The sequence below is a fragment of the Rubinisphaera italica genome (genome assembly GCF_007859715.1).
In the GTDB taxonomy this organism is placed as follows: domain Bacteria; phylum Planctomycetota; class Planctomycetia; order Planctomycetales; family Planctomycetaceae; genus Rubinisphaera; species Rubinisphaera italica.
This window is the reverse complement of the sequence record NZ_SJPG01000001.1, coordinates 6,606,743-6,664,413: the sequence shown is the minus strand read 5'-3', so window position 1 is coordinate 6,664,413 and position 57,671 is coordinate 6,606,743. Positions and strand designations below refer to the sequence as shown.

The window sequence follows — 57,671 nt, the reverse complement described above, 5'->3', positions numbered from 1 at the left end:
TGACCATGAATGCCTAACTGGCCGGCTTTGCGGATATTTGACCGATTGATATCGATTACCGCAGTCACCAGATTTCTCTCAACAGCTGCTCGCCCGGCAATCTGACCTGCAGGCCCGAATCCGACAATCAGGACATCTGGATGAGGAGTCTCGTGCTGTGAAGTTCTGGCAGAGGCTGTGATTGCTTTGGGAAAGAGCGTCAAAATCCAGCGGGCAATTCGATTTGATTTGGCGACCAGAAATGGGCTCAGGAATAACGAGACAATCGTCACAGAAACAAACAAATTCAAAGTCGCTTCTGAAATCACACCTGCATCACCTGCTATTCGCCCCAGCACAAATGCGAATTCTCCCACTTGAGACAAACAGACCGCAGTCGCCAGCGATGTTTGCAGCAGATTTTGGAAGCAGAGAAAAATCAAAGTGATTATGACAAATTTCAAAGTCAGCAGTATCACAACGGTAATACATAACATCAGTGCGTTTTGCACAATCCAGACTGGATCGGCGATCATCCCGGCTGAGCCAAAAAAGAGAGTGAGCAAAAGGACTCGCAGTGGAGAGATGTCGGCTCGTACCTGCGTCGCATACGGAGAACTTCCCAAAAACATCCCGGCCACAAACGCTCCCAGAGCTGGAGAAATCCCTGCTTTATGAGCTGCCCATGCTGAGCCGAGTCCAGTGACGGCTGAGAGCAGAATTGTTAATTCCCGATTTCTGGCCAGTTCCAAAGCATTCAATGCGTAGTACGCAACAACGTTCAGCAGTAAATACAAGCCAATGATCAGCCCCGATGCAACCGCAAGGACACGTCCAATATTTGCGATTACGCTGCCAGCATCGTCACCGCCAGCCAGTAGCGAAATCAAAATCGCCAGCGGAACAACTGCGATATCCTGAATCAGCAATACACCAAGCGAATTACTTCCATAAGGCGTTTCCAGTTCCTGGCGTTCCATTAGAGTCCGCAGCACCACAGCGGTGCTACTTAAAGCAACCATTGCACCAATTGCAGTCGATTCCCCGGCTGTATATCCGAATAAATGAGCAACCCCGGCTGCAGCCAGAAGAGTAAGAACGACCTGCAGCGCTCCTCCAATCAGCGGAACCGGCCCCAGTTTCTTCAATCGAGAAATTGAAAATTCCAATCCCAGGCTGAACAGCAGCAAAGAGACGCCAAGTTCAGCGATTGCTTCTATTTCATGTTCGGACTTCACCAGTTGAAAACTACCCGGCCCGCCCAGAAACATTCCCGCCAGCAGGTAACCAACAAGCGGAGACTGGCCGAGTCGCGAAAAGACGCCTCCCATAACAAGACAGGCAGATAAGAGCAGTACGACATCGGAAAGTAATGTCCAGATATCCATGAGAATCCATTCGGATCAGTGGAAGTTGAGTGCGGAAGTTGGGAGCGCATGAGAAACCCCGTCACGCATTCAACGTAACGGGGTTTCTACCATTTTCATTGAGCAATCACTTTGATTTCGTATAGAAGAACCCAAATCGAGCACACTAACGAGCTTGCGAGAAAATTAAGGCTTTCTCACAATTCAAAGAGGTTACACTACAAGTAGCGGTGGAGGGATTTGAACCCCCGACCTACGGCTTATGAATCCGCCGCTCTAACCAAACTGAGCTACACCGCCATTCAAGAGACTCCGTCCTGAACGCTCCTTGAACTCACAGTATATTTCGACACTTGCCGCTTGGAAAGTCAGCTCGTGTCGCATTTCAGGACATTTTTCCAGATGAGACCAGAAAATCAGCCATCAGGTTCGTTTGAATCGGAGAATCCGCATATCTTATCACGGATTTCCAAATAAATGAGCAACTGCACCGATTAAAACGACACCTTTCAGGCTGACCTCCAAGACTTGGCATCCATTTACCAATTAGGATTTGACATATTCACCTGCAAATGTAGCATTTAGGCAACAAGTGAATTTTCGATCCATCGCGATAACAGCTGTTGCTTTGTTCTCATTACTTATAATGGTGGTCTGCCACTGGCTTCGCCAGCGCAAGTTGAGATCAATACTGTAGTTGCAATGCAGTCTCCCCATATATTTACTGAACCAAAGCTCTACCGTTTCAGGCCAAAACTCAGGATTGCACAGATGCCAGAACGCTACTACAAGCGATATCGCATGGAATTCGATCTGAAGCAGACTCCACTGCCAGCAGCTGAGTTGCCTGACGGATTTCGCTGGGTTGCCTGGGAACCGAATCTGCTCGAAAGCCATGCTCGTATTAAGGCAGAATGTTTTGCAGGCGAAGTTGATTCTCAACTCTTTCCCTGCCTGAGCAATCTGGCTGGCTGCAGACGTTTAATGAGTGATATTTCCTCCCGCAGCAATTTTCTGCCTGAAACCACCTGGCTGATTGAACATCCCAGTTCCTCATTGACCTCGAAATACTGCGGCACCATTCAAGGCATGCGACGAGCTTTCAAACTCGGGGCGATTCAAAATGTCGGCATCACTCCCGATTGCCGTGGCTTGGGACTGGGGAAAGCCCTGGTCACAAAATCCTTGCAGGGCTTTGCCGAATGTGGAATCCAACGGGTCTATCTGGATGTCACCGCTGCCAACTGCACTGCGGTTGCCCTGTATCACTCCATCGGCTTCCGCATCACAGATCGCTCTTATCTGACATTGCACGTACCCGACAACGCAACACCGGTCGCTACATAGCCTGCCCTATTCTAAAATAGTGTAGTTCAGGCATTTGCAATTTCTGCAATTCCTGCGGAAATATTGAGGATTTCCTTCAAGAATCCGGTCGATCTTGATCAGATCCTCAGAATGACTTACCGTTCGACTCCCCTCGAATGGAAAACTTCCGTTCTTCCCCGAGTCTTCACTCACTCTGATTCAACCTTTCTCCATGAACACTTTTCACTCAATCCGTTTCGGCTTGATGATGCCCTGCATCGCAGCCGGTCTGTTTGCGCTGATTGGTTGTGGAACCGTGGATCACTCCGTCGCGAAGTACAATCCCAAGACATGGTTCAGTTCTGATAACAAGGACGCAAATCAGGAAGTCAGCACGGAAATCGCAGAGGCAACTGAAGAAAATCCGTTTCTGGTGACCGGTGAGCCTGAAGTGCAAATGGCCTCCGCTAAAAAAGCGATGGTCGTCAAAGAAGAAGTACAAACCCCCAAATTTGATGCGGCTACGATGATGCTGATCGAAACCGAATTCCGCGATGCGACTCCCGAAGAACGTAAACAGTGGTACGAAGAATTGCGTCAGGTTCCGCCCGATATGGTGCCTCGAATCATCCGTATGCGACGACTTGCCCGTCAACATTCCGAGGATGCCTCATCGGATGAAACACGAAAGGTTCCTGCATATCCTTCGAGTGAAAACAGCAACGAACTTCCGGTAATTGCTGATCACACCCAGCGGAGTGCCTCGGCCAACGAACTTCAGGCACTGGATCCCTGGAATCGACCTTCAGAGGGAAGATCCCAGCCACAAAATCTGCAGCCTGGGGAAATGGTGACGGTCTCAAATCAGCAACCGGAAGCGAATGAAGTTGGAAAGATTCAAACCGCTGATGGGATCAAAACCGAATCACTCTCTCCGCAAAAGAGCAGTACACCGGTTATGGAAACCGTTCAGAAGTCAGATAAAGAACGTTACGAAGAAGCCTTGGCCACATTGATTAGCTTGTCCGAACAGCAGATAAAACACAATCTGCCGGCTGGCGACAATACACAAATGCAAGAATATACGAGAGATCATGTCTTCCTGCGGATGATGTATTTGATGAGTGATCGTCACGAGCGGACACTCGAAGCGATCCCCGATCTCCCCGCAGCCGAGCAGGAGTTCTGGCAGAAACTTTTCTGGGGCATGTCGAATTACTTCGATGCAACCGGGATTCCGAATTCGGGAGACCGTGCGACTCATGCCGTTTCTCAACTGTCCGACGCCACCGACCGCTTGCGGGAACGAGCCAATCTGGAAATTCGCAATGTCACTTTCTCCCGCGGCATCCAAGGCTTCGGAGTCTACGATCGCTTCGAACGCGATGAATTCCGCCCCGGACAACCGGTCCTCGTCTATGGAGAAATGCGTAATTTTCTGAGCGAAATGACACCCGATGGCACTTTTAAAACCGTGTTGAAATCGACGGTCGAAATTCATCGAGCGGGCAGTAATCCCGGTTTGGTCGTTGAACAGGAATATCCTCCCACAGAAGACTATTGCCGCACTCGCAGACATGACTATTTCCATAGCTACAAAGTCAACATCCCCAGCGAGTTAACCGTCGGTCCCTATCTCCTCAAATTGATTGTCGAAGACCAACTCAACCGCAAGGTTGCGACATACTCAATCAACTTCACTGTGAAATAAAATCACGAATAGTGTATTTGATGAGAATAGATGGGTGGCACGCTCTGAGCAAAGCGAAGGGCGTGGTATCGCTATCAACTATGCCCATCACTGCGTTCTGGGACGTGCCACAATGCTTCACCGATCCGTGTCCATCCGTGGTACAATTTTTCTTTTCGCAAACAATGAACTTCTCATAAATCTGCGAATTCAATTTGAATTCCTGAAGCCCCACCCGCTATAACGTGGCCTGCAAAAGCGTTTCTTTCATCTCTTTAGGCCGAAAGGCGGAATCTTCGTGCAGTACGAAGCGATTATTTTTGATTGTGATGGCACCTTAGCCAACTCCATGCCCGCTCATTACATTGCCTGGGTATCGACTCTTAAACGCTACGGTCTCGAATTTACGGAAGATCTGTTTTATGAGACCGGTGGCTGGTCGACTCTCAAAGTCGCCCGTCATCTACTCGAACTTCATGGACATGACGGCGATGCTGAAGCGATTGCCGAAGAAAAAGAAGATGAATTCGAAAAACATCTCGATGTGATTCTGCCGATTGAACAGACCATCGAAGTGGTCAAAGTTCACTTCGAAAAAATCCCCCTGGCCGTTGCCACGGGTGGCATCCCACGCGTCTGCCACGGCATTCTCGATAATCTGGGACTGCGACAATACTTTCAGACAATCGTCACCGCTCTCGATATCGAACACCCCAAGCCTGCTCCCGATACCTACCTCGAAGCCGCCCGCCGTTTAGGAGTGAACCCGGCCAATTGCCTCGCCTACGAAGATACCGACCCCGGCATCGAATCGGCTCGGCAGGCTGGAATGTCGACAATTGATGTTCGTACTTACTTTAAGCCTGAGCGTGTGACTGCTGGTTAATAAAGCGTGTTTCGCTAACAACTACAACTAAAGTGAAAGTTAAGAACCGCGGATGAACACAGATAAACGCGGATGCAATATTATCTGCGTCAATCTGTGTCCATCCGCGGTTCAATAAAAAACAAGCTGCGAAGATCATTAGACCTTCGCAGCTTGTTGAATTTCAATCCCTCTTTGATGCTCACGCAGCAGAGGAAACTTTTTCTGTCAGATCTTCGAGACCTTTGCGATTACAGAAATCCCCAAACGATTCCTTGCCTTCTCGCTCGGCTTTGAAGTATGCAAATATCGGCGACAGTGTGGGAGCGACATCTTCGAATTTGACCATGTCCTGGAAGATGAATCCGAGTCGTGTTCCTTCGGCATTTCCTCCTAAGAACATCGTATACTTGTTGACTGCTTTTCCGACCAGACCGATATCGGGAGTGTATGGTCGGGCACATCCATTCGGGCAGCCGGTCATGTGCACGCTGATCAACTCCTCCTGCAAATCATATTTCGCCATCTCGGCTTCAATCTGACTCATCAGATCTGGCATGACTCGTTCCGATTCCGTGACGGCTAATCCACACATCGGCAGAGCCGGGCAGGCCATTGAGAAACGTCGTGAGATCGTGTATTCCTCGGCTGTTTTAATGCCGTGCTCTTTGAGCATGCTGGCGATGTCATCTTTATCAGCGGGATCGATATCGCAGAGAATCATGGATTGCAGAGCCGTCAGGTGGACGGGCATCTTGTATTTTTCGACGACGGCTCGCAAACCGGTTTTGATTCGCAAGTCACCTTCGTCTTTGATACGTCCATTCTCGATATTGATACCGACGAAAAGTTTGCCATCGCCCTGTTCACGCCAGCCCATGTAATCGTCGACGCCAGTCACTTTGACACCACGAACGGGTGAAAGAGATTGACCATAATACTCGACGACTTTCTCACGGAACTTTTCGATTCCCCATTTGTCGACGAGATATTTCATACGGGCAACTTTGCGGTCTTCTCGATTCCCGAAGTCTCTTTGAACTTTGACAACCGCTTCGGCAACCGCACAAACTTCGCCAGGTGCCAGGAATGCGAGAGGTTTACCCAGAGCCGGATAAGTCTCTTTCTTGGCTGGTGTTCGTCCCATTCCGCCGCCGACGTACATGTCGTAACCGACGACAGCATCGTTCTCGACGATCGCCAGCAGACCGATATCCTGCGTCATAATGTCGACATGATTGTCTTCCGGGAGAGCGACGCCAATCTTGAACTTTCGTGGCAGATAAGTCGCCCCGTAGATCGGTTCTTCAACCGGTTGGAACTCAGCGACATTTTCCTTATGGCCATCAGGATCTTCCACCCACAGTTCGAAGTAAGCAGTCGAGCGAGGTCTAAGATGAGCCGCGATTGCTTTTGTCATTTCCTGCATCTGTTCGAGAACAGGATTGTTCTTGTAAGGAACCGGATTGCACATGACATTACGATTGACGTCACCACAGGCAGCGTAGGTATCTAATTTGATTTTGCTGATCTCATGAATCGTTCGCTGCAGATTCTGCTTGAGCACGCCGTGTAACTGAATCGCCTGGCGGGTCGTCAGTCGCAATGTTCCTTCGCCATATTTGTCGGCCAGATCCATCTCGACGAGAAACTGATCGGCTGTCATTTGTCCGCCGGTCACACCGGTGCGAATCATACAGCTGTAGGCTTTAGCCATGCGGTTACCGTCAGCATCTTTACGGTTTCGCAGTTCGCGATTGTCCTGCTGATAGGTGCCATGGAATTTGAGCAACTGAGCCGCATCCCCCGAAAAACTGGGCTCTTGATTGAGTAGTTCTTCAGGAATCGGACCTCGCAATTGATGGGAGGCTTCCTTGATGCCCTCCATTTTGGAGAGCTTAACAGTATCGGTTGAGATTTTTGAGTCGGTGTCAGCCATCGATCCTTCGTCTTTCAATGATGGGATCCGCAAGTGTCAGTATTCGATCTATTTCGATCCATCAATTCGTGGAAAAGAGATCACGACCAGATTAGTTACGAAACCTGGCCGTTCAAAATGTGATTGATGGGCTGATTTTAATTTTGCCCAGTCGTTATGATAATTGTAGTGGTCTGAAAAATTTTTGAGAAGGGGAAGTGGGTTGGGCAATTTTTGAGGGGAGTCGGCGAAATTACTCTGCAAAACAGGTCTTATCGAGTATACGTGCAGTAAGATTGTCAGAAAGTTTTCCAGCTTTGGTCACATTCCGCAACAAAACTGCGGCAAAATTGCTCTGGATCGTTGGAGAACGCGAGGAAATATTTAATAACGAATTGCCGCCAGTGCTGGAAAAGGTACAATTTCTAAGAAGTGTCTGTGAACCTTTCCGGCTCCACATGGTCGAAAATGTTACTTGAATTCGTCAGACACTTTTTCTGATATGCAATTCATTGATGCAATCCATTTGCGACAGGAGCCATTTTGAATCAACCGTTGCGTGATACGCTAAAAGTCGAAGCCAAACGAGCAGTTCTTGTGGGGATGTTAACTCCCGGGCAAAAGCTGTCGAAAGAACATGCCCTGGATGAACTGGCCGGTCTGGCCGAGACCGCAGGGTGTGAGGTCGTTGGTCATTTGACACAGACACGCGACCATCCCGAACCGGCCACCTATCTCGGCAAAGGCAAGATCGAAGAACTCAATCAGCTCATGCAAGCAACTGATGCCGAACTGGCCATCTTCGATAACAACCTTTCTCCCTCGCAGGGTAAGAATATCGAAACGACGATCAAGTCGATTGTTATCGACCGCAGCGAAGTCATTCTGGATATCTTCGCGACACACGCCCGGACATACGAGGCGAAGTTGCAGGTGGAACTGGCTCAACTGCTCTATATGCGTCCGCGTCTGAAACGGATGTGGACTCACCTGGAACGTATCGAAGGGGGGATTGGGAGTGGTCGTGGACCGGGGGAAAAGCAGCTCGAACTTGACCGTCGAATGCTCGATAAACGAGTCTCCGAACTTCGCCGTAAGCTGGAAAGTGTCGAAAAGCGTCGCGAACGACTCGTCGCTTCCCGCAATGAATACTTCACCGTTTCCCTCGTCGGCTACACCAACGCTGGCAAGAGCACATTGATGCACGCCCTGACGGGAGAAGATGTTTACATCGCCGATCAGTTATTCGCCACGCTCGACACCAAAACCCGCAAATGGGATATCCCCAACTGGGGCAGCATTCTATTAAGCGATACTGTCGGTTTCGTCCGCGATCTTCCTCACCATCTCGTTGCCTCGTTCAAGTCGACACTCGAAGAAGCACTGCAGGCGGATTTGCTATTGCACGTTGTCGATGCCAGTAATCCCGAAGCGATGCAGCACATCGAAACAGTTGAAAGCGTACTCGAAGAAATCGGAGCGGGCGAAAAGCAGACACTCCTCGTGTTAAATAAAGTTGACCGACTTCCCGGACATCAAACTCCTGGAACAGAAATTAATGGAGACGACCTCAACAGCATCGAAGAAAATTCGTGGTATCACATTCTGCGAAACAAACACCGCGATGCCATGAGCGTGAGTGCAGTCACCCGAGAAGGCGTTGAGCAGCTCCGGGAAAAGGTTGTATCAATCCTGAGCAAAAACTTTCACGCGATCGAAATCACAGCTGACATCGGCGACGGAAAACTGACCTCAGTACTGACACAACTGACCGAAGTTGAACAAACCACTTACACAAACACAAACGCCATCTACCGCTGCCGTTTGCCTCAGGGAGTGATCGAGCGTCTACAAAGGGAGCATGAAATTCAAGTTGAGTTCCTGGAAGAATTCACCCCATCATCGACGGATGCTACTTGAATTGCCTGACGGTCTTTCAGATCGTAGGTTGGGTTACGCGTTCCGCGAACCCAACCTACTTCTACTTCCTGAAATAATTCTCTCAGAAATCAAAATTCTCATGAATCCCACTCTGGAATAACGTAAACTTGAATCTCATTCATTCATTATCGGGATTAGATTCATGAAGAAATTTGCTTTCTGGGCATTCCAGATTATTGTACTGGCTTGCTTTGCAATTGCTTATGGCGTGGCCAGTCCGAATATTAAAAATGAGATCGCCGACGATCTTTCGCCCTCAAAACGCACTCCAATTATCGATATTCCACGGGAAGTGCCCTTGCGGGTGGAGCCGTTGTACGATCGACCTGAAATGGTTTCCAATGAGGATCTCGCGGCTGTTCTCTGGCAGGTCCGACCGAAGTTCGATCGCAAAGAACTTCGTCCGAATCTCGTCGAGCATGCCATCCGTGCCTGGTCCGTTCATGCCGAATTTCGGGATCCTGACGTTCTTTCCGGTATGCAGATGGAAGATTTTCTCCTCGACCACGGCACCTTCGTCCTTTCTTGGGGAGAGTCAGCCTCGCCGTTATTACAAGATCGTCCAACCGGTGTCGGTGTCAACTGGGGGGAATATCGTAGCAACTCCGTGCATCACGATCATATGCTCGCCTGCATTACCGAAGCCGGGGCTCGTCTTGATTCGCCTGTTCTGATGCCGTCACAACGGAATATGACTCTCGAAAATGTTATTCACGAAGCCCTTCGGGATTTCCAACTCGATGAACGAGAAACCGAATGGTCGGCCATGGCCTTCGGGCTCTGGCTGCCTCCGACAAAAACCTGGCGGGCAATTAACGGACGAGAAATGTCCTTCGATCTCCTGGCTCAACGACTAATGCGGGGTTATCTCGAAAAAGGCGTTTGCAGAGGCACCCACCGCGTCTATTCCCTAATGCTTCTCTGGCGTCTCGATCAGGAATTCGACATTCTTTCTGAGGATGTCCAAAATGAAATCTATGCGCATCTCGAACTTGTTAGAGACCTCATTACCGAATCTCAATTCGAAGATGGCCACTGGCCTCCCAACTGGAATGAAGGCAAAACCGCAGTCGAAAATCCGCGAGAGAGAGAAATCCGCAGCGAGATCATTACCACCGGGCATCATCTCGAATGGCTGTCGATTGCTCCGGTCGAACTGCATCCACCACGAGAACTGATCGACAAAGCCGCTCAGTGGATCATCCAGACGACCAAGGCACAATCTCCGGAACTCATCCTCCAACGCTATACTTTCCTCAGCCATGTCGGCAATGCTCTAGCACTCTGGCGTGGAACAACTCCTGCCGCGTTCTGGAAACAGTGGCAGAAAGATAACCCAGAATACACTTTTGCGCCAATCCCAGGAGAAGACGCTCAAATCGATACGAAGTCCGAGGATACTACTCATTAAGTCGATTGGTCTGATGAAGGGGAATAACGCTCGACGTTCTTGTTATGATGTTCAGTCGAGCACAGCAATAATCGCAACTATTGGCATATTCATATCAGCCCAACTTAATCAACAAATCCTCTTTGATATTGATCTTATCGCATCATGTCCAATGGACTTTGGTCCGTTACCGTGATTAGTGTGAGAACCTTGCGTTTCGAATCCAATGGGATCCAATGCATTTCTCGACCTCAATATCTTAACAGGGCTAAAGACATGACATTTCAGAAAGCTTTTCACCAACTTAAGCAACCAGGCAGCTTTTCGCTCATCGCTTGTCTGCTCCTGACTCTGGCAGTTTCAGATGTCCATGCCCAAACGGTGCCACAACCAGATGAAGACCCGGTTGAAGTCTCCGACTTTGCATATGGTGCCGCTGTTGATGATCCTGCGAATAACGATCCCCGAAAAGCCGCAATGGTTGTTCCTGCTCCTGAAGGTTATTATTCAACAATGCTGCAAGGGACATTCCTCGCACAATACATGCAAATCTCAACTGGTGGACGACCAATTCCATTCTGGGGAGCACGGATTATGGATCTGGACCCAAACTCACCCCTGCACGATCTCGGTTTGCAGTCGGGCGATGTGATTACCCGTCTCGATAAAATCACAATTGCCAACAACATGAAACGCAGAAATCGAAACGAACCCTGGCAGATCGTGCAGATGGACAACCACTATGGTCCGACGAAAGTCCGTTATATCTACCATGCAACTACTCAGGTAAAAGAAGAGACTGTCGACCTGGGCCGTCACCGAAAAGGCCCCTCCGGCCCACCAAGACGCCCCGTTCCTCTTGCCCCATAATTCAGCAAGTTCAACAGTAGACTCAGGGAGCATTCGTGCTCCCTTTTTTTATGCAAAACAACACGAATGACTATTAATCAGTTTTGAAAAGCAGTCCCATTGATTCTCAATTGGAGCTGCTCAGTACTGCGTAGTAATGCAAACTTTACGCGGGATATTGAAATCCGGTCTTCGTTGTTGCACGAACAATCTTAAACAGGTGTTCCTCCTTCGCACACCATCCTCAAGCTTTGACAGTGGTTTCTTTATTCGCTCGGGCTTCTTCCAGGAGTTTAATCCACGGACCAAGATAGTGGCCGTTGTCATGGAAGGTACGACCGCTGATCAGGTTGCCGTCAATGACACAGGCTTCATCGACAAAAATGCCGCCACAAACTTCCAAGTCGAATTTGCATTTAGGCACAGTGGCCATACGACGATCGCGAACACAATCAGCATAGGCTGGAATTTCCACGCCGTGACAAACGCTGGCAATCGGCTTGCCGGCTTCGAAGAAATGACGAGTGGCCCGCACGAGGTCTTCATCGTAGCGAATGTATTCGGGAGCACGTCCGCCAGAAAACATGATCCCTGCATATTCCTCGGGATTGATTTCCGAAAAGCTGACTTCGGCGTCAATCGTGTAGCCTTCCCATTCTTTGGTGATCGTCCAGCCTGGCTTCACTTCATGCATCACCATCTGATACTTCCGCTTTTCGGGAGCAGCGACGACGGGCTTAAATCCTGCTTCGATCAGTCGATAAAAGGGATACAGAGTATCGAGCGTTTCAGAAGCATCGCCAATGATGATGAGAACTTTTTCCTGAGACATGAGCGTCTACCTTATAAAGTTATTAACTAATGTTCTGTTCCAATTAAATATCAGTGGCACCCCGGAAATTTAATTGAAACAATCCAATAAAGTGTTTGATTGATGAAAACTCTTAACGAGCATCCATCGTTGAGATTGTTTCTGCGTACATCAGCGAGCCATTATAGCCATCGTGCCAGCGAATGGTAACGGTTGGCTCGTCAAAGGCGGTCCACTGAGGTTGATTTCCTTCCGGTGAGGCGACTTTCAGTACATTATTGACCTGCACCATTCCATAAAATGTATTCCTGATCCGCTGATAAGGCAAATTGTTCGGAAAACCCGCTACCCAGCGCATTTCCACGTCTCTTCCCATGCTCGACCACATTCCTCCTGTGGGGGGATTACCCAGCGTTCCCAATGGATGCCCTGTTGAGCCCAGAGGCCCGCACATCATTTCCCAGACATTATCTGTGATTTTGATGGAAGCGGAGGCATGAACATCGCCGGTGAAAATCAGAATCGGCTTCTTGATTTGATCCATGAGATCCAGAAGTTTCTCCCGCTGATGGACAAATGAGGGGAAGCCATCGCCCTTGTCGTCTTTATCGGCTCCCGGTTCTTTGTTCACATGGGCGGCTGTGTGATACACCATCCACGGATCGGGAGAAATCAGAAAGATGAACTCGGCTTGTGTATTCTGCATCCCGTCAATTAACCATTTTTCCTGAGCAGGCCCCAGAATGAATAGACTCGGATCTTCACGGTTTTTTGGATTCCTATTGGATCGCTCGCCACGGGTATCGAGCGCAAAGAAATGACAATTTGAAACCTGCCAGTCGTAGTAATGATGCGTGCCGATGCTGTAAGGGATTGATTCATCAACACGAGCAGCTGGTGTGATTTTCAGGTGTTGAGCATCGACCACTTCGACCAGGCCATAGACTCCTGAATTTTTGGGAGCCTGATTTTGACGTTTGGGAGATTTTGCCTCGCGTGTGAAATTTCCCAGATGGATCGTGCTGACCGTTTGAGGATCCAGATCGGAAAAATCAGCTTGAGGATCGAAAAGAATATCCGAGCCGGACTTCATCTCGGCTTTGCCAAACCGCAGGCTTCCGGTTTGTGGACCTGCATAATTTGCCCAGCCGATGAAATCTCGATAGCCTTGGAGTCCAATATCCCGGATCAAATGCGGTCCCTCTTTCAGACCAATTTCCCCGCATCCATGAATATCCCAGCCCACATCATGGTCATCAAAGGTAAACAAACCCGGCACATGTCGAAACAGTTTCGAGAAGGATCGGCCTCGTGAAAAATAGAGTTCATAATTTTCCCGAACACCTTCCAGCGTCCCATCCCGTTCCGCTTCGTAAATGATATCTCCGTTGACAATCGCGAACATCGCCTCATCGGCATGTTGCTTGAGCAATGTCGTATAAGCCGGGGTGCTGGCGTATTGCCCTCCCGATTCCACAGGAGCCTGCGACGCACAATGTCCCACCGCAAAGCGGACATTGAATACCCCTTCCGGATTGTATGTCTCATCTTTGGCGTCACTTGAATTTGGCAGAGTGCGAAAGGAAGGCCACGGATCATCAATCGATTCCCGCAAATCGGCCAGCATATTCTGAATACGAACCCCATAATAATAACGAGTGTTCGACTTCAGACCGGCGAGATCCACGATACCCGTATTGGCTGCCTCTGCAATTGTTCGACTGGATACTGCTTGAGACTCACCATCGAGTGGCAGATGTTCTGAGTAGAGAATTTCAAACTCAACGGGCTCCCTGGTTTGAATCCACAAACGAACCGCATCATCTGCGGGTCTGCCTAAGAGAGGGCCGTTAACCAATCCGGTTGTTTCATAGGGCAGGACTTCATTGGAAGTAGGATCTGGCCAGAAATTTGATTGGGCCAGAGTCACGTTTGAGCAAATGCTAAAAAACACAATGAGAGCAATAAGGTAATTTTTAAGCATGAAATCGGTTTCAATTTTATTTCGTTTTATATGACCTTGTCACGAATTCGCACAGATTGCGATACTTTAAATTTAAGCCACAAAGAGCACAGAGCACTCAGGGGATTATATGAGACATCTCCTGACAATCTCTGAGGCCTCTGTGCTCTCTGTGGCAAATAAAAAAACTCGTTTTCTCCTACAGCAATTTTTTGAGATATTCTCGTGATCGGTTAATTTCCGCAGTGACTGCTGAGGTCTCTTCGAGAATCGGAATACCGCGGGGGACCGGATGCATGAAAATTTCCGTCCAGCCTGAGTATTGAATCGTTTTCAATGCCGCCAACAGGGGAGCAAAGTCGAGGGAGCCTCGCCCCGGCAGTTGCAGGAGTTCCTGCTCTTTAGGAAGTTTAGTCATGCAGCCCATGCCATGCTGCCAGGCATAGAAGACGGAAATAGAATCATCAAGGTCACGGATCAATTGAGCCAACAGTTCGGGATCTTGCGGCAGATGATACGGCGCCAGTGCGATTCCCAGATTATTGGATGGCCGAAGTTCCGCCAGCCATTTGAGTGAGTCTGGCGATTCGATCAGATTGTTGCCATGATTTTCGATGGCAATCGTGACCCCGGTTTCTTCCGCAACTTCAAGATGTGGTTTCAATTCTTCAAGAAATGTTGCCACGGCTTTTTTAAGATCGCCACCAGTCAACCCTCGTGGACCTTTGCCGCCCGTCACCATTGTCTGGCAACCAAACGAGTTGGCAAATCGCATTTCGTCCTGCAAGCCGAAGGGACCGAGTTTATACTGCGTAATACATCCAAGATTGACATTGTGCTTTTTGAGCAGTTCTCGTGTTTTTTCGACACCAATTTCATCGACTTGCTCCCGTTGATTTCCATGAACCTTCGGCCAGAGATCGATCGCATTGGATCCGGTTTTCGGAACCTCCGCAATAATCTCTGTCAGTGGTTTGTAGCCGTACATGCAGGAGCCAACGAGGTACTTCAATTGGAACTCATTGGTCGCCGCCCAGGACGAATCGGGCAGTAACGCAGCTGACAAACCTGCCGCCATCGTGCCACAAAACGCTCTTCGTGAGAGGGAATCGTTCTGAATACTCATATTTAACTCCAACTAATAATTAATGATTGAGAAAATGTCTCTTTCAGTTTTGTGTCCCTGCATGCCACCATTCTTTGAGCAACTGCGACAATTGTTTTTGCTGCTGTGCATACTTTGCATCGTGAATCAGGTTCTGATTCTCTTCGGGATCACTTCGCAAATCGTAAAAGGCAGGGGAGAGACGTTGCTTCCCTTTGCCTGGAAGAATCAATTTATAATTTTCGTATCGTACCCACACTCCTCTGGCATGTGCAGCGGGGTCTCCTAATACTTCGGCATCGTTCGGGTAGATGGCTCCAAACGCCGGGCGATCTGGCAATCCGACTTCGCCAGTCACAGCAGGTAATAAATTCAGCCCGTGCATTTGTGGGGTTACTTTACTGGACAATCCAACCCCCGCTAAGATCGTCGGAGTCAGATCAATAGTCTGTACAATTTGAGGATAGTCCGCAGGCGAAATGACACCTGGCCAGTTCAGCAGGATTGGCGTTCGCAGACCATCTTCATCGCTGGATAATTTGGATCGACTATCCTGTTTCGGTTTTCCACTGGCATCGGGACGGAATCCATTATCGGAAACAAAGATGATCATCGTTTGCTTCCGAAGATTGTGCTGATCGAGGCACGACATCAATTGCCCAACTGTGTTATCGAATCTCGCGATTTCCGCATAATATGGCAGAAGGTAATCGGGAATATTTCGATCCGCATAACAATCGTAAAATTCCTGAGGGGCATCAAATGGAGTGTGTGGCAGGAACGGTGCGTACCAGAGGAAAAAAGGAGACTCAGCATTCTCGGCAATGAAATCTGTGACGGGTTGCATTGTTGTCCGGCCAATTACCAGTCCGGCATCGCCATTGCCATGCGCGACCCATTCTCCATTCTTCTGCTCGCGGGTGCCGTGAATTGCATCGGAGATGTCTGCCGGCAATCCGGTCGTCATGCCATGGGTGAAACCTGCGTTTTTGAAACCACCTTCCCAATGCTTGCCTGCCTGAAATGAAACGTAACCGGATTCTGTCAGAAGTCTGGGAAGGGTCGGCACTTCTCGGATCAAATGTTCGGCTTTCGCACGTGTCTTTCGATACTCCTGAGCAGTCATCTCCCGCATTCGGCTCAATCCAGGCGGAGGATGATTAAAGTGGATGCCATGCTGATGCGGATATAAACCCGTCAGCAATGTCGCCAGCGAAGGTCGGCAGACAGACATTGGAACATAGCCATTCGGAAACCGAGCGGACTCAGCCGCCAATTGATCCAGATGAGGTGTCTTTACCAGCGGATTTCCCATGAACCCGAAATCACGATACGACTGGTCATCGGCAAGGATCATGACAATATTGGGACGCGTCGGCTGTTCGGCATTAACAGGCCGCGAAAACTTGAGCTGTGGAATGACTACCGCGAATAGAATAATCGCTTGTAGAATGTATTGGTGAAACATGTTGAAAATTCCAAGTGCGATTCGCGCATATTGCACAATTTGGAGCCTAACCTGCATCCGCGAAAAAGAAAACCACAGGACTCAGGCAGCAAGGAACACAAATTGATTCCCCGTTGCATTGTCTTCGTTAAATCCTCTCAGGTCAATTCTCAGCGAAAATCACAACAGAGAGAACATTATGAACTCTGACCAGCCAAGCGCGGAAAGGGACGGCACCGGAGCGGGTCACTCAGCCTGGTGACAAGCAATCGACCGGACTATCCTGATGTTTGAACTAACGAATAATCAATCAATCAGTCATTCTGGACGGATTAATTTTTTATTGACGGTGCCGTTTCACTCTTGATGACTTGCATGTAGCGTGCAACAAATTCGTCTAAACCCTGTTCCAATTGGAAACCGGATTTCCTTATACATCATACATCTTGAAAAGGTCTTCCAGGGTGGCGGGGGCGCTCCGCTTCAGCGGAAGCCCCCGGACGTTTAATCATTCGGGGGCTTCTCTTCGAGAGCGCCCCGTCACCCGGGTTTAATTATTTTCCGTTATATCTCTGGCACGAACCAGTGTCACACTGATATTTAATTGGAACAGACCAACAGCGCATCGCTGAATAAGGCGGATTCGGTTTTGGAGTGCATGGGATTCTGGAATAATCAACTCGTGTCCAGATTTAATTGACATTTGTCGAATGCCAGGGGTTGAGATCGTTCACGGCTTGCAAACTCTTGTGAGGTTTGAAATTCACAAAGCCGAAACTTCAATCCAATTATTATGGAAACGTGTTACCGCCATTTGTATTCCCACTTCCTGTATTCATCGTTGCAGTCCCGTTATTGGGAAATACAAAGTTGTAGCCAAGTTCGTCGTTATTATTTGCGACATTCCCTGTAAAAGTGCTGTTGTTAATCAGAATGTCAAAACCATCTTCTGTGTTATTGGTTGCGACATTGTTTCTGAAAAGGCCGTTGTTCTCATCAAAGTAGAAGCCATCCAAATTTCCATTCGCGGTATTTCCTTCAAAAATGCCTCCGGCTCCAACATCTGCAAAATTGAATCCATCCAGTATGTTGGAATCGGCAAGGTTATTTCGGAATTCACCATTCATATCGAAGAAGTCATAGCCAAATTCGGAATTATTGTTAGAGGTGTTTCCACTAATGAGGCTGCCTGCGAGTATGTCGTCATCAAAATCAAAACCACTCTCTGCATTACCACTAGCCGAGTTGTTTACAATTTGACCTCCGCTGAGCAGTCTGTCAAAATCGAAACCATCATCCCCATTGCCGTTTGAGGTATTGTTGGTAAACAGAACATCGACATCGAAAATCTGAAAGCCATCTTCACCGTTATTGTTCGTTGTATTATTGCTGATCGGACCGTTCACATCGCCAAGCAGAAAAATTCCTTCATCGTAATTGCCATTTGCAAAATTTCCAGAGATTCCGACAGCGTTTCCTGACGTATTGATATCTCCGAGAATGACTATGCCTGTTCCGGAACTTCCGATGAGACCATTATTCAATGCCATGTTATTGATCAGGCTTCCTGAGACATCTCCCAAAATGACAAGACCATCTTCAACATTTTCGTTTGTGGTATTCCCGCTGACATCACCATCAACACCATCAATCAGCATGCCCAGTACGCCATTACGATTTGCCGTATTGTTCGATAGTGAAAGCAAATCGGCTCCTCCAACATCAATTCCAAAGAAATCGTTGTTCGAAGAATTATTATTCTCTACAACTCCCCCGCCAAGATTGTTTTCAAGATAAATTCCCCCCAGTGCAGCGCCGGAAATATTATTTCCATCGATCGTAAATCCACCTACACCATCTCCATATATTCCAACGTCACCACCACTCAAATCCAAGCCCTGAATGGTGTTGTCCTGGGCCAGTGTGAACAGATCAATTGGATTGAGTCCTCCATCAATGAGTGGTCTTGTGCCGGGAGCCGTTAACGTGGCAATAGAACCAGTATCGCAACCGATCACTTGTATCGAACTGCCTCCGCCCAATGCGACCTGTCCATCATTAAACTGGAAGGTTGTATCCGCTGTGATTGTCGAAAATGAGCCGTCGAATAATACAAGAGAATTGGGGCCTGCTGCGAAGAAGTCCCCTTCGGGATCTACAGTATTTCCATCGATGGTCGTAACATTGCTAATTGGAAGAAGATTCGTCGAAAACTTGGCCATTTCGGGAGCCCCGAAGGCACCAGTATTCGTGACAATATCAATATCTCGGACAATAGGAGCCACCATTCTCCGGTCCAGACCTTGCAGACGATAAGTTTTTTTCGATCCGCCAGGGCCAATCGGAATTCGCAAGTTAACCATCGCCCCAAAGACATCACTACGGACTTCGTCATATTCATATTGTCCGCTCAGAACAACTCGCGAGTCTTGTCCGAGACCGGGAACGTCATAAAGTCGGAGCTCTGTTCGAGCACGTGGACCAGTGATATTTCTGAAATTGGCGGCATCGTTATCGAAATGAAACACACCGATCGAAGCCCACAATTCCATATCCAGATTTCCCAGATGGCGGTTTGTCGTGCAATTGTCACAACTAGTACGATGCCAGAGTAATCGCTCGGCTTCCAGATCAAGTCCCCAGTAGGCGGCTTCGAGTCCCTGCTGAACGACCACAGTTCCTCCCTGAATGAACGCGGCATTCGCCTGAGTGGCATATTTGACTCCTTGATCAGGAACATATGCATTAAATCTCAGGCCGCTATCGGTGGTTAAGAACTCCAGCCCGAAAGCTCCCTGATGGTATTCGTTATTCACTTCGCTATGACGGAAGTCATAGAAAATGTTTGCGCCGAGAATATATTGAGTATCGATGATTTTTCGGTAGGCGACTCCGAAATTCCCTTCACCGGCATCCCCATCGGTTCCGAGTCCACGAATGTCGGCGAATATCAGCGACTCTTCATCCTGCCAGATCGGTGCAAACAACGTTCCTTGACCGACAGAACGTATCGTCGTTCCCCGACCTTCCAATTCCAGGTAAGGTTGCCACAGTTCATCACGAGCCTGAGCCGTTCCCTGACACAAAATGACGAGTGCCAATGCAATTACGTTATATAAGTACAAGTGTTTCATCACTTGGTTCCTCAACAGTGGCAATGCAAGCAGGCCAAATGCTTTGCTTATTTTTGAAAAAAAGGAGGACCAGTCCCTGGCATCGTATCCAGGATTTCAATCTGATCTTGATTTTTTGAAAACATATAATTCAGTGCATTTTCATAACTGAACATTACATACCTTATCGGCTGAGTAAGATTGAAAATCAATAAGACATGGCATGACTAATCAGTTACAATATTAATTACTAACCAAATTTGACTAATCGTTATAACACGCATACTTAACTCAATGGGAGAGTCGGAACGATTGCACGCTTCCTCGTTATCAGCCTGTCGAGGGGGCTCTCTTGCCTCGAAAGCACTCCGTCAACTTGCAACATATTTGTATTTGAAGAGCCTGAGCCTGCACCGAATAAATAATGCAAGTGCATTGGCCCCTATGGTAAAGGCCGCCGGCATTCCACGGGTGCCACTGCGATAAAGTTGAATTGCCGTCTTTTCATCTCATTCCTAAATCCAACCATTCCGGATGGACTCGGTTTAATAGATGAAATCAACATCATTCAACTGTCTCATCTGAGTGCCAGCCGTATTCAACCTACGCCTGAGAATTACGATGCGTGGACAAGCCGCATTGCTTTGCTTACATTCAGATTGTTTGATCTATTTGATAGTCCACACGGGAACAACTAATGCGCTTCTTTAAAACACTGCTCGCACAAGCCGTTTTACTTGCTACTTGTATGACGTTTGCACAGGACGCAACCGTGCGTGCTGATGAGCCAAATGTCCCCAAAGGAACAATGACAAGTGGTGTCTTTGAGACCAGCCAGATCTATCCGGGGACGCGTCGAGACTACAGCGTTTACGTTCCGGCTCAGTATTCAGCCGATCAGCCAGCAAATCTGATGGTGTTTATGGACGGTCGAGGTTATCTGAACGAGAAGGGGGCGTTTCGTGTTCCTGCGGTCTTCGACAAACTCATTCATCAAAAGGCGATACCGGTTACGATTGCCGTGTTCGTCAATCCGGGTACGATTCCAGCGACCACTCAAGGAGCCGCCGATCGCAGCAACCGGTCGTTCGAATACGATTCCATGGGAGATCGCTACTCAAACTTTCTGTTGAATGAATTTCTGCCGGTCGCACTCAAGGGGCTCAATGTCTCAGATGATCCCGCTGATCGAGCCGTGTGCGGCATTTCATCCAGCGGCATCTGTGCGTTTACTGTCGCATGGGAACGCCCCGATCAATTCGGTCGCGTGATGAGCCACATCGGCAGCTTCACAAACATCCGAGGTGGCTGGCGGTACCCCGGGCTTGTCCGAAAGTCTCAGAAGGATCCCAAATCGATCAAAGTTTATCTGCAGGATGGCGAGCATGATCTGAGTAATCTGCATGGAAACTGGCCTCTGGGTAACAAGGATCTGGCTGCCGCTCTGCAGTTTGCCGGCTACACGTATAAACTCGAAATGACGGACGGTGGTCACAGTGGAAAATGGGCTGGCGAGGTCTTTCCCGAAGCGGTGAAATGGTTGTGGGATGATAATGCCCAATCGACCAATATTCCCGTCGTCAACACGAAGCCCAAATGGGAACCGCATCCGGATGCCATCGCAAAGGACGACGTCCCTAAAGGGAAGGTCGAAAAAATGCCGGCCTGGGAGTCATCGAAAGTCTTCCCTGGCACAACGCGTGACTGGGCGATTTACGTGCCGGCTCAGTACAAAGCCGATCAACCTGCCGCACTGATGGTCTTTCAGGATGGCAGCGGCATGATGAGCGAATGGAGATGGCGAATTCCAACCGTCTTTGACAACCTGATCGCTCAAGGCGACATGCCTCCCACGATTGCGGTATTTATCAACCCCGGTCACGAGATGTCGAAACCACGAAAAAACAACAAGCATTCCAATCGTGGCTACGAATACGACAGCCTGGGAGATCGTTATGTCACATTCCTGATGGACGAGATCATTCCCCAAGTGAAAGAACGGTACAACATTTCTGACGATCCCAATATGCACGGCATTGGTGGTTCCAGTAGTGGAGCAATCTGTGCATGGACGGCTGCCTGGGAACGAACGGACTACTTCCGCAAGGTCTACAGCAGCGTCGGCAGCTTCACTCATCTGCGCGGCGGTAACATTTATCCGGCTTTGATTCGTAAGTCTGAACCGAAGCCCATCCGCATCTACATGGCCGACACCAGCGGCGACGTCGACAATGCATTCGGCAGCTGGTGGTGGGCCAATCAGCGGATGGCCTCAGCTCTAGCATATATGGGCTATGATGTTCGTTTTGACCATGCAGAAGGCTATGGGCACAACTCCGACTTCGGCAGTGCTCACTTCCCAGATGCGATGAGATGGTTGTGGCGTTCAGAAGATTATTCACCCACAATCGATACCAGTGGTGATCTTGGTGGCGATTTAACTCTGCTCGACCTGCTGGTTCCCGGAGAATCATGGCAGCTCGTCGCTGAGGATCTCGGCTTTGCTGATGCACTCTGTGCTGATAAAGCTGGCAACTTGTACTTCTGCGACATGAGAGAACCGGGCGTATATCGTATCGATGCGAAAGATGGTACCAAGTCGAAAATCTCTGACGAATCCGTGAGCGGTCTCGAATTCAATCCTGACGAAACGTTGCTTTACGCGTGTCAGGGAAGTCAAAGCCGAGTCATCTCCATAGATCCAAACAGCGGTGCCGTTAAGACTGTTGCAGAAGGAGTCAAACCGAACGATCTGGCAGTGACTAACGATGGTTTCATTCTATTCACGCAAACTGGTAAATCGGAAGTCGTGCGTATCGATCCGAAGTCCGGCGAAGTGAGTGTCGCTGATACCGGAATAACAAAGCCCAACGGAATTGCACTGTCGAATGACGGAGGCACACTCGCGGTCTCCGATTATGGTGGAACTCACACGTGGACATTCCGTGTCAACACTGGTGGAGTTCTTGACGCAAAAATGCCCACGATGCCTATGCGACTGCGCATCGACCCCAAAGGGGAATTCAACTTCAACGAAGAACCGCCTTATGTGGCGGTCTCAAAAGGTGACGGGATGGCGGTCGACAGGAAGGGACGTTATTACGTAACCAGCGATCTCGGAGTTCAAATCTTCGATCCGACGGGGCGACCATGCGGCGTGCTTCCGAAAGTCGACGAAGATCAGCCTTTGACTTCGTGCATGCTGGCAGGCGAAGAACATAACACACTGTTCATTGCTCAGGGAAAGAAAATCTACAAGCGATTGCTGACGGTTGATCGTCCAAAACGCTAAAGGAATGACCGCCGTTCCCACCAATTTCTAAACCAAAATGAAAACTTGAATCCACAATATCAGGCCAGACATGAAAAATTCATCATTACTACTTTTATTGACATTCATCATCTTTCTCGCCCCAATCGAGGCGCAGGAAAAAGCTGCTTCACAGATCGAGAAACTCGATCCGGAAATGGCAAAACAAAAGAAAGCTGACGATGGACTTGCCTGGCACGACGTTACCGGATGGGGAGTGGAAGGACGCATTCTTCCCGATCAGGAACGCAAACGCTGGTTCGATCGCTTACCCGGTTCTGCGGATGGCTCCGTTACGGGTGCTGTCTGGAACTTGAGCCGTCATTCTGCAGGAATGATGGTTCGTTTTAAGACCGACGCCACGGCCATTCACGTTCACTACAAGCTGCTAAGTTCAAATCTGGCAATGCCTCATATGCCTGCGACGGGTGTCAGCGGGATTGACTTGTACGCGCGAGACGCCAACGGACAATGGCGGTGGGTTCAGGTGGCAAGGCCCACTTCACAGGAAATCAAAACTCAACTGATCAGCGGTCTTACTCCGGGCTTACGCGAATATGCAGCTTACCTGCCTTTGTACAACGGAGTCGAATTCCTCAGTATTGGCGTGCCGGTCGGAAGCAAATTTGAATCGCTGGAGCCTCGATCGAAACCGATTGTTTTCTACGGCACCAGTATCACCCACGGAGCTTGCGCGAGCCGTCCCGGCATGGTGCACACTGCAATTCTAGGGCGACGCTTCGACATGCCCGTAGTGAATCTGGGCTTCTCCGGTAACGGCAAAATGGACGCTGAAGTTGGCGACTATATTACTCAGGTCGACGCTGCCGTGTACGTAATCGACTGTCTGCCGAACATGAACGCACAAATGGTTGAGGAAAGATGTGTTCCGCTGGTGAAGCAGATCCGGGCGAACAAGCCCGACACGCCAATCGTGCTGGTTGAAGACCGTCGAAATACCAACAGCTGGATTCTCCCTGCTCGAGATGCTCATCATACTGCTAACCACGCTGCACTGAAAGAAGCATTTGAAACATTGCAGTCGGAATCCGTTTCCAACTTGTACTACATTTCGGGTGACAGTTTGTATGGGACGGATAGCGATGGGGCGACGGATGGATCTCACGCAAATGACCTTGGATTCTTTCGTCAAGCTGATGTGTTTGAGCCCGTGCTGCGAGAGGCGATGGGGCTATAGACCATTACAAAAGGATTCTGCAGTCGCATGAGCATCAAGCTCACACTCAATTGACAGGCCAGCTCATGCATTTTCGGCTCGGCTCGCGATGAACATTGAAATATCGTGGTCAGGATCGACTTCGCGCAATAACCCGCTTCAACCCGATCCTTGTTCACCCCTTCAGATTTTCCGTGAGGGAGCACATCATGGTTGGTTGATGGGCGCAAATGGAGGTGGACGTAAACTGGTTGGAATGGACAAAACTAACGCAAGTTTAATCTGAATTCTGTTCGCTATCCGACGGGCACGAATGATCCAAATCTTCCGGGAGTTGGCAGAGACCATGGCCACAATAAACCATTGCTTTGCCCTCACAAAGGCGGAGTTCAATGTGTGTAGATGTCCATGTGGGTTTCATCAGCGACAATATAATCTACCGAGCTTGAAACTGGACTTCAGGCGGCAATCGGTTGTTCGTAGCCGAAGAGATCGATTTCCGGAAGGCAGCGTTCGGCGATGTGATCCAGCATTTGTGGGGTCATTAACTCTCCTGCCGATTTGCGATGAGATTGTGACGCTCCTTTCGCATTGGGGAGCCAGCCATCGTACGGAATACCGATTTTCTGGCAGATGCTTGCCAGATCACTTTGCAGAAATTCAAATCGGCCGTAGTAATCGCAAACGGGTTGATCCTGAATTGTGTAGAGAAAATAATTCGGTGAGTACAAATTCAGCTCAATGAATTGTTCGAGTGTGACCTGCCCATAATCTTCTGGTTTGGTTTTTTGCATGAAGCGATATTCTGAGATCACTCGATCCCAGGGATTGCGTTCAAAACAGAACTTCGTGTAGGTCTGCCAGATCTTTTCGCCGACGTTCGCTCGAATATCTTGAGCAGCGCAGTGATTATAAAATCGACGATCAATCGTCAGTTTGTTGAGCATTGTCTCCATGCCCTCAGGATTCATTTCGGATGGCTCCGGGAGAGTATGGGCAGGATACATGTAATTCCGCGGCGTGATGCCCATGCCGGCACGAATCAATTCATCCTGCGGAGTGATAGGCGTGATGACATCCATTGGTCCGAGGTAACGAGATAAGGCAATCTCGATACTCGTTCCTGCCGTCTTCCGTGTTTTGATAAATATGAACTGATATTCGTGACTGATCAGCATCGGAAATCCTTCCTGAATGCAAGTCTCTGCGGACAGCCTTCATCGAAATTCAGAGAAAGCGTAAACGAATAATCAAGATCGTACAAGGAAAAATGTATGCGCATGGTATTGGCATCCTGTGAGATTAATCACAATCACTGATCTGGTTCGCAGTTCCACGGACATCAAGTTATCCTTTGCCTCTCACGAACTTTGTGTCTCGATCTTAGACCATTTTCAAATGGTCTCTGCAGTCGCTTGGACACCAAATGCCCTAAAACGCTGTATTTGCTCCTGCTGAACGTCGCAGTTAATTTTTGAATATGCTCTAGAATCACAGGAATAACCGGATGAAGTCACGTTTTCTCATGATGGCCTGTCTAATTCTGACAGGAACACTTCCACAGGCGATTGCTCAAACCTCTGCTCCTTCTTCACATTTTGTGTTTGATGACCATTTCGATGGAGACATCATTATCAATGAAGTGCGTGTGCCGAAATCAGGCGAAGCACTTTATACTTACTATGAAGTATTGGGATGGAGAGGGCTGGGTGGTGGATATGCAGGCATCCAGGCACACCCGAAAGCTCATAATTTTATCTTCTCGATTTGGGATCATAAAGAACATTCGGCTCCAATTCGAGCTGTCTACAGAGGACCTGGAACACTGACAGAACCTTTTGGAGGAGAAGGAACAGGATTGAAATCCTTGAACTTTGAACTCGGCTGGAAGACCGACACCTGGTACAGACTTGTTGCTCGCAACTGGCCTGTTGAAGACCACACGTATTACGGATTCTGGGCTCAGGCCGGCGATACAAAAGTTTGGACGCATCTGGTCACAATGGACGTCGCAGCTGCCAAAGCCGTTTTCCAGGGAGGCACTGATGCCTTCATAGAAGATTGGCTAAATACTGGGATTCAACCGAGAACAACAAATCTGCGGAATGGCTGGAAACGTAAAGTCGATGGAGAATGGTATCCGTTTACAAGTGGCCGCTATTCGGTCAACAGTTGGGATCTTTTACCTGGAAAGCGATCGTATGATTTTCGCACCAACTGGGATGGCGGAGTGAATCAGGATCAATCCGGTTCATTCTATTACATGATCAGTGGGGGAGCAGAGACGAAACCAACGTCTAAAAATCCTTCCGTCCATTCGATCGCAAGAACAGAAAAAGTACCCTCAATTCCAAAAGTTGTCATCAGTAACCTGTCAACGAAAACGATTGGAAAGAGACAATTGTCTGTTCAGTGGGAAATCGATACTAAGACGACACCTCAGTTTTCATATGCAGTGAAACTGTTTCCTGTTGTTTCAGAAACTTCAAAAGAGGCGAACCTGAAACAGACCGAACGAATTCCCCACGCAAGATCCGCGACTCTCAACATCTCAGAACTCAAAGCCGGAGAGTATGAATTGCAACTGCAATGCACGGATATTCTTGGGCAGAGATCGGAATTAAAGTCAACCCGAGTGACCATTCCGTAATCCTGAAAGGTTCTACTGACATCCCGTTTTTCGGGAGGGGGCAACCAGATAGTAATGCATCGAACATGTACGCCATCACTTCATGTGGCTTGAGCGTCTTATTTCAACGGATGCTATTGAGATTGAAAATTGGGCCCTGATTTCTCGCCTTGAAATTCAGTTTTCTTTGCGTGGCGTGAAAGTCAGGACGTCGATAAAATCTAGAGTGAGTGCCGCTTCTCGGGTGCGGGCGTCTTCATGTTTTCCAAATCGCGGAAACTCGAGTCGTTCTGTACCGACCAGTTCGTACTCAAGCTGCATTAACTCCAGCCATTTTTCATATCGAGTCTGATCAAATTCGAAATGAGGAACCCGATAGATCACACAGCGGAGTGGGCTTTCGGCAGTGACTCCAGAGAAGTCCCGACGTTTCGTTTCTGAGGGGCCATAAATTTCTTTGTTGACCCGATACATGGCCGCCCAACTCAATTCCGCCTGAGCTTGCGGCGTGAGAATAATTCCCAGATCATTCTCGACGCAGGCCACTTCACCCTGAAACGCGGCATGAAACCAGAACCATCGAGCAAAGGCCCGGGAGCGCATGTCCGACTCCGTTTTAAAGGGGTAAGCAATGTCACGAGCCAGACTTCCCGCACCAATCGCCAGAAGATAGATGATCGCCAGTGCCATACTTTTGCGGGGAATATGCATCAGTTTTCCCAAGGCGGCCATAATCCATGCGGCTCCCAATCCGGAAATCAGGCAGATCATTGCCCCCATGTGCATCGAGAATTTGACGTGACCACCGTACGGGTATCGTTCGAGACCGGCTGCAATCAAATGCAATGCCGCGGGAGAGAACATCAAAATTGTTAACAGTTTTTGGTTTCGCCAGACCAGGATGCCTCCAGCCAGAAGTGAAATGAGTGTCAGTGAACTGGCACCATGTTCGCCTCCGACAGGAAACGCCAATAGCGATCCTGCATGGATTCGCAGAAGCCAGGACGGAAGTTCTGTCGGCGTAGTAACAGGCGGAAACGTGTGCTTCCAGTAGTCACCCATCCATTTGAGTTCACTCTCGCTTTGACCACGAGCAGCCAGGCTCATGATGAGCAGAAAACTTACTACGATCACAACATTCCAAGCCAGCCAGGGAACGAAACTCTTTTCTGAGAAAATGGAACGATGTTGCTTGAGGATATTCCTGAGCATCAAGATCCCCAGAAACAGACTGCCCGCTCCAGCCGTAAAAACTGCCGGGTAAGAAATCCCCACAGCAAACGGAGTGAAGATTGCCAAAGCCCACAACCAGCGATTCGACTTGCTGCGAATGCTCCTGTCATCAGAACTCGCCGACTTCCACCATTCCAGAATCATCGCGAGTAACGTTAAACCAATCAACAGATTGGAAGCATATTGTTTGGCTTCGGCCGCGTAGCGAATATTCGGATATGCGACTGCAAAAATTCCGATTGCGAGAACCAATGCATACCCTGAAAGTAGACGTTTTGCCACATGAGAAAACAGTCCCAGACTTGCCAGACTGCAGAGAAAAGGAAATAGACGCAATCCGAATTCGTGAAATCCAAAAAGCTTGACGATTGTCAATTGGATCCAAAGAAACAGGACCGGAGACACTTGATGATACTGCAGCGGTTCGAGAAGTTGGAAATAATCACGGTTGATCAGATTGGCACACAGGAACGCTTCATCTTCCCAAAGCGGAAATTGCATCAGATATCGACCGAAGCGAAGCAACAGACCAATCACCATGAATGCAGTGATCAATCGGAACTGGGTTTGAGATGTAATCTCGTCTTCAGCTGAAATGGCGATTGGACGTGGAAATTTCAGTGAACCATCAAGGAGTCGTTCCTCTCTGGCTTTTGGATACTCTATTCCCATCTTCTACCTGTCCCTGAGTTTCAAATCACTGCCCATCCAAATTTATTCGTCAGTTAAGCTTGTAGATGACGAACGAAATTTCATCAATACAGATTCCTGATTCGCTTGATCTCACTGACAGAATTCCATGGATCTGATAAACTCATTCATCAAGATTATCTCTGACGGACCTTTTTAAAATTGAATCATAAATCATGAAAACCACTCAACTTCAATCACTCAGTTACGTTTTATTATCACTGTGTCTGTTCATCTGTGGTGCCAATGGAGAGGAACAGGCAAGTTCAAATAAAGAAGTTGGTTTTGTCACACTGTTCGATGGCAAGTCGTTTACGGGGTGGGAGCAAACTGGCAACTGGGTAATTCAAGAAGGGGCATTTTACCGCAAGTCTCAAGGGGGCCCACTCACTTATACTGCCGAGACCATTCCCGATGACTTCGAACTTCAATTTGAGTGGAAGGTTTCCAAAGGTTGCAACTCGGGGGTCTATTACCGTCCCGGTCAGGTTGAATACCAGATTCTCGACAATATCGACAGCCCTTACGGAGAGAACGCCCGACAGTCTGCCGCTTCGCTTTTTTTCTGTATGGCACCGAGCAAAGATGCAACTCGTCCCGTAGGCGAGTGGAATACAGGACGAGTGATTTGCCAGGGAACTGTGATTGAACACTGGCTCAATGGCGAGCGAGTTCTTTCTTTCGATTATGCCGATCCCAAATGGGCCTGGTATGTTGAGTTGCTCTCGATTCGCGGAGGTAACCTCACAGGTCGTGGTGGACAGCTTTGGCTTCAGGATCACGGTCAGGACGTCTGGTTCCGCAATCTACGCTGGCGCGAAATCCCCCAAAGTGAAACGATATTACCCGATCCAAACTTCCAGCCACTTGCTGTAACCGGCGTGGCATTGGAAAAAGAACAGGCTCGGGTTGATCGGATGCAAAAGGCAAAAGCAAACTGATCTCAAATGCCGCATCTCGGCTTAATTCGTGAGTCTCCGTTAATAAATTCGCCCCTTCATTATCAGGCTGTGATAAATATTAACACTCAATTTAAGAGGTGTCCTCCCCTATTCATTTCGAACTGCTAAAGGTTCAATATTTCACAAAGTCAAACCCCAAGGATCGCCAAAATTGCGTTTACCTGAAGCCAAAATCAAAGAGGCCATCCTGCATCCCGAACTCGATCTTCGAAAGAAAGCGGTCAGGTACTTTTCCTGGTTGCATTCCTCGGATACCTCTGTGATGCCCCTGGTTATCCAAGCTGTGGAGAAGTTTGGGAAAGATGATGCCTACCAGCTGATTGGAGCATGCAGACATATCGACCAAACAGCTGACACCATCGACTGGATCATTGATGAGTTGAATCAAGACCAAAGCGACCAATATGAGAATTACACCTTTAACCTTTCGAATCTTCTTCTGAAAGCCGATCTCACTCTGCTCTTGCCAAGGGAATCGGACATTTTTGAAACTAAGTATTTTCTTCCTCAATTGCAGTCTTCCCTCCGCGATCGACTACACATGCTCTCCTGGGACGAGGAAACCTGTTGGCAAAATCTGGAGAGTTTCTGCGAGGAAGCGAAAAACAAGAACCAGATCAACGAAGTCAACCTGAATTACGGCAAACGAATTGTAGAAGCACTTGCTCGCACTGGAACCTCAATTGAGGAAAAGGTTGAGAAACTGTTGCGTCAAAAAATTGACGATTACAGCAGCCATCCAATGAAGTGGATGGAGCCACTTTTAATTCGACTGGCGGGGCAAGCCCAACTCGAATCCCTGACGCCATTAATTTTGGACAAGCTCGCAGAAGATTGTGACGACTTGGTCAACGAGGCATGTGCCGAAGCTTTGACCCGTATCGGGACGCCAGGTGTGCTCGAAGCAGTTTCCGAGACTTACCCCCATGCTCCTCACCATTTTCGGATCTATGCGAGTGAGCCTCTGGAATACATTCGTTCGGACTTGGCCGTTGAGAAGTGCCTTCATCTGTTAGAACAAGAAAAGGAACGAGGCATTCAAATCGTACTGGCAACCGCCCTCTTGTCACAATTTGCAACGGAAGGGATCGAAGCAGCCCGAAAACTCCTGATTGGCCATGAACTGGATTTTGAAAGTCGAGGACTTAGGAATAACCTGGTGGATACTTGCCGCATCATGGAAGAGTGGTTTCCAGAATATGATAAGTGGAAAATGGACGAGAAGGTCGAGCGAGAGGAACATCAGAAACGGGTTAAGGAATTAGAAGACGATCCAGCAGGACTCATCAAATTTGCTTTGGAAAAGTTAACTGGGAAATCAACCACAACTCAGACCGAGCCTGACACTCCGGTTTTTCCAAATACGCCGAGCAAAATCGAACGCAAGCAGAAAGTGGGTAGAAATGATCCTTGCCCCTGTGGGAGCGGAATAAAGTACAAGAAATGTTGTTTGAATCAACTGGGAAATGATCCGCTTCTAAATTGACATCGGAATTCCTGGTAGTGCTAGCCTCGACCAAAATCATACTTACATGACCAGCCAAACCTTCCAAACTTCAATCAACACTACCTCGCATTCCCCGCCAAAATCCTGCGTACTGTGACTTTTGCGAGAGTGTAGTTCACGGCTTATCAAATTCAGCAATTCAAATCCAACATCAAGATCCACATTCCCTGAATGTGGTCAGAGTTCAACGGCTTTGCCAGTATCATTATTTTGGGTTCCAAAAAATCGCCACCGGAGATTACGGGTTTGGTGGGTCAGTAGGTTGAGAGTTGTATTTGGTCATTTGCTCAGCGATTAGTTGCAGAAGTCATTGAGTTGAATATCCAACCCGATCACGTACAACTTTTGGCGATGGTTCCGCCGAAAGTCTCAATCTCATAGTGTGTGTGGTGTGGGGGGATTCACCCCTTTATAACTTCGTGGAAAAAAACTTGATCAGCTTAAATCTATTTTCATGTTTCTTGTGGAAGTAATAACTTTCGCGCAACTGTCGACCTATGAATAATCGGTGAGTGGACTTGTGTGACAAAGTTCATCATCATGAACTCTCAATAATTCGAATCGATCAATGAGAGAACACTTCAGTCATGCCGAAACTTGCTGCCTTCCCCAAAGCGTATATGCAGGCCCTGTGTAAAGATGGGTCGATGAAATTGTCGGAGTGGTTTGAGCTGGCCAGCACTCTGGATATTGATGGTCTCGAATTTTACGCTGGCTTCCTCGAAATGGCGGAGGAATCCAACTGGTCTCGATTTCGCGATCAGGTGGCCGACTTGGGGATGTCGATTCCCATGCTCTGCTGCTCTCCCGATTTTACCCATCCCGATACAGCCTTTCGCGAGAATGAAATCGCCAAACAAAAACGCTGGATTGAAATGACCCATGCCCTTGGTGGAAGTTACTGTCGAGTGCTCAGTGGCCAACGACGACCAGAATTATCGAATTCCGAAGGTGTTCGCCTCGCAGCTGAAAGTATCCAGGCCTGCCTGCCGTATGCCGAGCAACATAGTGTCACACTGATCCTCGAGAACCATTACAAAGATGATTTCTGGAAGTATCCGGAGTTTGCTCAGAAAATTGACGTTTTTTGCGAACTGGTCAACGCAATCAATCATCCGAATTTCGGTGTCAATTATGATCCCAGCAATGCGTTTCTGGCTGGGGATGATCCCCTTGAATTGCTGAAGCGGGTTTCGGATCGAGTTGTCACCATGCATGCAAGTGATCGTTTTTTGATCTCCGGGACGATTGACGATTTGCGAAATGAAGAAGAAGGATCGGTCGGTTATGCCAAACGATTGAGCCACGGCGAAATCGGTAAAGGTCTCAACGATTACGATGCCATTTTCAGCGAATTGAAAAGCAAAGGATTCGATAGCTGGATCAGTATTGAAGATGGTGTCGATGGAATTGAGCAGTTACGCCGTAGTGCCGATTTCCTGCGAAAGAAAATTGCAGAACACTGGGGATGATTCTCGCTTTCTTGCATTGGAACTTCCTTATTCATTCTGTTGTCGGTAAATTGAATTCATAATTTCAATCTTCTGACACCCTCCAATAATGGTGAGACTTATGCCACTGATGAAAATGATTTGTCTGTTAACGTTCTGCCTGCTTCCGATCAGTCAGGCTTTTGCAGAAGACAAAGGATTTGAATCCCTGTTCAATGGAAAAACTCTTGAAGGCTGGGATGGCAATCCTGACTTCTGGAGTGTCGAAGAGGGGACCATCACAGGTCAGACAACCGCTGAGAATCCGACGAAAGGAAATACGTTCCTCATCTATCGAGGAGGCAACGTTTCCGATTTTGAACTTCAACTCGAATACAAAATTATCGGCGGCAACTCGGGCATCCAGTATCGCAGCTTTGAAGTAGAGAATGCCAAGTGGGTCGTTGGCGGATATCAGGCGGACTTTGAAGCTGGCAAAACCTATTCGGGAATTCTTTACGGCGAACGCTTTCGCGGCATCCTCGCCAATCGTGGTCAGCAGACTGAACTGGTACGCGAAGATGGGAAATTCCAAGTCAAAGTCGTCGGCTCGGTCGGCGATTCGGCTTCAATTCAGTCACACATTAAAGATGAAGACTGGAATACCTACACCGTTACAGCAAAAGATTTCCATTTCGTTCATAAGATCAACGGAATCGTGACCGCTGAATGCACAGACAACGATATGAAAGAACGAAGAGACTCAGGAATTCTGGCTCTGCAACTTCATGCAGGCCCACCCATGAAAGTGCAGTTCCGAAATATCCGCCTCAAACAACTCAGCGCGGAATAAGTTTGTTTTAAGTCAACTTTCACTCAGAGACAGGACCGTTATGCGGTCCTTTTTTTATGGAACGACTTCGTGAATCGTCGCATTTTTGAATCACAACTCCTGTATCCTGTTGCGGAGTCAAAGCAAAATAGTTATCGGCTAAAGCCCTGGTTCTTACAACCCCCGGAAAAATATTCTGACTTTTTCAAATTGATCTCGCGATAGTCAAAATCGGCCTGAACGGCAGGGATCGTTCACAATAGTCAGTCTGGAGGAACTTTAACGCCACCAAAAACTTCCTCCCGCTTAACCAGAGTCACAATTCGATTCGGAGCAAACGTTAAAACTGCTCTCCGTTTCCGAGGAAGAGTCTGCATCCCTGAACAACAGATTGACACATTCTCAATACAGGGGTAAATTGCAAATTCGAGTTCGCCAGACAAATGCTCTACTAAAGTTGACTTGCGGTCCCCATGCACGATTGTCGAATCAATCCGTTGGCAAATTGCCCGAGAGGACTGATTGCATGGTCTGGAATGCTTTTAGTGTTTATTTCGCTGTCATCTCACTGCACTGCAGAGGGATTGAATACGGAAAGACAAATGAGGAAGTCCGTATCCAATGAATCTTTCTGGAAGCCTCACACTGAGACGCGGAACTGGAAATATGTCGTGATTCATCACACCGCTACCGAGTCCGGGAGTATCGATCAGATTCACCGGGCCCACCTGCAGCGCAAGGATAGTCAGGGACGACCGTGGCGTGGGATTGGATATCATTTTGTCATCGGCAATGGACAGGGAATGAAAGATGGGCAGGTCGAACCCACCTTTCGCTGGCAGGGACAAATCGATGGAGCCCACGCAGGCAATGAATTGTACAATCGGTTTGGAATTGGTGTTTGCCTGATCGGCAACTTTGAAACGCATGGACCATCGCAGGCCCAGTTGGATTCACTGCAACATTTACTGGCTTATCTCAAAAGGGCGTATTCTATTCAATCGGACCATGTACTCGGACACGGACAAATCAAATCGACCCAATGTCCAGGACAGAATTTCCCACTCAAAAATTATTCCAGGTATTCTCCAGAGGAATCCCCTTAAGTTTTTATCTCAGCTTATTCTTCCGCATATATTGCACACGGTTACCACACAGGAACAACATGAATCGAATCATTCATCTTAATCACAACTCAAAGAATACAAAATTGAAACCGGATGTATCTGACGATCAAGAATTCACCGAATTTCTGAAGAACGAATCTCGTGAAGCCGAGATGACTTACTCGCTCTCGTTTCAAGATGCCCGGGTATATATGCCCCTTAATTATGAGCCGAATTACGCCTACCCACTGATTGTCTATTTGCAGGGGCGGGAAGGTTCGACGAGCGAGTATCAATACCTGATGGAACAGATCAGCACTCAGAATCATCTGGCAATCGAACTCGATCTGGATGACAAAACCAGATTGTCTTCAGACAATGTGATGCAGCAGATTCAAGAAGCGGTCTCGCAAATGAGCCGTCATTATAATGTGCACACCGAACGTATTCTTGTGATGGGCGATCGGCATCGAGGATCCTTAGCAATGAAAACTGTATTGTCGCATCCAGAATCATTCTGGGGATTTATCGCACTCAACCCTGATCAGTCCGAGCAAGACTGTCTCTTAAATCAATTCCGTCACTTGCATCGCTTAAGAGGATTCCTGCATTCAGAAACTGATAATTCCTGGATCCAGAACTACTCTCGGCTGCTTCACGATTCCGGTTTGAATATTCATTTGGATCAAACCACCTCCAAACCAGATTCTCAACAATTCAGTTGTGCTGACGAGCGAGTCTGCAGACTGATCGATCGCTTTATCGTACAGGGGATCTGGGAATCCTATTCTGAATTTAAATAGCTGCCTGATCCCATATTGGTGACTTTTTGTTGAGGAACGCTTCTACTCCAATGGCAACCTGGCCCGAGTGGACGCATTCGAGAAATGCATTGCGTTCGTCTGAGAAGCCGAGAGACGCCTGATGTTCCCGGGCAGCTGTTTTCACGATAACCTTCCGAGCCATCTTCTGGGCGAAAGGACTGCGGGAAAATAGAGTGCTTTTCAGGTTCGATAGCTGTTCCTCGAATTCGTCCGCAGTGCAGACATCGTGCAGCAAGCCTTTTTTGAATGCCGATTTGGCTTTAATCAATTCTCCCGTCAGAATCAGCTGATTGGCCAGAGCCGAGCCGAACTGTTGGGTCATTCTTACAGTGCCTCCCCAGCAGGGGAGTAAGCCGAGAGACGTCTCAGGAAGCCCAATTTTGGCGTCTTCAATGGCAATGCGAAAATCACATGCCAGTGCCAGTTCCCAACCACCGCCGGCGCAGGCACCGTTGATTGCAGCAATCGTGATGTAAGGCAGCTCGGCAATGCGAGTCATCAGCTGTTGACCATCGGTGACGAGGTTTCCTGCAGTGGATTCCGTCAAATCCTGAAACTCATGGATATCCGCACCGGCAATAAACGTACGGCCTGTTCCCTGAAACTGGACGATTCGTAACGCAGGAGTCTTCTCCAGTTGATCCAGAGCAACGTGCAGGTTTTGTCGGGTTTGAGAGGAGAGTGTTTGAATCCCCTTCACACCCGAAAGTGTAATGGTAGCGACTTGCTTTTCAATCTGCAGATCGACTTGAGTAACTGGACTATCGCTGTTTCTCATTATGACTGACCTGTGTGCGGGTGTCGGTATTCGGGTTTCGGTTGATTGACTCTAGCCACTGGCCACTGGCCAATCAACACTGGCCACTCTCACTCACCTGAGTCGTCTCGATGAGTCTCCCATCACTGATGCGATGGACGTAATCGTCTGGCTGCATGTAGGATTCATCGTGCGTAACGACAATGACGGTCGATTGATTCTGACCAGCCAGCAAGCGGAGATAATTGAAGACTTCGCGTCCGGTTTGACTGTCAAGTTCGCCTGTTGGTTCATCGGCTAAAATCAGTTGAGGCTTCTTCAATAAGGCTCGTGCAATGGCGACCCGTTGCTGTTCGCCGCCGGAAAGGTGATTCGGTTTATGAGTCAGACGATGTCCCATTCCTACAAGTTTCAGCAGTTCTTCAGCTTCTTTGCGTTTCGTCGAAGTTAATCCCTGCGGCATAAACGGGACCAGAACATTGTCGAGGGCTGATAAATTGGACATCAGATTGAAACTCTGAAAGACAAATCCGACCTGATTGGCTCGGAAATGATTCGCTTCGGTTTCACTCCAGGTCGATATTTTCCGACCGTCAATTTCAATCTGTCCGGATGTCGGCTGATCGAGTGCGCCGATCAGATACAGCAGAGAGCTTTTTCCGCTGCCGGAGGGGCCGACGACGAAATTGAAAGTGCCCGACGGAAATTCGCAACTCAATCCCCTTAACACAGGAACGGTTGTTTCACCTCGGCGGAAGGATTTTTGAACGTCTTTGATGGTAACTTGCATGGTGGAAATCGTATCAAGTCGCAGACACAGAGGGAATCAATCGTTGTGATCGTCAGAACCATTACGCCTTCCGGACAAATTGATTCCCCTCTTCACCTTCGACGATGCGTTCGGGGGGCTATCGATTACTCTAATAAGCCGAAACGTATATAACATGGATTTGATGATAGAAGTTAGTAAGACGAGGGTGTCGAGGGCGCTCTCGAAGAGAAGCCCCCGAGAGAGGACAGTTGAACTCTCGGGGGCTTCCGGTAAAGCGGAGCGTCCCCGCCACCCTAAATTAATTCAACCTGAAAGTTGACTGCTCCGACGATCCTGACTTAAAACTTTTCTGATTTTATTTCGCTCATGAGTAATTCCAAAGAAATCATAAAAAAATCGATTCCGCTCACCACCCGCCTCACCCGTGGCTTTGGCCCCGGTTGTCTGGCGGGAATTCGCTTTGGCGACTGGTGCAAGCTGATGGCTGCCAACTCGTTTCATGTCGACTTTCCCTACTGGGGAAAAGCCTGTCATATTACGATCAGCAGTTTATGTACATCGCCATTTGCCTGGGCGGAAAATCTGGTTTACGGATCTTCAATCAAAAAGACGAAAGTCGAAACACCGATTTTCATTCTCGGAAGCTGGCGGAGCGGGACGACTCACCTGCACAATTTAATGTGCCAGGATGAACGCTATGCGGCTCCTGATCTCTTTCAGACGATGTATCCGTCCAGTTATCGTCTGGCCCGCTGGTGGTGGGAGCCAATACTCTCGGCCGTCACGCCGCGAAAACGCTTCATGGATAACGTCAAAATGTCTCTGCGGGAACCTGCAGAGGACGAAATGGCTTTGGGAATTCTGGCGAGAGCCTCCAATTCGCTCAGTTGGGTCTTCCCGGACAATGCTGCTCGATACGATGAACATCTCTCCTTTGAAAATGCCGATGAGAAGGATCGCGATCGATTCAAACAGTCACTTCAGTTCTTTGTCGCGAAGGTTCAGCAGACATTCAACAGGCCACTGATCCTCAAATCTCCTAATCACACCGCTCGCATCAAGCTGATCCTGGAGTTATTCCCGGATGCGAAGTTCCTGCACATCCGTCGGCATCCTTACGATGTTTTCCGTTCCTTCCAGCACATGGCCAGCCAAGTGATTCCCGTTTGGGGATTGCAGGAATTTGAGATGAATCATCTGGAGGAAATGGTGATTGAGACCTATCGCAAATTGTATCAGGCGTATTTCGATCAGAAATCTCTCATACCCGCTGGACAGTTCCATGAAGTCGCTTATGAAGAGTTGACGGTGAACCCGATTCAGGAACTCGAACAGACTTATCAGACATTACAGCTGCCTAGCTTTGAATTAGCTCGTCCCAAAGTGGAAGCATATCTGGAGAAGACGGGCGATTATCGCAAAAACAAACACGTCGAGATTCCTGCCTCGACCCGCAAACGTATCCGAGAAGAATGGCAATTCTGTTTCGATGCCTGGGGCTATGAGCAGGATTTGTCGGAACTGAATTGATTACCCAATTAGCCTGACCTAAAACTGATTCAAAACAATTCTGCCGTTTATCGCAGATGATGTGCACAAATCGTCTCCAAATTCCCTATGTGGAACTCGTTGCTGATATTTATTGGTTCGTTTTTGAAATTTGAGTTTCGCGATTGTTGACGGAATTTTCTGTTCGCTTATTCTCACAATATCAGGCGGCGGTCGATGGTGAGCCGTTTGCGCCGAGATCCTAAATCTTATGCTCGTCTCAGCTCCTGCTTTTGACGAGGCATTACGCTCGAAAGAGCTTCGTGGAGTCATCCATGGCGATGGAGATAGTTGTTCCTGCGGTTGGAGAGTCGATTTCTGAGGTCCAGATTGGAGAATGGTATATCTCTGAAGGGCAATGGGTCGCTCTCGATACCGATATTGTTGGTCTGGAAACGGATAAAGCCACATTTGATGTCCCGGCTCCCGCTGGGGGTAAGATTAGCCGAATTGTCAAAAAAGCTGGCGAAATGGCGGCCATTGGCGATGTCATCGGCTACTTTGAGGAGGCTCCCGAACCAGCAGGTGGCAGTGGAGCGGGGGAATCGAAACCAAAATCACAGGGTGAGCCGAAATCGAGTCCAGCATCTGGCTCTTCCGATAATGGCGGCCAGAGTCATCAGGGTTCTGAAAAAGTAATGCCAGCCGCTTCCCGTGAACTGGCTCAGCGAGGGATGCAAGCTCATCAGGCCAAGGCGACCGGACCCGGCGGTCGATTGCTCAAAGAAGATGTCATCGCTTCTGCTTCGACCTCTGCCAAGGGACGGGAATTATCCACCACATCGGAATCGGCTGGGGCCGGGCCTTTGCGAACAGAAGAGATCGTGCCTTTGAGTCCGATCCGCAAACGAATTGCCGAACGTCTCGTCTCAGCTCAACATGAAGCTGCGTTGCTCACGACATTCAACGAAATCGATATGTCGAACGTAATGGATCTGAGAAACCAATATAAGGATTCGTTCCTTAACAAATATGGTATCAAGCTCGGGTTCATGTCCTTCTTCGTCAAAGCGGTTCTCGATGGGATGAATCAGGTCCCGCAAATCGCCGCTCAGATGCGGGGTAAAGAACTCGTTTATCGAAATTATTACGATATCGGTGTCGCAGTGGGCGGCGGAAAAGGTCTTGTCGTTCCTGTGCTACGCAATGTGGAACGGATGAGTTTTGCCGAAATCGAACTGACAATTGCCGACTTTGCCAAAAAGGCCAAAGATAACAAAATCGGTCTGGAACAACTTGAAGGTGGCTGTTTCACAATTACCAACGGCGGAGTCTATGGCTCACTGCTTTCAACACCGATTGTCAATCCTCCTCAAAGCGGAGTTCTCGGCATGCATGGCATTTTCGAACGCCCGATTGCCCTGAACGGACAGGTTGTTATCCGTCCGATGATGTACGTCGCGCTCACGTACGATCATCGGGTTGTCGACGGACGCGAAGCTGTCACCTTCCTGCGACGCGTCAAAGAAGTGATTGAAGATCCCACACGTATGCTGATGGAAATCTAACCCATTTTCAAATGGTATCTGCAGTCGCTTGGGCACCAATATTCTACTTGTTCCCAAGGTTCTCCTTCGGAATGAGTCAAACGAGCGTAACCAAATAATTTGAAGACTGACTACGAATCGATTCGAGCCTCTTATGAGTACTAATTTTGATCTCATCGTCATCGGGGCTGGTCCCGGTGGTTATGTCGCAGCTATCCGAGCGGCTCAACTCGGCATGAATGTCGCCTGTATCGAAAAAGAACCGGCTCTGGGGGGAACCTGCCTGCGTGTCGGTTGTATTCCCAGTAAAGCACTGTTGGAGTCCAGCGAACTCTACGAAGAGGCTAATCATTCCCTGTCCAAACGGGGAATTGAAATCGGAGACTTGAAGCTTGATCTCTCCAAAATGCTCGGTCAGAAGGACGAAACCGTCAGCACACTCACCCAAGGTGTAGCGGGATTGTTCAAGAAGAATAAGATCACTCGCTATCAGGGACATGCCCGCTTCGATGGCCCCGGCAAATTGACCGTTACTTCTTCTGAGGAAGAAGTTTCACTCTCTTCACCACAAATTCTGATTGCAACCGGCAGCGTCGCTGCGACTTTGCCGGGAGTCGAACTGGATGGCGACCGGGTAGTGACCAGCACCGAAGCGTTGACCTTTGAAAAAGTGCCCGAACATCTGGTCGTGATTGGGGGCGGAGCGATTGGCTTGGAACTGGGGACCGTCTGGCGACGACTTGGTTCCAAAGTGACCGTCCTCGAATACCTGGATCGCCTTCTCCCCGGCATGGATGGCGAACTCGCGAAACTGGCCCTCAAAATTTACAAATCGCAGGGACTGGAATTTCAACTCGGTGCCAAAGTCACCGGAGTTTCCCACAACAAGAAAACCTGTGATGTTGAAATCGAAGGGGCGGATACGATCCGCTGCAATCGTGTTCTCGTTGCGGTTGGCCGGAAACCGAATACGGAAAATCTGGGACTGGAAACCCTTGGAATTGAAACCGACAAACGCGGTTTCATCGCAGTCGATGAACATTACCAGACCAAAGCGGAAGGGGTTTACGCAGTTGGCGATGTGATCGGCGGTGCGATGCTGGCTCACAAAGCCGAAGAAGAGGGGATTGCCTGCGTTGAATATCTGGCAACCGGCTACGGACATGTCAATTACGATGCCATCCCCGCGATTGTCTACACCAGTCCGGAAGTTGCTTCCGTCGGTAAAACCGAAGAGCAACTCAAGGAACAAAAAGTCGAGTACCGCTCTGGCACATTCCCCTTCGCCGCCAATGGTCGTGCCCGTGCGATTGGCCACACAGCCGGGATGGTCAAAATACTGGCCGATGCCCAAACGGATCGCATTCTCGGAGCTCACATCATTGGCCCGCATGCTGGTGACTTGATTGCCGAGGTAGCCGTCGCAATAGAATTCCACGCCAGCAGCGAAGACCTCGCCCGCTGCTGCCACGCTCATCCGACCTTAGCCGAAGCCGTCAAAGAAGCGGCTATGGCTGTGGATAAACGAACGATTCATATTTGATGCATCGTACTTCAAATAGCGTTTGCTAACCATTAATTCTGCTTGCCTTTCTGCTGCTTTGTCTTTCGTTTCGCCTTGAAATCTGTTGGCTTTTCGGCATCGACTGATTCCAGAAAGGATAGCAGCGTCGCTTGCATTTCTTCTGCTTTTGCGGCATTGGTTTCTGAAAGATCGCGATCGGATTCGATTGGATTGCGACTCAGGTCATAGAGTTCGTGACTGCGAACTGAGCCATCAGGTTTCCAGAAGAGCATCAGTTTGTAATCGCCTTGACGAAGAGCAGAGAAACTTCGATTGGGACGATGGAAATAAACAGCGTTGTTTTTTCGATTTGCCAGTGGCAGGTCGGGCTTTTTAAACAATGGACAGAGACTGGTTCCATCAACGTCCTGAGTAAGATTGTTGTTTGCATTTTCGCCACCAGCCAACTGGTAGAATGTCGGCAGAAAATCGTAACCAACGACCGGGATGTGGCATATTGTATCAGCCGGGATTTCAGGTCCTGCTGCTAAGAACGGGACGCGAATGCCTCCTTCATAAAGACTGTGCTTGGCTCCGGTGAGAGGATGATTGGTTTCCAGTCGCGATTGATCACCCCCGGGAACGGTGCCTCGGCCTCCGTTATCGGCTGTGAAAAAGACGTAGGTGTTGTCGTCGATTTTTAATTCCTCGATCGTATCCAGCAGCCGCCCGACACCGTTGTCGAGGTCTTCCATCATTGCCGCCCAGGCTGGTGGATAACCACGATCAGGTGTTCCCTTTTTCTCATACTTCTCAAGCATCTCCTGAGTGCAGACCACAGAAAGGTGTTGTGCGTAATAGCTGATCTGCACATAGAAGGGATGCTCTGTTGAGTTTTGGGTTTGCATGAAATCGATCGCTCGATCGGTGACCGTGCGCGTTCGTTTGGGGTCTTTGTTGTCGATAAAATGAGGTGGGCCATCGTTGTGTCCTCCTTTGACTCCGAGCGAATTCGGCATTCCTCCAGTGACATTGCCGGTCATGCCATCGCTCACATCGTAGCCGCATTCTTCAGGGGTGGAGATCATCTGCTCGCCCCATTTTCCGAAGTGTGCACATCGGTATTCCGGGTTTGCCATTTTAAGGGCTTTGGGGATCGTCATGTGATTGGCGGGAACCCAGTCACTTTTAAATTCACTGCCACATCGAGCCGTCGCCGAACCACAGAGGATGCTGCGGCGTGTTGGGGTACAAAGGGGAGCCGGGGAATATCCACTGGTAAATTGCATTCCCGATTTCGCCAGGCGAACCATATTGGGAGTTTCCAGATAATCAGAAACCGCCTCCGGCACACGCGGATCCGCCAACTGCGACATCTGACTCCAGCCCTGATCGTCTGTCAAAATCAAAATGATATTGGGAGATTTTTCGGCTGCTATTGATTGCAGAACGGAGAATTGCACAAGCAGTAATATGCAGAGCATCCAGGATCGTTTCATAAGGGAATACTTTCGAGAAAGATTCAAAAGAAATGAATAGATTCGGACTTAATACTAAGTGGGACAAATAAGACGCATCCACGAACTCAGACACTTGGCATTGCTCAGGTACGATGTTACTTAATTGAAATTACTGGTTCAAATGGCGATGATTCCCCAACTTTGACAGTAAATTCTTCTTCAGTTTCCAGTGTTTCCGGAATCCAACGGATATTATAAATCCATCGCTGTATGAAAGTATCAACTTGAGAATTAACTCGGTGCTGCATGGCAAAAGCAATGATTCCAACGACAGCAAAAACGCCAGATAAAACAGCGACAGCTTCCATATTAAAGTACGAAAGGACAAGAAACCCCAATAACAGTATGACCATACTCAACGATTTTAGCTTTGTTTTCATCTGCCACCATTTGCGAGAACGCTCAAAAGATCGCTGACAATTTTCACAGAGTAGTAGAGGAAACCTTAACTGCTCCCATGTCTCTTCGCTCTTCCCTTTTTTAAGTGCAATCCCGCCAGCGATTGATGGACGAATTTCACCACCCTCTTCCACAATACGTTCTACCATAATACTAACACGAAACGGCGTGGAGAAAGTTGCCTGTTGCGATTCACATGCGTGGCATAAGCCATCAAACGGAGGTTCTGAATTTTCCAATGTTTTGAGAATTTTTTGAACGGGACTCAACAGAGGATATCGATCTCCATTTAACTCCCGGAGCGTGGTTGTATCCGGCACTCTCAACTCTGATTGACAATTCTTGCAAACCTTTGATGTTCCCGCTTCGAATAATTCAACTGAGACTCGATGTCCACAGGCACATGTGATGAAAAACTTTTCGCTCACTCAATTTTCCTTAACCGATAATTTGAATAGTTCTTACAAGTATTGGTTTATGATACTTATAGTTTTTACGAATTCAGTTTTTATTGACGGTAACATCCAGACTCAACATTAAATTAGCAGTCAATGTCCAAGCGGCTAATTCTTCTGGTGGGAACTGATCCTGTCCTGGGATGGGAGTTACTGCCAGGAGTTTTCGGGCTGCATCGGGATCGCTTTGGAAACGAGCTAGGTCGTTTTCATAGCCTTTTACCAGGTAATCCACTTGGGTGGAATCGAGTGAATAACATGTGCAGAGGCGGTACATCTGTTTGACAGTCTCTTGAGGAGACTCGCCGGCTTCTTTCAGGCTCCGCATGGCCAAACCTTTCGCGCATTCCAGATATTGGGGATCGTTAAAGAAGAGTAACGCCTGCAACGGGGTGTTGGTCCGCTCGCGTCGGACGCAACTAGATTCGCGAGAAGGGCTATCGAGAATGGAAAGCTGTGGAGCGGGCGCGGTTCGCTTGAGAAATGTATAAAGTGTTCGACGATGAATCTGCTCGGGATCTGTATCGGCTGTGAATTTAGCGGTGTTGGAACGGGTGTAGCCGACGGCAAACCACAAACCGTCGGGTTGGGGCGGCTTGACGCTTGGGCCACCAATTTCATCGACAAGCAATCCGGAAACAAACAGGGCTTGATCTCTCAGGATTTCCGCATCGAGTCGAAAACGCGGACCACGAGAGAGCAGGCGATTTTCTGGATCGCGGCCCCAGAGTTCCGGATTCACTTGTGAGGTTTGCTGATAAGTTTCTGAAAGGACAATTTGCCGGAGCAGTCGTTTCATATCCCAGCCGTTGTCGCGAAAGTCAGCCGCGAGCCAGTTCAGTAATTCCGGATGACTCGGCTGCTCTCCCTGAGAACCAAAGTCCTCGGAAGTTTTCACAATTCCAGTCCCAAACAGATTTTGCCAGAACCGATTGACGGCAACGCGAGCCGTCAGCGGGTTTTCCTCACTCGTTAACCAGTAAGCCAGGCCAAGTCGATCGTTCGGCCAGTCCTTGTGCATTTCCGGCAATGCAGCTGGAGTCCGTCTTTGAACTTTTTCGCCTTGCTGATCGTACTCTCCACGAATCAGAATGAACGACTCTTTGGGATCTTTTTTCTCTTTAAAGACGAGCGTCGTCGGAATTTTCGCTTGAAGTTCTGTTCGCTTCTTTTCCAGATCGGCAATCTGTTGAGTAATCGAACGATAGTTAACATTATTGGTCACTTTTTCACGGAAGTGTGTCTGGATTTTCTTCTTTTGCTCGGGGGAACGAGACTCTGATTCAACTGCTAGCAGAGTTTTAATCTCATCAGGAATTGTCTCATTGATTGGATTGAAATCGCCCACTGAAAGTCGGAAGCGGCCGAATTGATGTTGTGCATAAATTGACTCAAATTTCTGGACGACTTTAATTCGATAGGGTTCTTCAGTTCCAAACGGTGCCTTTGCGACAAAATAGGCCAGACGGTTTTCCTTCTTTTCATGACCGGCAATTGCCCAACCAGTGGCTGGGTTTTCATCGATGGCATTGGAGATTTTGAAATCGCCGTTGGACTGTTCGTAATCAGCCCAGGCAGACGACAGCTCAATCGGTTTCCAATGATCGGGTTGATCGGCGGTTTCGACAAAAACTTCGAATCCCGTGAGTACAACATTGCTGTTAGAACTTCGACCCGCTCCTCCGTTAGTCAACGAGGGATCGATCAGCCCTTCCAGTTTGATCGCCAGATTGGGTCCACTCTCAATGTTTGCGATGACTTCATACTGCTCCTTAGCGGGATTGGGTCCGGAAGCCAGGATGGAGCTGTCTTCCAATAATTTGAGATCCGCTCCTCCTTGTGATTGAAAGGTGTCTGGCTGCAGAACTGTCCAGAGTTGTGGCTGCTGTTGTTTGCTGGTCAATTCCTCTTCCCAGAGTTTCTGTTCCTGAGTCAAAACAGGATCCAGTGTTTTTTTCTGGCTCTGTAAGGCCGCAAGCTGTTGATCCAATTGCAGTTTTTCAAGTGCCTGCTCTTTATTGGGAACAGGGAGTACCGGTTGAGGGTCTTTTTTATTTCCATCGAGAGGATTGCCGTCCAGGCCATTGAAGTAGGCGAACAGAGAGTAATAGTCTTTTTGAGTCAGGGCATCGAATTTATGATCGTGACAACGAGTGCAGTCGAATGTTGCACCGAGAAAAACAGTGCCGAAAGTGTTCACGCGATCGACCACATTGCGCACATAAACTTCTTCTGCAATCGAACCTCCCTCACTGGTGGTGACATGGCAGCGGTTGAATCCTGTCGCAATCAATTGATCTTCTGTGGGGTTCTCCAGCAAATCCCCGGCTAGCTGTTCTGTTACAAATTGATCGTAAGGCATATTCTGATTGAAGGCCTGAATCACCCAGTCCCGATACGGCCACATCTCACGATAGTTATCCAGATGCAAACCATGGGTGTCTCCATAACGAGCCGCATCGAGCCAGTAGTGAGCCTGATGCTCTCCAAATCGGGGCGAGTTTAAGAGTCGATCAACGACATTTTCATAGGCGGTCGCGGATTCATCAGCTAAATAGGCCTCGACTTCTTCGAGCGATGGTGGCAGCCCCGTTAAATCGAGAGTGACTCGTCGCAGTAACGTAATTCGATCGGCTCGACCAGCCGGTTTGAGGTTTTCCTTAGCCAGGCGTTTACGAACAAATGCATCGATCGGCGAGAGCTTTTTATCAGAGTTTTCCGGCACTTCAGGACGGACTATCTTCTGATAGGACCAGTGACCTTCCCAGTTTGCTCCTTGAGCAACCCATTTGCGAATCAATTCGATTTCTTTTTCCGAGAGCTGAGTCTTCGCATGTTGCGGCGGCATTTTCAGCGAGGCATCTTCAGAGGTGATTCGGTCAATCAGCAGACTTTTCTCTGGATGTCCTGCGATAAGAATTGTTTCTTCGGAATCGCCCTGTCCGAAAGCGCTTTCCTGAACATCGAGCCGAAATCCGCCTTCACGATGTTCTTCGTCGGGGCCGTGACAGGCAAAACAGCGATCCGAAAGCAGCGGTCGAATCTGCTGATTGAAGTCGACTAACTCCTCTGCAGAACACTCCTGGTTCGCTAAAATGCAGAATAATGCAGCAATGAGATACGTATTCAATAAAAGAGAATGCGTCAGAACCGGGTCTTTTTTCGATATCATCAGAAAATCCTCTGACTTCTCTTTTCCGATTCCCTGCTGAACTCTACTCTGCAGCACGAAACCGGAACTGAGACAGCTTATAGTCCTCATGAAATACATATGACTTATTGTGTCAACTGTTTGTGCATCTCGCAACAAGTTGCCAGGAAAAGTCGATTTCACCAGCTGCAATTACTGAGATCACCCCAATACGAAATCACAGGAAAATAAGGCGATGGAATTCGCGATACTCATCGCTGGCTATCTGATCGGAAGCATTCCTTTTGGACTGCTGATTGCCCGTTGGTTCGGGAAAATGGATATCCGCAAATTCGGAAGTGGAAATATCGGTGCAACAAACGTTGGCCGTGCAATGGGCTTTCGCTGGTTTATTGTCGTTTTTCTGCTCGATGCACTCAAAGGACTATTGCCAACACTCGTCGCCAAATTGATGTTTGCCGAAGAGAGTAGCTTTTGGCATATTCATGGAGCAACTCTGGTCGGAGCGGCGACCATTGTCGGACATATGTTTCCCTGCTATCTGAAATTTCGTGGCGGCAAAGGTGTCGCAACTGGATTGGGCGTCGTCTTTGTCCTGGCTCCACTGGCTTCCCTGATTGCCGCAGTCGGCTTTGGCCTGGCGACACTCATCTGGCGAACCGTTTCGATCAGTTCAATTCTGGCTGCAGCCATGTTCTGCATCGTCGAACTGATCCTGCTGAAACCGCATCCCTTCACCACCGATAATATCGCCCTGGCCATGTTCAGCATCCTGATCCCAGGGCTGATCATTTATCGGCATCGCAGTAATATCGTGCGAATTTTTCAGGGAAGTGAAGAGGCAATCGGCGAACCGCCCCGTGAAAAAAAATCAGAGGGGCCGAGCGAGTAATGGTTAGCACTATTCTCAGGAAAGTTTTTCGCCTTTAATTCACCTGACGGGAGACAACAATTTCGTTGTTGAATTGACGACCATCCAGTGCATCCATTGCCGCTCGTGTGGCCAGCTGTTTGTGGTAATAAAGATCAGTAGCTCCGGTCATAACGACTCGGTTTTGATCGGAAGAAATCTGCAGGCCACGAATGAGCCCGCCTGTTAACTGGCGGACGGAATGCTCAATTTGGCGTGAAGCCTGATGAACCGTTTGCGGATCGTAAGCCATCAATACCCTCCCTGTTTTCCGGGGACTTCACCCCAAAAAGATGCTGCAGGGCACACCCTCGCCCTGCACGATCAAACCGACAATTGAATAAATATCTGTTGATCCGTAGAATAAGGTCAGTATTTTAAACCGTCAATTCAGGAATTCTAAACTTTCTGAAAAATTCAGATAAAAGAGTATTCAATGCCAGGTTCGATATTCAAAGCCATTTGTCTTTCTCTGATTGCCCTCATCCATCTCCTGCCAATTGAACCAGTTGCTGCGGCAGATCGTCCGAATATTGTTTTTATTCTGACGGATGACCAACGCTGGGATTCTCTGGGCTGCATGGGAAACGAGATCATACAGACTCCCGCCATTGATAAGCTCTCGCGCGAGGGAGTGACTTTCGAAAATATGTTCTGTACGACCTCTATCTGTGCGGTCAGTCGTGCGACTTATATGACAGGGCAATACGCACGACGACATGGCATCAACGACTTTCGAACCTCGTACACTCCCGAACAACTTGATAATTCCTTTCCGATGCAATTGCGGGACAACGGCTATCGCACAGGCATGATTGGCAAATGGGGCATTGGGGGAAAGCTGCCAGTCGACCGTTATGACTACTGGAAAGGCTTTCCCGGTCAGAGCAAATACTTTCCGAATGGCCCTCAGGGGGCTTCCCAGCATTTAACGGAAATCATGCGGGATCAATCCCTCGAATTCCTGGATGGGTGCAGTGAAGAGCAACCCTTTATGCTGCAGCTTTATTCAAAAGCGGCTCATTGTCAGGATGGGGATCCCTGGCCATTCCAGCCCGATCCCAAATACAACAGCATGTACAGCGACCTTGAAATCCCGGCTCCCCCACTCGCCTCCGAAGATCAATTCAACCGACTTCCCGAATTTCTGAAAACCTCCGAGGCTCGCACACGCTGGCATGTCCGTTTCGAAAATCCCGCATTATTTCAGAAGTCGATCAAAGACTATTACCGACTCATTGCCGGCTTGGACGAAACCGTCGCGGCGATTCGTAAAAAACTGGAAGAAAAGGGATTTGCAGAAAATACGGTCATCATTTACACCTCCGATAACGGGTTCTATCTGGGAGATCGTGGACTGGCTGGGAAGTGGTACATGCATGAGGAATCGATTCGGCTGCCGCTGATCATTTTCGATCCTCGGCTGCCTGAAAGAGACCGAAATAAGCGTCGCTCGGAAATGGTCCTCAATATTGACATTTCTCCGACAATTTTCGATCTGGCTGGTTTGCCCATCCCCGCCAAAGTTCAGGGTAAGAGCCTGCTTCCCCTGTTGAAGCACGGCGATCCCAGCTGGAGAAATTCGTTCGTTTATGAACATCGCGTTCCCATCAAAACGATTCCTGAGTCTGAAGGCCTCCGCACGAAACGCTGGTCCTACGTGCGTTATGTCGAAACCGATCCTCCCACAGAGCAGCTTTTCGATCTCGAAGCAGATCCTCTGGAAGAAAATGACCTCGCAGTTCTGCCAGATATGCAACCGCTGCTTAATCGCTTCCGCAATGCGCTCGATCAGGAAATCTCTGAGATTGAGTGATACCGCAGATCGTGTTGGGGGAGAGGTCATGCTGTGCCTGACCAACTCCTGATTTTGAAAATGAACCGCGGATGGACGCAGATAAACGCAGATATTTTGCATCCGCGTCAATCTGCGTTTATCTGCGGTTCTTATTTTTTAAATGGATTTCATTGAACAAGTATTTCATTCTTAGGTTCAAGAATTTTGCGGCATCCTTTGGGATTGATGACAAAAATGCTCTACAATCAGGAAGTGATGTCGCGGCATCGTTCCTATTCACTGAGATCATCAAAGAGGTTGCCACGTGAAACGATTCTTCACGATAAGCGTGTTGTTTCTGTCAATGTTTTCTATTGCCAGAGGTGAAGAAGACTTCTATCAAATTGAGCGTTCCACTGCCATTAGCGGATTTGATGGGAAGACGTGCTGGGTGCATGCTCGTGCCGGAGCAATTCCTGCTGAGGTGGCTGGCGAAAATTCTTCTGAGCCTTTAGTCGTGATGACGTTGCAGAAGTTGCTTTTGAGTGGATCCGATCTGTTTTATGAATTGCATGAAATGCGAACGGATGATCTGGGAGCGACCTGGACAGACCCTGATCCTCAGTCGGCTTTCAAACGACAAACAGTTGCAGCATCAGACGAAAATCAATCGTTGCCGAAAGGAGCAGAAATTGCTCCACAACTTTTACAGCCGGGCGATCAGACAACCGTCTGTGATTTCACTCCGATGTGGAATGTCGCGACACAGAGATTGCTCGGAATCGGTCATACTGTGTGGTATCGGAACGGGCGAGTCATGCATACTCGCCCACGGGGAATTGCTTATGCCGTTTATGATCAACAATCAAAAGGCTGGAATCCCTGGAAAGTGATCTCTCTGCCTGATGAAAAGAAATTTCAGTCAGCCGGTTCGGGCAGTACGCAGCGAGTCGATTTGCCGGGCGGGGATGTTCTGGTTCCCTGCTATTTCAAGGAACCAGAGCAAACTCAATATTCGGTTGCAATCATTCGCTGTCGTTTTGATGGTGAAAAACTTGAGTATGTAGAGCATGGCAACGAGCTGACAATTCCAGTCAAGCGTGGTCTTTACGAACCGTCTCTGACGAAGTTTCAGAACAGATATTTTCTGACTATGCGAAATGATGAAGCTGGCTATGTGAGTACCAGTACGGATGGATTGCATTTTGAGCCCGAACGAAAATGGACATTCGACGATGGCAGTGATCTGGGGAATTACAACACGCAACAACACTGGGTGACACATCATGAAAAACTCTTTCTGGTTTATACTCGCCGTGGTGCAGAGAACGATCATGTGTTCCGGCATCGGGCTCCACTGTTTATTGCTGAAGTCGATCCTGAGAAACTGCAAGTGATACGTGCAACCGAACAGATCCTTGTTCCTGAACGAGGAGCCAGATTAGGGAATTTTGGTGTCGTTGATGTATCACCTGGGGAAACCTGGGTGACGGTCACGGAATGGATGCAGCCAATCGGCATCGAAAAATATGGCAGCGATAACAGTCTGTTTGTCGCAAAAGTGAAATGGAAAGAACCAAATCAACTGGTCGCAGGAACATCGCAGGAAAGCGAGCATGCACCAGGAGAATTGATTAAACCTTATTTTCAGCCTCCTGCAAGATTGCAGTCTCAATTGGGCGAGTATCAATCGCCTCTAATTCGATCAGATAGTTCACGGGTAAAAACTCCCGAACAATGGCAGCAGCGACGGAGTGAAATCAAGTCCGAATGGGAACAGATGCTTGGCAAGTGGCCTCCCTTAATTACTGAGCCCGAAGTGGAATATTTGTCTTCAACAACGCGGGAGAATTTTATAGAACATCAGATTCGATTTTTATGGACACCCAACGAAAAGACGATCGGCTATCTGTTAATACCAGAAGGGCCAGGTCCTCATCCGGCGGTGATCTCTGTTTTTTATGAGCCAGAAACTGCTATTGGAAAAGGAAAGCCCAATCGAGATTTCTCCCTGCAGTTAGCCCGCCGTGGCATCGCTTCACTCTCGATTGGAACGACAGAAGCGAGTCAGGCAGGGACCTATTCTCTGTATTACCCGGATCTTGAACATGCAACCGTTCAACCGCTTTCCATGCTCGGTTACGCAGCCGCCAATGCGTGGTATGTACTGGCGGATCATGAAGGGATTGACTCGAAGCGCATCGGCATAGTCGGGCATTCTTTTGGAGGCAAGTGGGCGATGTTCGCCGCTTGTCTATTTGATAAATTTGCCTGTGCCGCCTGGTCCGATCCTGGAATTGTTTTTGACAATACTCGACCAAGCATTAACTACTGGGAACCCTGGTATCTGGGATACCATCCCAAGCCCTGGAGGAAGCGGGGATTAATTACTAAGGACAATCCCGCGCAAGGTTTATATTCCGAATTAATGAAAAGTGGACACGATCTGCATGAACTGCATGCGTTAATGGCTCCCCGCCCTGTTCTAGTTTCAGGAGGAGCGGAAGATCCTGTCGAACGCTGGACGGCTCTCAATCATCTGATTGAAGTGAACCGTGTCCTCGGCTATGAAAACCGTGTCGCAATGACCAACCGTCCCGACCACTCCCCCAATGCCGATTCCAACGAAATCATTTATGATTTCTTCCAGCTCTTCCTAAAGCCAACTCCCAAAAAGAATTCGGAATAAGTTGTGCAATCGGTTTTTAATTTGTCACCACGTCTTCTTCTGAGTGGGGTTTCGCTTCAATTGGTTTCGTAGCATCCATGCCCATCGCTGCCAGTCCCGCAATGAAAAACGCACCCGCACAAGCTAGAAAGACAAGTTTTTCACCTGATCCGCTCGATGTTCCGTAAGTCAACAAGACGGGAACCATGATGGCACTGAGTGCGGCTCCAAAATTTCCCCACATATTGCCCCATCCAAAAATTGTTGCGGTGTTCCGTCCTCCAACATCCTGCATGAAAGCCCAGGTGGATGGATTTCCGATATCCACCATCAAAGAAACGACCGCACAACAGGCAACGACACCCCAGAGAGAGTCGAGAAATGCACACGCCATGTAGGAGCAGCCAGCGACCAGACTGGCCAGGCAAATTGGCAACACTCGTCCTATTCTCAATCCAAACCGACGCACACTTGCATCAGTCGCCCACCCTCCAATCGGTTGCCCAACCATCCCCATAGCCAGGATTGCTGTCACCATGATCGCACCCTGTGTGTCATCAACGCCGCGATCTTTGAGAAATGTCGGGAGCCATGTAATTAGAAAAGCCCAGCCAACATTGATAAAAAACTGACCGATCGAATTGAGCCATAAACTCAAACTCAGGCAACAGGTTCCCAGTATCGGGAGAATTTCACGAAGTTCAGGCTTGCGGACGTCGACTGGAATTCCAATATGCTCCTGCTCCTGTAAATTGCATTTCGGATGCAAAGCAGGAGTGTCGCGGATGATCCAGCGATAGGCAATCGCGATTCCAAGTCCGACAATTCCATAAAGCCATAATGTTTCGCGCCAGCCACCCAATGAGATGACCAGCATTGCCGTCAAAAAAGGGGCGAGTGTTCCTCCCAATCGTCCCCCGAAGGAAACCAGGGAACTCGCCTGGCCCCGGCGTGAAAAACGATACCACCGACGAACGGTCCCGCTCATCGTCGGATATGCTCCCGCCTGAGCGATGCCAAAACCGATGCGAGCAATCATTAACCCTGCAAAAGTACCGACCACGCCCGTCATCATTGTGCAGACCGACCAGGCGGCCACATAGATGGTGAGCATCATCCGGGCACCAAAGCGATCACTCAACCAGCCAGCGGGCACCTGGAAAAGAGCGTAGCTAAAAAAGAATGCTCCGAGGAATTGACCGATTTGTTCTTTAGAGAGTCCTGTATCCGTGAGAAACTGTTGTGTTTTGACAATCTCTCCAATGCAGACCCGGTCCAGATAAAGTAGAAACGCAATTCCAAAGCAGACGATCAGAATTCGGTATCGGATATTGGACTTCACGGCCGAGTCGAACTCTGGACTTGCTGACATTCACTTCACCATAACTGTGGATAGAGTCTGTGGAATCTGATTGAGCATTCGATTCCGGATAGAGTTTCATTTGCGGTCTATCGCTAAGCAGATTACTCTTGTGGTTAATACCTCTGCAACCCTCACCACAATTTCTTCAGCGCTGCTTCCGAAAACAGAAACAACACAATACTTCACCACACCAATTGGAAATCATTATGCGACCACTCGTCGATGCACATTTGGACTTGGCCTGGAATGCGGCTGCCCACGACAGGGATTTGTGTTTGTCTTTATCCGAGATGAATGCCGCTGAAGAGGGAATGACTGATGTTTCGTACCGTGAACATGCGACGGTCACATTTCCAGAAATGCGTGAAGCGGGAATATTTTTGTGTCTCGGCACATTACTGGCAAGAAGTGGACCGGCTCTCTCCAGAAAACTGGCATATTCCAGAACGGATCTCGATTACACAACCCGCATCGGTTCCTATGCCGCGGGCTATGCTCAACTGGCCTGTTATCGCTGGTGGGAACAGCAGGGAGAAATTCGACTAATACTTACACAGCAGGATTTTGATAAACACGTTGCCGAATGTGCCAAAAAGTCCTGTCATAAAATTGGAATCATTCTTTCGATGGAAGGGGCAGATCCGATTTTGAATCCCGATCAGTTGGAAGAATGGCACCAGCAGGGTCTGCGCGCAATCGGACCCGCTCATTATGGACACAGTCATTACGCCGGCGGGACGGCAGTAGATGGACCTCTCACTGCCGATGGCCGAGGCTTACTGAAACAGATGGACCGTCTCAAGATGGGTCTGGATGTGACTCACTTGTGCGATCGCAGTATGGAGGAAGCGTTCGAACTGTTCGGAGGAACGATTTGGGCCAGTCATCATAACAGCCGAACGCTCGTTCCGAATGATCGCCAATTGAGTGATGATCAAATCCAAAAGCTCATCCATAGAGATGGTGTTATTGGAACAGCCTGTGATGCCTGGATGTTGCGGTCAGGGTGGACGATCGGGAAGACGACACCAGAAGGATTGACACTCGATTCGATGATCGATCACATCGATCATGTCTGTCAGATGGCAGGGAATGCCGATCATGCCGCAATCGGCAGCGATCTCGATGGCGGTTTCGGTACAGAACAGACACCGTCCGACTTAAAGAGCATCAAAGACCTGCAGCGTGTGTCCGAACTGCTGGATCAGCGGGGCTACAAAGAAAGTGATATTGAACAGATCTTCAGCGGGAACTGGTTGCGACTGTTTCGAAAAGTTTTGCCAAACGCGTTATAGAGTGATTTTGCGTTTCCGGGCAACAATTTCCCAACATTCAGTGGCCAGATGATCCCGCACAACCCACGCTTCGTGGTGCAGTGCGACCGTTGGACAAATATGCCTGGGGAGTCCATAGACGACATCTCCAACGTGATACTCGTTTGCACGTGGTGATTTCAGCGTCAGGTGTTCTTCGTTGTGAACGACGACCTCGGCTTCTTCAAGCCCAAAAAGTTGCACACGGGGATGCGACATTTCTGATGCGACGGCTTTGTGTCCCAGGTCGAGAGTGAGTAAGCCGGATTGAGGCTTGCTGATAACACGCGTCAACAGGACTGCGGCATTGAGAAAACCTGGATCCGGACTCAACTTTGGTTGACCGAAATCCCACAAAACAGAGGTGCCGCATCCGACTTCAACATCAGTATACTGCGCAAGAATTGGGAAGGTCGGAGTGCCGGATGCCACGATTCCCGGTACGATCAAACCTGCCTGCTCGAGTAGCAATCTGAAATGGATGACTTGTTGAAATGTCTGCTTGGCAACCTCAGTTAATTTTGCTTCATCGGGATCGTGCAGGTGTCCATCATACGCATGAAGACCGGCAGGGATGACACCTTTTGTCAGTGTGATGAGGCGATACAACTCCAGTGCCCCTTCTCCCGGAGTAATTCCCGTCCGATGCATTCCCACATCCAGATCCAGATAGACGGGAACTTCCAGTCCTGCTTCAGTGGCTTGCTGGCCAATCTGTCTGATGGTTTCGGCATCGTCGACAATCGTCGAAAACTTTGTCTGTGGAAAATGGAGAATTAAAGTCAACAGCCGTTGAATGCCAGGTCCTGCGGGTTGGTAGGCAAGCAGCACATCTTTTCCACCTGCAGCAGCAGTCATTTCCGCTTCGGCTATTGTCGATGTCTTGAATTTCTCAATGCCGAGTTCACGCTTGAGTTGAACAACTTGCGGAAGCTTATGAGTTTTCACATGAGGTCGTAAATTTTCAACTCCACCTGCGATTTCAATCATCAGTTGCAGATTCTGCCTGATGCGCTCAGGATAAATAAGCAATGCAGGGGATGGAATCTCCGCTGCATTGGAGACCGTATACCAGTCAGTCATCGCAGGCCCTCAATCGATTCAATTATTCTGGAATAACGGCAATGCATTCGATTTCATAACGAATGGTTGACGGCAGGCAGTTTGTGAGAGTGGCACGGGCTGGCAGGGGTTTGGAGAAATATTCCGCATACAATTGATTGTAAAGTACGAGATCTTCCTCGTCTCGTACATAATTGCGTGTCTGGATTACATCTTTCAAATCGCACCCGGCAACAGCGAGCACATTCCGCATGTTTTCGATAGATCGCCGGAATTCCGCTTCAAATGTATCGGAAATGATTTTCCCGGTTTTATCGACCGAAGCCTGCCCGGAGACATACACAACACGGTCGACGACCGCACATGGACTGTATGGCAAATGAGAGGTAGGTGTTTCAGGATTACTGGGGAAGGAGACCTGTGGCTGACTCATGGGGATGTCCTCAATTGTTTGAGCAGATTCTGATTAATGTCGTCATGATCGAGATAAAATGGTATCAACGACCAAACCAAGTTTCTATGCTGCCCAGCGAGCTTATCTCCCAATTTCGAAATCTGTTCTCCTCGCAAACCCGTTCCAATCCGTTCAGATTTTCTTAAACAGTCCATTGATTTTCTTTGATGTGACGATTACTTTTCGAATCCTCTGATATTGAGTCGATCTGTTCATTGATATTATTGATAGCGAAACTCGTACTTCAATTCATTCGAACTTGTGGGTACGGAGTTTGAGACTGGAAAGGTACGTATAAACGCAACCTACTATTCCAGCTCTCGAAAATGTCGTGTAAGTTCAAAATCGAGGAGCAGTCAAACTGACTGCGGAATAACGATTTGAGCGTGACCTTTAAAGCTCGGCAGAGCACTACTTTAAATGTAATAATATGAACTCGGGTTCATCAGGATCTTTTGTTCTTGATTTTCATGTTTCCTAAATCTCTTTGTACCTTCGTGGTGGAAACAACCTGATCAACTCAAATCATTTTCATTTCTGTTGATCACTTGTCGTCTTTGCGGTTGAATAATCAAAAACGTAAACAGGTTGAGAAGAGATCCTCGCTGGGTCCAGCCGTGGTTCTTATTAAATAAGGGGCGTTTCGCAAAACTTCAGTAATTAGTGATAAACCCACAATCGATCTCAGATTTCAAGCCCAGTCATGAAAAGGCATTAGCCAAAGGGATATCCCTCACGAAAACAGGGTCTGCAATTGGGATAATCGTCATCTTCTGAATACTTCGGTTCGGTAATAAGCCCTGGTGGGTGTGAAATGATCTGAGCAGAGTGTCTCAGAGGATTCGTGTCCTACATTTAAATTGCCGCTTATACAATTAACAAAGGTAGAACGTTCAGACACGAAACCAGCATTGTTTAATGAGACGGCAGCAAACCGAATTCATCGGTTTGTATGGGATAGATTTCCAGCCGGATCGTTAACACGATGGACAACGACGCAAATAACAATCATCAGAAATTGAGTATTCCCGCATGCGATGTCAATTTTTGCGTGCAATGGATCGAAGACAATTTCCGTTCCAACT

42 protein-coding genes and 1 tRNA gene (2 of these 43 running past the window's edge) are annotated in these 57,671 nt (G+C 48.5%); 24 read left to right on the top strand and 19 right to left on the bottom strand.

Features of this window, described 5'->3' with window-relative positions:
• Both Pan54_RS25505 and Pan54_RS25500 read right to left on the bottom strand, forming a co-directional pair.
• Nucleotides 1-1,367: the 5' portion of a cation:proton antiporter gene (locus Pan54_RS25505; RefSeq protein WP_146506244.1), read on the bottom strand. 319 nt of this gene lie to the left of the window's left edge; 1,367 of the gene's 1,686 nt are visible here — the first part of the coding sequence; the start codon lies at nucleotides 1,365-1,367; its stop codon lies beyond the left edge, outside the window.
• 204 nt (nucleotides 1,368-1,571) lie between these two features.
• Nucleotides 1,572-1,646, bottom strand: a tRNA-Met gene (locus tag Pan54_RS25500).
• Nucleotides 1,647-2,117: 471 nt separating this feature from the next.
• On the opposite strand from Pan54_RS25500, the gene Pan54_RS25495 reads away from it, so the two are divergent.
• The 3 genes from Pan54_RS25495 to Pan54_RS25485 all read left to right on the top strand — a co-directional run bounded on the left by Pan54_RS25495 (nucleotide 2,118) and on the right by Pan54_RS25485 (nucleotide 5,230).
• The gene (locus Pan54_RS25495; RefSeq protein ID WP_242631433.1) at nucleotides 2,118-2,693 is read left to right on the top strand and encodes a GNAT family N-acetyltransferase; all 576 of its coding nucleotides are present in this window, start codon (nucleotides 2,118-2,120) and stop codon (nucleotides 2,691-2,693) included.
• 193 nt (nucleotides 2,694-2,886) lie between these two features.
• Nucleotides 2,887-4,365 carry a hypothetical protein gene (locus tag Pan54_RS25490; RefSeq protein WP_146506243.1) on the top strand — a complete coding sequence of 493 codons (1,479 nt, stop codon included), beginning with the start codon at nucleotides 2,887-2,889 and terminating at the stop codon, nucleotides 4,363-4,365.
• 277 nt (nucleotides 4,366-4,642) lie between these two features.
• Nucleotides 4,643-5,230 (top strand): HAD family hydrolase, encoded by a 588-nt coding sequence (locus Pan54_RS25485; protein WP_146506242.1) that lies wholly within the window; start codon nucleotides 4,643-4,645, stop codon nucleotides 5,228-5,230.
• A gap of 181 nt (nucleotides 5,231-5,411) precedes the next feature.
• Here Pan54_RS25485 and Pan54_RS25480 read toward each other — a convergent pair whose 3' ends face one another.
• Entirely contained in the window at nucleotides 5,412-7,148 is a 1,737-nt protein-coding gene (locus Pan54_RS25480) for an NADPH-dependent assimilatory sulfite reductase hemoprotein subunit (RefSeq protein WP_146506241.1), read from the bottom strand.
• A 522-nt stretch (nucleotides 7,149-7,670) separates the two neighbouring features.
• Between Pan54_RS25480 and hflX the strand changes: the two genes are divergently transcribed.
• From hflX to Pan54_RS25465, 3 genes are all read left to right on the top strand, one after another.
• On the top strand, nucleotides 7,671-9,047 hold the full coding sequence (hflX, locus tag Pan54_RS25475) for a GTPase HflX (protein ID WP_146506240.1): 1,377 nt from the start codon (nucleotides 7,671-7,673) through the stop codon (nucleotides 9,045-9,047).
• Nucleotides 9,048-9,210: 163 nt separating this feature from the next.
• A complete protein-coding gene (locus Pan54_RS25470; protein ID WP_146506239.1) occupies nucleotides 9,211-10,479 on the top strand; it encodes a hypothetical protein in 1,269 nt (422 codons plus the stop codon).
• Nucleotides 10,480-10,734: 255 nt separating this feature from the next.
• Nucleotides 10,735-11,328, top strand: coding sequence for a hypothetical protein (locus Pan54_RS25465; protein ID WP_146506238.1), 594 nt, complete (start codon nucleotides 10,735-10,737; stop codon nucleotides 11,326-11,328).
• 223 nt (nucleotides 11,329-11,551) lie between these two features.
• Here the strand turns inward: Pan54_RS25465 and Pan54_RS25460 are convergent, their stop codons facing one another.
• The 5 genes from Pan54_RS25460 to Pan54_RS25440 form a co-directional block, all read right to left on the bottom strand.
• Nucleotides 11,552-12,139, bottom strand: coding sequence for a DJ-1/PfpI family protein (locus tag Pan54_RS25460; RefSeq protein WP_146506237.1), 588 nt, complete (start codon nucleotides 12,137-12,139; stop codon nucleotides 11,552-11,554).
• Nucleotides 12,140-12,251: 112 nt separating this feature from the next.
• Nucleotides 12,252-14,102 (bottom strand): alkaline phosphatase D family protein, encoded by a 1,851-nt coding sequence (locus Pan54_RS25455; RefSeq protein ID WP_146506236.1) that lies wholly within the window; start codon nucleotides 14,100-14,102, stop codon nucleotides 12,252-12,254.
• 178 nt (nucleotides 14,103-14,280) lie between these two features.
• A complete protein-coding gene (locus tag Pan54_RS25450) occupies nucleotides 14,281-15,207 on the bottom strand; it encodes a sugar phosphate isomerase/epimerase family protein (RefSeq protein ID WP_207310222.1) in 927 nt (308 codons plus the stop codon).
• A gap of 43 nt (nucleotides 15,208-15,250) precedes the next feature.
• A complete protein-coding gene (locus Pan54_RS25445; RefSeq protein WP_165441978.1) occupies nucleotides 15,251-16,654 on the bottom strand; it encodes a sulfatase-like hydrolase/transferase in 1,404 nt (467 codons plus the stop codon).
• A gap of 770 nt (nucleotides 16,655-17,424) precedes the next feature.
• The gene (locus Pan54_RS25440; RefSeq protein ID WP_146506234.1) at nucleotides 17,425-19,767 is read right to left on the bottom strand and encodes a right-handed parallel beta-helix repeat-containing protein; all 2,343 of its coding nucleotides are present in this window, start codon (nucleotides 19,765-19,767) and stop codon (nucleotides 17,425-17,427) included.
• Between the two features lie 727 nt (nucleotides 19,768-20,494).
• Between Pan54_RS25440 and Pan54_RS25435 the strand changes: the two genes are divergently transcribed.
• Nucleotides 20,495-23,038 carry an alpha/beta hydrolase-fold protein gene (locus tag Pan54_RS25435; protein ID WP_390621959.1) on the top strand — a complete coding sequence of 848 codons (2,544 nt, stop codon included), beginning with the start codon at nucleotides 20,495-20,497 and terminating at the stop codon, nucleotides 23,036-23,038.
• Nucleotides 23,039-23,108: 70 nt separating this feature from the next.
• Nucleotides 23,109-24,254 (top strand): SGNH/GDSL hydrolase family protein, encoded by a 1,146-nt coding sequence (locus Pan54_RS25430; RefSeq protein WP_146506233.1) that lies wholly within the window; start codon nucleotides 23,109-23,111, stop codon nucleotides 24,252-24,254.
• A 437-nt stretch (nucleotides 24,255-24,691) separates the two neighbouring features.
• On the opposite strand, the gene Pan54_RS25425 is transcribed toward Pan54_RS25430, so the two are convergent.
• Complete coding sequence (locus Pan54_RS25425; protein ID WP_146506232.1) at nucleotides 24,692-25,411, bottom strand: sulfotransferase family 2 domain-containing protein; 720 nt, start codon at nucleotides 25,409-25,411, stop codon at nucleotides 24,692-24,694.
• 329 nt (nucleotides 25,412-25,740) lie between these two features.
• On the opposite strand from Pan54_RS25425, the gene Pan54_RS25420 reads away from it, so the two are divergent.
• Nucleotides 25,741-26,883, top strand: coding sequence for a DUF3472 domain-containing protein (locus tag Pan54_RS25420; RefSeq protein ID WP_146506231.1), 1,143 nt, complete (start codon nucleotides 25,741-25,743; stop codon nucleotides 26,881-26,883).
• Between the two features lie 156 nt (nucleotides 26,884-27,039).
• On the opposite strand, the gene Pan54_RS25415 is transcribed toward Pan54_RS25420, so the two are convergent.
• Nucleotides 27,040-28,767 carry a glycosyltransferase family 39 protein gene (locus tag Pan54_RS25415; RefSeq protein ID WP_146506230.1) on the bottom strand — a complete coding sequence of 576 codons (1,728 nt, stop codon included), beginning with the start codon at nucleotides 28,765-28,767 and terminating at the stop codon, nucleotides 27,040-27,042.
• A 194-nt stretch (nucleotides 28,768-28,961) separates the two neighbouring features.
• Between Pan54_RS25415 and Pan54_RS25410 the strand changes: the two genes are divergently transcribed.
• From Pan54_RS25410 to Pan54_RS25380, 7 genes are all read left to right on the top strand, one after another.
• Nucleotides 28,962-29,726, top strand: coding sequence for a 3-keto-disaccharide hydrolase (locus Pan54_RS25410; protein WP_146506229.1), 765 nt, complete (start codon nucleotides 28,962-28,964; stop codon nucleotides 29,724-29,726).
• A gap of 172 nt (nucleotides 29,727-29,898) precedes the next feature.
• Nucleotides 29,899-31,233, top strand: coding sequence for an SEC-C metal-binding domain-containing protein (locus tag Pan54_RS26505; RefSeq protein WP_242631432.1), 1,335 nt, complete (start codon nucleotides 29,899-29,901; stop codon nucleotides 31,231-31,233).
• Nucleotides 31,234-31,527: 294 nt separating this feature from the next.
• Nucleotides 31,528-31,635, top strand: a complete 108-nt coding sequence (locus tag Pan54_RS26905) for a transposase (RefSeq protein ID WP_146506566.1) — start codon at nucleotides 31,528-31,530, stop codon at nucleotides 31,633-31,635.
• A 206-nt stretch (nucleotides 31,636-31,841) separates the two neighbouring features.
• Nucleotides 31,842-32,726 carry a sugar phosphate isomerase/epimerase family protein gene (locus Pan54_RS25395; RefSeq protein ID WP_146506228.1) on the top strand — a complete coding sequence of 295 codons (885 nt, stop codon included), beginning with the start codon at nucleotides 31,842-31,844 and terminating at the stop codon, nucleotides 32,724-32,726.
• A gap of 100 nt (nucleotides 32,727-32,826) precedes the next feature.
• A complete protein-coding gene (locus Pan54_RS25390) occupies nucleotides 32,827-33,537 on the top strand; it encodes a 3-keto-disaccharide hydrolase (protein ID WP_146506227.1) in 711 nt (236 codons plus the stop codon).
• Between the two features lie 581 nt (nucleotides 33,538-34,118).
• Entirely contained in the window at nucleotides 34,119-34,622 is a 504-nt protein-coding gene (locus Pan54_RS25385) for a peptidoglycan recognition protein family protein (protein ID WP_165441977.1), read from the top strand.
• 59 nt (nucleotides 34,623-34,681) lie between these two features.
• Nucleotides 34,682-35,425, top strand: coding sequence for a hypothetical protein (locus tag Pan54_RS25380; RefSeq protein WP_146506225.1), 744 nt, complete (start codon nucleotides 34,682-34,684; stop codon nucleotides 35,423-35,425).
• Here the strand turns inward: Pan54_RS25380 and Pan54_RS25375 are convergent.
• Nucleotides 35,418-36,224, bottom strand: a complete 807-nt coding sequence (locus Pan54_RS25375) for an enoyl-CoA hydratase/isomerase family protein (protein ID WP_146506224.1) — start codon at nucleotides 36,222-36,224, stop codon at nucleotides 35,418-35,420. The genes Pan54_RS25380 and Pan54_RS25375 overlap by 8 nt on opposite strands.
• A gap of 73 nt (nucleotides 36,225-36,297) precedes the next feature.
• Nucleotides 36,298-36,993: an ABC transporter ATP-binding protein gene (locus tag Pan54_RS25370; protein ID WP_146506223.1), complete on the bottom strand. Its 696-nt coding sequence runs from the start codon at nucleotides 36,991-36,993 to the stop codon at nucleotides 36,298-36,300.
• A gap of 348 nt (nucleotides 36,994-37,341) precedes the next feature.
• Between Pan54_RS25370 and Pan54_RS25365 the strand changes: the two genes are divergently transcribed.
• From Pan54_RS25365 to lpdA, 3 genes are all read left to right on the top strand, one after another.
• Complete coding sequence (locus tag Pan54_RS25365) at nucleotides 37,342-38,505, top strand: sulfotransferase family protein (protein ID WP_146506222.1); 1,164 nt, start codon at nucleotides 37,342-37,344, stop codon at nucleotides 38,503-38,505.
• 293 nt (nucleotides 38,506-38,798) lie between these two features.
• Nucleotides 38,799-40,031: a 2-oxoglutarate dehydrogenase complex dihydrolipoyllysine-residue succinyltransferase gene (odhB, locus tag Pan54_RS25360; RefSeq protein WP_146506221.1), complete on the top strand. Its 1,233-nt coding sequence runs from the start codon at nucleotides 38,799-38,801 to the stop codon at nucleotides 40,029-40,031.
• A gap of 133 nt (nucleotides 40,032-40,164) precedes the next feature.
• Entirely contained in the window at nucleotides 40,165-41,553 is a 1,389-nt protein-coding gene (gene lpdA, locus Pan54_RS25355) for a dihydrolipoyl dehydrogenase (protein WP_146506220.1), read from the top strand.
• A 32-nt stretch (nucleotides 41,554-41,585) separates the two neighbouring features.
• Here lpdA and Pan54_RS25350 read toward each other — a convergent pair whose 3' ends face one another.
• From Pan54_RS25350 to Pan54_RS25340, 3 genes are all read right to left on the bottom strand, one after another.
• A complete protein-coding gene (locus Pan54_RS25350) occupies nucleotides 41,586-43,013 on the bottom strand; it encodes a sulfatase (protein ID WP_146506219.1) in 1,428 nt (475 codons plus the stop codon).
• Between the two features lie 116 nt (nucleotides 43,014-43,129).
• Nucleotides 43,130-43,702, bottom strand: coding sequence for a hypothetical protein (locus tag Pan54_RS25345; protein ID WP_146506218.1), 573 nt, complete (start codon nucleotides 43,700-43,702; stop codon nucleotides 43,130-43,132).
• A 232-nt stretch (nucleotides 43,703-43,934) separates the two neighbouring features.
• Nucleotides 43,935-47,060, bottom strand: a complete 3,126-nt coding sequence (locus Pan54_RS25340; protein WP_146506217.1) for a PSD1 and planctomycete cytochrome C domain-containing protein — start codon at nucleotides 47,058-47,060, stop codon at nucleotides 43,935-43,937.
• A gap of 214 nt (nucleotides 47,061-47,274) precedes the next feature.
• Here Pan54_RS25340 and plsY point away from each other — a divergent pair, with 214 nt between their 5' ends.
• Nucleotides 47,275-47,931: a glycerol-3-phosphate 1-O-acyltransferase PlsY gene (gene plsY, locus Pan54_RS25335; protein ID WP_146506216.1), complete on the top strand. Its 657-nt coding sequence runs from the start codon at nucleotides 47,275-47,277 to the stop codon at nucleotides 47,929-47,931.
• 34 nt (nucleotides 47,932-47,965) lie between these two features.
• Here the strand turns inward: plsY and Pan54_RS25330 are convergent, their stop codons facing one another.
• Entirely contained in the window at nucleotides 47,966-48,202 is a 237-nt protein-coding gene (locus Pan54_RS25330; RefSeq protein WP_146506215.1) for a hypothetical protein, read from the bottom strand.
• 183 nt (nucleotides 48,203-48,385) lie between these two features.
• Here Pan54_RS25330 and Pan54_RS25325 point away from each other — a divergent pair, with 183 nt between their 5' ends.
• Together Pan54_RS25325 and Pan54_RS26500 are read left to right on the top strand one after the other, a co-directional pair.
• Nucleotides 48,386-49,765 carry a sulfatase family protein gene (locus Pan54_RS25325; RefSeq protein ID WP_146506214.1) on the top strand — a complete coding sequence of 460 codons (1,380 nt, stop codon included), beginning with the start codon at nucleotides 48,386-48,388 and terminating at the stop codon, nucleotides 49,763-49,765.
• Nucleotides 49,766-50,051: 286 nt separating this feature from the next.
• Nucleotides 50,052-52,415: a S9 family peptidase gene (locus Pan54_RS26500; RefSeq protein WP_242631431.1), complete on the top strand. Its 2,364-nt coding sequence runs from the start codon at nucleotides 50,052-50,054 to the stop codon at nucleotides 52,413-52,415.
• A gap of 16 nt (nucleotides 52,416-52,431) precedes the next feature.
• Here Pan54_RS26500 and Pan54_RS25315 read toward each other — a convergent pair whose 3' ends face one another.
• A complete protein-coding gene (locus Pan54_RS25315; RefSeq protein WP_146506213.1) occupies nucleotides 52,432-53,766 on the bottom strand; it encodes an MFS transporter in 1,335 nt (444 codons plus the stop codon).
• A 197-nt stretch (nucleotides 53,767-53,963) separates the two neighbouring features.
• Here Pan54_RS25315 and Pan54_RS25310 point away from each other — a divergent pair, with 197 nt between their 5' ends.
• The gene (locus tag Pan54_RS25310; RefSeq protein WP_146506212.1) at nucleotides 53,964-55,052 is read left to right on the top strand and encodes a dipeptidase; all 1,089 of its coding nucleotides are present in this window, start codon (nucleotides 53,964-53,966) and stop codon (nucleotides 55,050-55,052) included.
• Here the strand turns inward: Pan54_RS25310 and Pan54_RS25305 are convergent.
• Nucleotides 55,047-56,153, bottom strand: a complete 1,107-nt coding sequence (locus Pan54_RS25305; RefSeq protein WP_146506211.1) for a D-TA family PLP-dependent enzyme — start codon at nucleotides 56,151-56,153, stop codon at nucleotides 55,047-55,049. The genes Pan54_RS25310 and Pan54_RS25305 overlap by 6 nt on opposite strands.
• A gap of 22 nt (nucleotides 56,154-56,175) precedes the next feature.
• Nucleotides 56,176-56,565 carry a RidA family protein gene (locus Pan54_RS25300; protein ID WP_146506210.1) on the bottom strand — a complete coding sequence of 130 codons (390 nt, stop codon included), beginning with the start codon at nucleotides 56,563-56,565 and terminating at the stop codon, nucleotides 56,176-56,178.
• 1,006 nt (nucleotides 56,566-57,571) lie between these two features.
• On the opposite strand from Pan54_RS25300, the gene Pan54_RS25295 reads away from it, so the two are divergent.
• Nucleotides 57,572-57,671, top strand: partial view of an HD-GYP domain-containing protein gene (locus tag Pan54_RS25295; RefSeq protein WP_146506209.1) — the start only. 1,658 nt of this gene lie beyond the right edge of the window; the window shows 100 of its 1,758 coding nt (coding positions 1-100); it begins with the start codon at nucleotides 57,572-57,574; its stop codon lies off the right edge, out of view.

Bases quoted from the DNA above. Each gene is read 5' to 3' on its own strand.
- Pan54_RS25495 (WP_242631433.1), top strand. From the start codon at position 2,118: ATGCCAGAACGCTACTACAAGCGATATCGCATGGAATTCGATCTGAAG.
- Pan54_RS25490 (WP_146506243.1), top strand. From the start codon at position 2,887: ATGAACACTTTTCACTCAATCCGTTTCGGCTTGATGATGCCCTGCATC.
- Pan54_RS25480 (WP_146506241.1), bottom strand. From the start codon at position 7,148: ATGGCTGACACCGACTCAAAAATCTCAACCGATACTGTTAAGCTCTCC.
- Pan54_RS25470 (WP_146506239.1), top strand. From the start codon at position 9,211: ATGAAGAAATTTGCTTTCTGGGCATTCCAGATTATTGTACTGGCTTGC.
- Pan54_RS25465 (WP_146506238.1), top strand. From the start codon at position 10,735: ATGACATTTCAGAAAGCTTTTCACCAACTTAAGCAACCAGGCAGCTTT.
- Pan54_RS25460 (WP_146506237.1), bottom strand. From the start codon at position 12,139: ATGTCTCAGGAAAAAGTTCTCATCATCATTGGCGATGCTTCTGAAACG.
- Pan54_RS25455 (WP_146506236.1), bottom strand. From the start codon at position 14,102: ATGCTTAAAAATTACCTTATTGCTCTCATTGTGTTTTTTAGCATTTGC.
- Pan54_RS25450 (WP_207310222.1), bottom strand. From the start codon at position 15,207: ATGAGTATTCAGAACGATTCCCTCTCACGAAGAGCGTTTTGTGGCACG.
- Pan54_RS25445 (WP_165441978.1), bottom strand. From the start codon at position 16,654: ATGTTTCACCAATACATTCTACAAGCGATTATTCTATTCGCGGTAGTC.
- Pan54_RS25440 (WP_146506234.1), bottom strand. From the start codon at position 19,767: ATGAAACACTTGTACTTATATAACGTAATTGCATTGGCACTCGTCATT.
- Pan54_RS25435 (WP_390621959.1), top strand. From the start codon at position 20,495: ATGACGTTTGCACAGGACGCAACCGTGCGTGCTGATGAGCCAAATGTC.
- Pan54_RS25430 (WP_146506233.1), top strand. From the start codon at position 23,109: ATGAAAAATTCATCATTACTACTTTTATTGACATTCATCATCTTTCTC.
- Pan54_RS25425 (WP_146506232.1), bottom strand. From the start codon at position 25,411: ATGCTGATCAGTCACGAATATCAGTTCATATTTATCAAAACACGGAAG.
- Pan54_RS25420 (WP_146506231.1), top strand. From the start codon at position 25,741: ATGAAGTCACGTTTTCTCATGATGGCCTGTCTAATTCTGACAGGAACA.
- Pan54_RS25415 (WP_146506230.1), bottom strand. From the start codon at position 28,767: ATGGGAATAGAGTATCCAAAAGCCAGAGAGGAACGACTCCTTGATGGT.
- Pan54_RS25410 (WP_146506229.1), top strand. From the start codon at position 28,962: ATGAAAACCACTCAACTTCAATCACTCAGTTACGTTTTATTATCACTG.
- Pan54_RS25395 (WP_146506228.1), top strand. From the start codon at position 31,842: ATGCCGAAACTTGCTGCCTTCCCCAAAGCGTATATGCAGGCCCTGTGT.
- Pan54_RS25390 (WP_146506227.1), top strand. From the start codon at position 32,827: ATGCCACTGATGAAAATGATTTGTCTGTTAACGTTCTGCCTGCTTCCG.
- Pan54_RS25385 (WP_165441977.1), top strand. From the start codon at position 34,119: ATGAGGAAGTCCGTATCCAATGAATCTTTCTGGAAGCCTCACACTGAG.
- Pan54_RS25380 (WP_146506225.1), top strand. From the start codon at position 34,682: ATGAATCGAATCATTCATCTTAATCACAACTCAAAGAATACAAAATTG.
- Pan54_RS25375 (WP_146506224.1), bottom strand. From the start codon at position 36,224: ATGAGAAACAGCGATAGTCCAGTTACTCAAGTCGATCTGCAGATTGAA.
- Pan54_RS25370 (WP_146506223.1), bottom strand. From the start codon at position 36,993: ATGCAAGTTACCATCAAAGACGTTCAAAAATCCTTCCGCCGAGGTGAA.
- Pan54_RS25365 (WP_146506222.1), top strand. From the start codon at position 37,342: ATGAGTAATTCCAAAGAAATCATAAAAAAATCGATTCCGCTCACCACC.
- odhB (WP_146506221.1), top strand. From the start codon at position 38,799: ATGGCGATGGAGATAGTTGTTCCTGCGGTTGGAGAGTCGATTTCTGAG.
- lpdA (WP_146506220.1), top strand. From the start codon at position 40,165: ATGAGTACTAATTTTGATCTCATCGTCATCGGGGCTGGTCCCGGTGGT.
- Pan54_RS25350 (WP_146506219.1), bottom strand. From the start codon at position 43,013: ATGAAACGATCCTGGATGCTCTGCATATTACTGCTTGTGCAATTCTCC.
- Pan54_RS25340 (WP_146506217.1), bottom strand. From the start codon at position 47,060: ATGATATCGAAAAAAGACCCGGTTCTGACGCATTCTCTTTTATTGAAT.
- plsY (WP_146506216.1), top strand. From the start codon at position 47,275: ATGGAATTCGCGATACTCATCGCTGGCTATCTGATCGGAAGCATTCCT.
- Pan54_RS25330 (WP_146506215.1), bottom strand. From the start codon at position 48,202: ATGGCTTACGATCCGCAAACGGTTCATCAGGCTTCACGCCAAATTGAG.
- Pan54_RS25325 (WP_146506214.1), top strand. From the start codon at position 48,386: ATGCCAGGTTCGATATTCAAAGCCATTTGTCTTTCTCTGATTGCCCTC.
- Pan54_RS25315 (WP_146506213.1), bottom strand. From the start codon at position 53,766: ATGTCAGCAAGTCCAGAGTTCGACTCGGCCGTGAAGTCCAATATCCGA.
- Pan54_RS25310 (WP_146506212.1), top strand. From the start codon at position 53,964: ATGCGACCACTCGTCGATGCACATTTGGACTTGGCCTGGAATGCGGCT.
- Pan54_RS25305 (WP_146506211.1), bottom strand. From the start codon at position 56,153: ATGACTGACTGGTATACGGTCTCCAATGCAGCGGAGATTCCATCCCCT.
- Pan54_RS25300 (WP_146506210.1), bottom strand. From the start codon at position 56,565: ATGAGTCAGCCACAGGTCTCCTTCCCCAGTAATCCTGAAACACCTACC.